At 57.5% G+C, this 55,593-nt stretch carries 59 protein-coding genes and 1 pseudogene (2 of these 60 only partly in view); 28 read left to right on the forward strand and 32 right to left on the reverse strand.

The genetic code is table 11. The features are described 5' to 3' along the window. A protein-coding gene (locus tag ABH912_RS09100; RefSeq protein ID WP_429510449.1) for a DUF2867 domain-containing protein crosses the window boundary here: on the reverse strand, nt 1-146 show its 5' portion. Its footprint begins 385 nt before the window's first position; only the first 146 of its 531 coding nucleotides appear in the window; the start codon lies at nt 144-146; the stop codon falls past the left edge of the window. A gap of 23 nt (nt 147-169) precedes the next feature. After that, nucleotides 170-826 (reverse strand): DJ-1/PfpI family protein, encoded by a 657-nt coding sequence (locus ABH912_RS09105; RefSeq protein WP_429510450.1) that lies wholly within the window; start codon nt 824-826, stop codon nt 170-172. A 126-nt stretch (nt 827-952) separates the two neighbouring features. On the opposite strand from ABH912_RS09105, the gene ABH912_RS09110 reads away from it, so the two are divergent. Next, nucleotides 953-1,507: a TetR/AcrR family transcriptional regulator gene (locus ABH912_RS09110; protein ID WP_429510451.1), complete on the forward strand. Its 555-nt coding sequence runs from the start codon at nt 953-955 to the stop codon at nt 1,505-1,507. 182 nt (nt 1,508-1,689) lie between these two features. Continuing rightward, complete coding sequence (locus ABH912_RS09115; protein WP_033060116.1) at nt 1,690-1,965, forward strand: hypothetical protein; 276 nt, start codon at nt 1,690-1,692, stop codon at nt 1,963-1,965. 21 nt (nt 1,966-1,986) lie between these two features. Here ABH912_RS09115 and ABH912_RS09120 read toward each other — a convergent pair whose 3' ends face one another. Continuing rightward, a complete protein-coding gene (locus ABH912_RS09120; protein ID WP_429510452.1) occupies nt 1,987-4,884 on the reverse strand; it encodes a sensor domain-containing phosphodiesterase in 2,898 nt (965 codons plus the stop codon). A 218-nt stretch (nt 4,885-5,102) separates the two neighbouring features. Here ABH912_RS09120 and ABH912_RS09125 point away from each other — a divergent pair, with 218 nt between their 5' ends. Then, nucleotides 5,103-5,603 (forward strand): GNAT family N-acetyltransferase, encoded by a 501-nt coding sequence (locus ABH912_RS09125; RefSeq protein WP_429510453.1) that lies wholly within the window; start codon nt 5,103-5,105, stop codon nt 5,601-5,603. A gap of 133 nt (nt 5,604-5,736) precedes the next feature. Here the strand turns inward: ABH912_RS09125 and ABH912_RS09130 are convergent, their stop codons facing one another. Next, nucleotides 5,737-6,072, reverse strand: a complete 336-nt coding sequence (locus tag ABH912_RS09130) for a hypothetical protein (RefSeq protein WP_033060111.1) — start codon at nt 6,070-6,072, stop codon at nt 5,737-5,739. A gap of 208 nt (nt 6,073-6,280) precedes the next feature. Here ABH912_RS09130 and ABH912_RS09135 point away from each other — a divergent pair, with 208 nt between their 5' ends. Next, nucleotides 6,281-6,523, forward strand: a complete 243-nt coding sequence (locus tag ABH912_RS09135) for a hypothetical protein (RefSeq protein WP_429510454.1) — start codon at nt 6,281-6,283, stop codon at nt 6,521-6,523. Between the two features lie 28 nt (nt 6,524-6,551). Here the strand turns inward: ABH912_RS09135 and ABH912_RS09140 are convergent, their stop codons facing one another. Further along, complete coding sequence (locus ABH912_RS09140) at nt 6,552-7,250, reverse strand: ion channel (RefSeq protein ID WP_429510455.1); 699 nt, start codon at nt 7,248-7,250, stop codon at nt 6,552-6,554. Nucleotides 7,251-7,552: 302 nt separating this feature from the next. Here ABH912_RS09140 and chrA point away from each other — a divergent pair, with 302 nt between their 5' ends. After that, nucleotides 7,553-8,911, forward strand: a complete 1,359-nt coding sequence (gene chrA / locus ABH912_RS09145; protein WP_429510456.1) for a chromate efflux transporter — start codon at nt 7,553-7,555, stop codon at nt 8,909-8,911. A 344-nt stretch (nt 8,912-9,255) separates the two neighbouring features. Here the strand turns inward: chrA and ABH912_RS09150 are convergent, their stop codons facing one another. Both ABH912_RS09150 and ABH912_RS09155 read right to left on the reverse strand, forming a co-directional pair. After that, on the reverse strand, nt 9,256-9,795 hold the full coding sequence (locus tag ABH912_RS09150) for a hypothetical protein (RefSeq protein ID WP_429510457.1): 540 nt from the start codon (nt 9,793-9,795) through the stop codon (nt 9,256-9,258). A gap of 93 nt (nt 9,796-9,888) precedes the next feature. Beyond that, entirely contained in the window at nt 9,889-10,572 is a 684-nt protein-coding gene (locus tag ABH912_RS09155; protein WP_033060107.1) for a winged helix-turn-helix transcriptional regulator, read from the reverse strand. Between the two features lie 103 nt (nt 10,573-10,675). On the opposite strand from ABH912_RS09155, the gene ABH912_RS09160 reads away from it, so the two are divergent. From ABH912_RS09160 to ABH912_RS09180, 5 genes and pseudogenes are all read left to right on the forward strand, one after another. Then, complete coding sequence (locus tag ABH912_RS09160; protein WP_429510458.1) at nt 10,676-11,617, forward strand: carbon-nitrogen hydrolase family protein; 942 nt, start codon at nt 10,676-10,678, stop codon at nt 11,615-11,617. Between the two features lie 30 nt (nt 11,618-11,647). Beyond that, nucleotides 11,648-12,082 carry a GFA family protein gene (locus ABH912_RS09165; protein ID WP_429510459.1) on the forward strand — a complete coding sequence of 145 codons (435 nt, stop codon included), beginning with the start codon at nt 11,648-11,650 and terminating at the stop codon, nt 12,080-12,082. Then, nucleotides 12,079-12,258: pseudogene (locus ABH912_RS09170) on the forward strand (integrase); the annotation flags it as partial. The gene ABH912_RS09165 and the pseudogene ABH912_RS09170, both read left to right, overlap by 4 nt. 277 nt (nt 12,259-12,535) lie before the next feature. Further along, nucleotides 12,536-13,345, forward strand: coding sequence for a glycosyltransferase (locus ABH912_RS09175; protein ID WP_429510460.1), 810 nt, complete (start codon nt 12,536-12,538; stop codon nt 13,343-13,345). Nucleotides 13,346-13,407: 62 nt separating this feature from the next. After that, a complete protein-coding gene (locus tag ABH912_RS09180; RefSeq protein WP_429510461.1) occupies nt 13,408-14,211 on the forward strand; it encodes a 2OG-Fe(II) oxygenase in 804 nt (267 codons plus the stop codon). Between the two features lie 126 nt (nt 14,212-14,337). On the opposite strand, the gene ABH912_RS09185 is transcribed toward ABH912_RS09180, so the two are convergent. The 7 genes from ABH912_RS09185 to ABH912_RS09215 all read right to left on the reverse strand — a co-directional run bounded on the left by ABH912_RS09185 (nt 14,338) and on the right by ABH912_RS09215 (nt 21,410). Beyond that, nucleotides 14,338-16,275: an LTA synthase family protein gene (locus tag ABH912_RS09185; protein ID WP_033060098.1), complete on the reverse strand. Its 1,938-nt coding sequence runs from the start codon at nt 16,273-16,275 to the stop codon at nt 14,338-14,340. Nucleotides 16,276-16,647: 372 nt separating this feature from the next. Then, nucleotides 16,648-17,604: an SdiA-regulated domain-containing protein gene (locus ABH912_RS09190; protein ID WP_033060096.1), complete on the reverse strand. Its 957-nt coding sequence runs from the start codon at nt 17,602-17,604 to the stop codon at nt 16,648-16,650. A gap of 16 nt (nt 17,605-17,620) precedes the next feature. Continuing rightward, complete coding sequence (locus tag ABH912_RS09195) at nt 17,621-19,078, reverse strand: ArnT family glycosyltransferase (RefSeq protein ID WP_429513077.1); 1,458 nt, start codon at nt 19,076-19,078, stop codon at nt 17,621-17,623. A 67-nt stretch (nt 19,079-19,145) separates the two neighbouring features. After that, nucleotides 19,146-19,439 (reverse strand): lipid-A-disaccharide synthase N-terminal domain-containing protein, encoded by a 294-nt coding sequence (locus ABH912_RS09200; RefSeq protein ID WP_033060093.1) that lies wholly within the window; start codon nt 19,437-19,439, stop codon nt 19,146-19,148. A gap of 1 nt (nt 19,440) precedes the next feature. Then, on the reverse strand, nt 19,441-20,184 hold the full coding sequence (locus ABH912_RS09205) for a glycosyltransferase family 2 protein (protein WP_033060091.1): 744 nt from the start codon (nt 20,182-20,184) through the stop codon (nt 19,441-19,443). 33 nt (nt 20,185-20,217) lie between these two features. Then, nucleotides 20,218-21,189, reverse strand: a complete 972-nt coding sequence (locus tag ABH912_RS09210; RefSeq protein WP_033060090.1) for an NAD-dependent epimerase — start codon at nt 21,187-21,189, stop codon at nt 20,218-20,220. After that, the gene (locus ABH912_RS09215) at nt 21,186-21,410 is read right to left on the reverse strand and encodes a hypothetical protein (protein WP_082459192.1); all 225 of its coding nucleotides are present in this window, start codon (nt 21,408-21,410) and stop codon (nt 21,186-21,188) included. The genes ABH912_RS09210 and ABH912_RS09215 overlap by 4 nt, the downstream gene beginning before the upstream one ends. 835 nt (nt 21,411-22,245) lie before the next feature. Between ABH912_RS09215 and ABH912_RS09220 the strand changes: the two genes are divergently transcribed. Next, nucleotides 22,246-23,622 (forward strand): UDP-glucose dehydrogenase family protein, encoded by a 1,377-nt coding sequence (locus ABH912_RS09220; protein ID WP_429510462.1) that lies wholly within the window; start codon nt 22,246-22,248, stop codon nt 23,620-23,622. Nucleotides 23,623-23,774: 152 nt separating this feature from the next. On the opposite strand, the gene ABH912_RS09225 is transcribed toward ABH912_RS09220, so the two are convergent. The 3 genes from ABH912_RS09225 to ABH912_RS09235 form a co-directional block, all read right to left on the reverse strand. After that, nucleotides 23,775-24,980, reverse strand: a complete 1,206-nt coding sequence (locus ABH912_RS09225; RefSeq protein WP_429510463.1) for an ISL3 family transposase — start codon at nt 24,978-24,980, stop codon at nt 23,775-23,777. Between the two features lie 96 nt (nt 24,981-25,076). Continuing rightward, complete coding sequence (locus ABH912_RS09230; RefSeq protein WP_033060087.1) at nt 25,077-25,757, reverse strand: class I SAM-dependent methyltransferase; 681 nt, start codon at nt 25,755-25,757, stop codon at nt 25,077-25,079. A gap of 33 nt (nt 25,758-25,790) precedes the next feature. After that, the gene (locus ABH912_RS09235; RefSeq protein ID WP_429510464.1) at nt 25,791-26,102 is read right to left on the reverse strand and encodes a hypothetical protein; all 312 of its coding nucleotides are present in this window, start codon (nt 26,100-26,102) and stop codon (nt 25,791-25,793) included. A gap of 296 nt (nt 26,103-26,398) precedes the next feature. Between ABH912_RS09235 and ABH912_RS09240 the strand changes: the two genes are divergently transcribed. The 5 genes from ABH912_RS09240 (at nt 26,399) to ABH912_RS09260 (ending at nt 30,594) form a co-directional block, all read left to right on the forward strand. Further along, nucleotides 26,399-27,085, forward strand: coding sequence for a response regulator transcription factor (locus ABH912_RS09240; protein WP_033060083.1), 687 nt, complete (start codon nt 26,399-26,401; stop codon nt 27,083-27,085). Nucleotides 27,086-27,271: 186 nt separating this feature from the next. Further along, on the forward strand, nt 27,272-28,036 hold the full coding sequence (locus tag ABH912_RS09245; RefSeq protein WP_429510465.1) for a COG4705 family protein: 765 nt from the start codon (nt 27,272-27,274) through the stop codon (nt 28,034-28,036). Between the two features lie 28 nt (nt 28,037-28,064). Then, nucleotides 28,065-28,502, forward strand: a complete 438-nt coding sequence (locus ABH912_RS09250; protein ID WP_429510466.1) for a hypothetical protein — start codon at nt 28,065-28,067, stop codon at nt 28,500-28,502. Nucleotides 28,503-28,597: 95 nt separating this feature from the next. After that, the gene (locus ABH912_RS09255) at nt 28,598-29,263 is read left to right on the forward strand and encodes a response regulator transcription factor (protein WP_429510467.1); all 666 of its coding nucleotides are present in this window, start codon (nt 28,598-28,600) and stop codon (nt 29,261-29,263) included. Further along, complete coding sequence (locus ABH912_RS09260; RefSeq protein WP_429510468.1) at nt 29,239-30,594, forward strand: ATP-binding protein; 1,356 nt, start codon at nt 29,239-29,241, stop codon at nt 30,592-30,594. Before ABH912_RS09255 ends, ABH912_RS09260 begins: the two co-directional genes overlap by 25 nt. 55 nt (nt 30,595-30,649) lie before the next feature. Here ABH912_RS09260 and ABH912_RS09265 read toward each other — a convergent pair whose 3' ends face one another. Next, nucleotides 30,650-30,958, reverse strand: a complete 309-nt coding sequence (locus ABH912_RS09265) for a panthothenate synthetase (protein WP_033060074.1) — start codon at nt 30,956-30,958, stop codon at nt 30,650-30,652. A 221-nt stretch (nt 30,959-31,179) separates the two neighbouring features. On the opposite strand from ABH912_RS09265, the gene ABH912_RS09270 reads away from it, so the two are divergent. Genes ABH912_RS09270 through phnE form a run of 4 tightly spaced genes read left to right on the forward strand, consistent with a single transcriptional unit; the run spans nt 31,180 to nt 34,410 of the window. Next, the gene (locus tag ABH912_RS09270) at nt 31,180-32,031 is read left to right on the forward strand and encodes a putative selenate ABC transporter substrate-binding protein (protein WP_429510469.1); all 852 of its coding nucleotides are present in this window, start codon (nt 31,180-31,182) and stop codon (nt 32,029-32,031) included. Continuing rightward, nucleotides 32,028-32,825, forward strand: a complete 798-nt coding sequence (locus ABH912_RS09275; RefSeq protein WP_033060070.1) for a phosphonate ABC transporter ATP-binding protein — start codon at nt 32,028-32,030, stop codon at nt 32,823-32,825. The genes ABH912_RS09270 and ABH912_RS09275 overlap by 4 nt, the downstream gene beginning before the upstream one ends. Further along, nucleotides 32,819-33,646, forward strand: coding sequence for a PhnE/PtxC family ABC transporter permease (locus ABH912_RS09280; protein WP_429510470.1), 828 nt, complete (start codon nt 32,819-32,821; stop codon nt 33,644-33,646). The genes ABH912_RS09275 and ABH912_RS09280 overlap by 7 nt, the downstream gene beginning before the upstream one ends. After that, nucleotides 33,643-34,410 (forward strand): phosphonate ABC transporter, permease protein PhnE, encoded by a 768-nt coding sequence (gene phnE, locus ABH912_RS09285; RefSeq protein ID WP_429510471.1) that lies wholly within the window; start codon nt 33,643-33,645, stop codon nt 34,408-34,410. Before ABH912_RS09280 ends, phnE begins: the two co-directional genes overlap by 4 nt. A gap of 38 nt (nt 34,411-34,448) precedes the next feature. Here the strand turns inward: phnE and ABH912_RS09290 are convergent, their stop codons facing one another. From ABH912_RS09290 to ABH912_RS09305, 4 genes are read right to left on the reverse strand one after another with little or no spacing between them, the layout of a single operon-like run. Next, nucleotides 34,449-35,573, reverse strand: a complete 1,125-nt coding sequence (locus tag ABH912_RS09290; protein ID WP_429510472.1) for an agmatine deiminase family protein — start codon at nt 35,571-35,573, stop codon at nt 34,449-34,451. Nucleotides 35,574-35,602: 29 nt separating this feature from the next. After that, nucleotides 35,603-36,706 (reverse strand): extracellular solute-binding protein, encoded by a 1,104-nt coding sequence (locus ABH912_RS09295; protein ID WP_429510473.1) that lies wholly within the window; start codon nt 36,704-36,706, stop codon nt 35,603-35,605. Nucleotide 36,707: 1 nt separating this feature from the next. Continuing rightward, the gene (gene aguB, locus ABH912_RS09300) at nt 36,708-37,616 is read right to left on the reverse strand and encodes an N-carbamoylputrescine amidase (RefSeq protein WP_429510474.1); all 909 of its coding nucleotides are present in this window, start codon (nt 37,614-37,616) and stop codon (nt 36,708-36,710) included. Between the two features lie 4 nt (nt 37,617-37,620). After that, nucleotides 37,621-38,673, reverse strand: a complete 1,053-nt coding sequence (locus tag ABH912_RS09305) for an agmatine deiminase family protein (protein ID WP_429510475.1) — start codon at nt 38,671-38,673, stop codon at nt 37,621-37,623. Between the two features lie 147 nt (nt 38,674-38,820). Here ABH912_RS09305 and ABH912_RS09310 point away from each other — a divergent pair, with 147 nt between their 5' ends. After that, nucleotides 38,821-39,675, forward strand: coding sequence for a LysR substrate-binding domain-containing protein (locus ABH912_RS09310; protein WP_429510476.1), 855 nt, complete (start codon nt 38,821-38,823; stop codon nt 39,673-39,675). Between the two features lie 8 nt (nt 39,676-39,683). Here the strand turns inward: ABH912_RS09310 and ABH912_RS09315 are convergent, their stop codons facing one another. The 4 genes from ABH912_RS09315 to ABH912_RS09330 form a co-directional block, all read right to left on the reverse strand. Further along, on the reverse strand, nt 39,684-41,279 hold the full coding sequence (locus ABH912_RS09315) for an MFS transporter (RefSeq protein WP_429510477.1): 1,596 nt from the start codon (nt 41,277-41,279) through the stop codon (nt 39,684-39,686). Then, entirely contained in the window at nt 41,276-42,373 is a 1,098-nt protein-coding gene (locus ABH912_RS09320; RefSeq protein ID WP_429510478.1) for an HlyD family secretion protein, read from the reverse strand. Before ABH912_RS09320 ends, ABH912_RS09315 begins: the two co-directional genes overlap by 4 nt. 74 nt (nt 42,374-42,447) lie before the next feature. Then, nucleotides 42,448-42,861 carry a cupin domain-containing protein gene (locus ABH912_RS09325; protein ID WP_033060052.1) on the reverse strand — a complete coding sequence of 138 codons (414 nt, stop codon included), beginning with the start codon at nt 42,859-42,861 and terminating at the stop codon, nt 42,448-42,450. A 42-nt stretch (nt 42,862-42,903) separates the two neighbouring features. Next, on the reverse strand, nt 42,904-43,656 hold the full coding sequence (locus ABH912_RS09330) for an SDR family oxidoreductase (RefSeq protein ID WP_033060050.1): 753 nt from the start codon (nt 43,654-43,656) through the stop codon (nt 42,904-42,906). Between the two features lie 243 nt (nt 43,657-43,899). Here ABH912_RS09330 and ABH912_RS09335 point away from each other — a divergent pair, with 243 nt between their 5' ends. The 3 genes from ABH912_RS09335 (at nt 43,900) to leuD (ending at nt 47,649) form a co-directional block, all read left to right on the forward strand. Beyond that, nucleotides 43,900-45,498, forward strand: a complete 1,599-nt coding sequence (locus ABH912_RS09335; protein ID WP_429513079.1) for a winged helix-turn-helix domain-containing tetratricopeptide repeat protein — start codon at nt 43,900-43,902, stop codon at nt 45,496-45,498. Between the two features lie 120 nt (nt 45,499-45,618). Beyond that, complete coding sequence (gene leuC / locus ABH912_RS09340) at nt 45,619-47,040, forward strand: 3-isopropylmalate dehydratase large subunit (protein WP_429510479.1); 1,422 nt, start codon at nt 45,619-45,621, stop codon at nt 47,038-47,040. 3 nt (nt 47,041-47,043) lie between these two features. After that, a complete protein-coding gene (gene leuD / locus ABH912_RS09345) occupies nt 47,044-47,649 on the forward strand; it encodes a 3-isopropylmalate dehydratase small subunit (protein WP_033060047.1) in 606 nt (201 codons plus the stop codon). A 52-nt stretch (nt 47,650-47,701) separates the two neighbouring features. Here leuD and ABH912_RS09350 read toward each other — a convergent pair whose 3' ends face one another. Further along, complete coding sequence (locus tag ABH912_RS09350; protein WP_033060046.1) at nt 47,702-48,619, reverse strand: LysR substrate-binding domain-containing protein; 918 nt, start codon at nt 48,617-48,619, stop codon at nt 47,702-47,704. A 129-nt stretch (nt 48,620-48,748) separates the two neighbouring features. On the opposite strand from ABH912_RS09350, the gene ABH912_RS09355 reads away from it, so the two are divergent. Beyond that, nucleotides 48,749-50,095 carry a 2-hydroxycarboxylate transporter family protein gene (locus ABH912_RS09355; RefSeq protein ID WP_033060044.1) on the forward strand — a complete coding sequence of 449 codons (1,347 nt, stop codon included), beginning with the start codon at nt 48,749-48,751 and terminating at the stop codon, nt 50,093-50,095. Between the two features lie 224 nt (nt 50,096-50,319). Here the strand turns inward: ABH912_RS09355 and ABH912_RS09360 are convergent, their stop codons facing one another. From ABH912_RS09360 to ABH912_RS09370, 3 genes are all read right to left on the reverse strand, one after another. Then, nucleotides 50,320-50,940 carry an NADPH-dependent F420 reductase gene (locus ABH912_RS09360; RefSeq protein ID WP_429510480.1) on the reverse strand — a complete coding sequence of 207 codons (621 nt, stop codon included), beginning with the start codon at nt 50,938-50,940 and terminating at the stop codon, nt 50,320-50,322. A gap of 143 nt (nt 50,941-51,083) precedes the next feature. Beyond that, nucleotides 51,084-52,025 carry an SDR family oxidoreductase gene (locus ABH912_RS09365; protein ID WP_429510481.1) on the reverse strand — a complete coding sequence of 314 codons (942 nt, stop codon included), beginning with the start codon at nt 52,023-52,025 and terminating at the stop codon, nt 51,084-51,086. Nucleotides 52,026-52,077: 52 nt separating this feature from the next. After that, nucleotides 52,078-52,746: an NADPH-dependent F420 reductase gene (locus tag ABH912_RS09370; RefSeq protein WP_429510482.1), complete on the reverse strand. Its 669-nt coding sequence runs from the start codon at nt 52,744-52,746 to the stop codon at nt 52,078-52,080. 127 nt (nt 52,747-52,873) lie between these two features. Here ABH912_RS09370 and ABH912_RS09375 point away from each other — a divergent pair, with 127 nt between their 5' ends. Further along, on the forward strand, nt 52,874-53,326 hold the full coding sequence (locus tag ABH912_RS09375; protein WP_429510483.1) for a winged helix-turn-helix transcriptional regulator: 453 nt from the start codon (nt 52,874-52,876) through the stop codon (nt 53,324-53,326). Between the two features lie 149 nt (nt 53,327-53,475). On the opposite strand, the gene ABH912_RS09380 is transcribed toward ABH912_RS09375, so the two are convergent. Both ABH912_RS09380 and ABH912_RS09385 read right to left on the reverse strand, forming a co-directional pair. Further along, nucleotides 53,476-54,075, reverse strand: coding sequence for an NADPH-dependent F420 reductase (locus tag ABH912_RS09380; RefSeq protein WP_429510484.1), 600 nt, complete (start codon nt 54,073-54,075; stop codon nt 53,476-53,478). 70 nt (nt 54,076-54,145) lie between these two features. Continuing rightward, entirely contained in the window at nt 54,146-54,880 is a 735-nt protein-coding gene (locus ABH912_RS09385; RefSeq protein WP_429510485.1) for an SDR family NAD(P)-dependent oxidoreductase, read from the reverse strand. A gap of 113 nt (nt 54,881-54,993) precedes the next feature. On the opposite strand from ABH912_RS09385, the gene ABH912_RS09390 reads away from it, so the two are divergent. Together ABH912_RS09390 and ABH912_RS09395 are read left to right on the forward strand one after the other, a co-directional pair. After that, nucleotides 54,994-55,356, forward strand: a complete 363-nt coding sequence (locus ABH912_RS09390) for a winged helix-turn-helix transcriptional regulator (RefSeq protein ID WP_033060032.1) — start codon at nt 54,994-54,996, stop codon at nt 55,354-55,356. Between the two features lie 190 nt (nt 55,357-55,546). Beyond that, nucleotides 55,547-55,593 carry the start of a YkgB family protein gene (locus ABH912_RS09395; RefSeq protein WP_429510486.1) on the forward strand. It continues 463 nt past the right edge of the window, so the window shows 47 of its 510 coding nt (coding positions 1-47); its start codon is at nt 55,547-55,549; the stop codon falls past the right edge of the window.

Consider the following 55,593-nt stretch of genomic DNA (forward strand, 5'->3'; position numbering starts at 1 on the left):
CGAGCTAGCAAATCCGGATTGCTGGATGTGCCCGCAGGGAGCCGAATCGCAAAAGCGTCCGCCAGGTTCATCGACTTGTAAAGGTGGGTGATACCGGACCTCGAGGGGACTGGCACGGACATAATGAGCTCAAATTCTCGGGGCATCGGGGATCTCTCCTGAGTTCTAACTACCAATTAGACGACACGCCATGTCGCGTTTCTTGTTGCGATGATGTTGTCGAGGCGCCAACTTCTCCTTGTCGGATACTGAGCCCGATCAAGGCATCATAGAGCTCTTGCTGCCCAGCGGGCAGAACAGGGAGCAACGTCGCACGGCGCTTGTCGACATCGAACCAGGATTCAACCAACCATCCCACCAGATAGAGCGCCGAAAGGCATCCGCCAGCGGTTGCAACGTTCCCCTGGCAGACAAGAGGCTGGTCCACGGGCTCAAGTCCCAGAGCTTGCAAGCTCGATCGTGCATCCGGGTGTGTAGTTGCCTGGCCGCTGAGCAGCCCAAGCCGTTCGAGAATGAAAGCTCCGGCGCATAGGGAGCCGATTCGCTGGCGTCTGGAGTCAAGTTCAAACGACGGCAGGAAATCTGGGGCGGCAATTGCAGCGGGTATCCCTTCCTTGCCGCTGACGAACAATACCGCGTCGGCACTATTGGCCTCGGAAAGCGGACCGTGCACCGAAACAGGCAGGCCGTGCGCCGATCGCACGATAGAGCTGGAACCCAATATTCGGACGTGCCAGTCCTCAGTGTTGCGGCCTAAGATGTCCCACATCAGGAACAGGTCGATATCAGTGAATTGGTCGAAAGCAACCAGAACGATTTTCTTCAAGGCGAGCTCCATGAAAAGTGCTGGCGTGCAAAACGCAACGGCCATCTTTGCTGGTGTTCGCAGCGTATCAATCGGTTGCACACCATACACAGCCTGTATGGCGCTAAATAGGGAGCGAAATAACGGGTGAGAAAACTAACTCGTAACCATTGGATCGCGGCTGGTTTTGAGGCCCTCGACCAAATTGGGCATATAGGCGTTTCGGCCGAGAGTCTATCGCGCCGATTGAATGTGACCCGCGGATCGTTCTATCACCATTTCCGCAATCGCGAAGACTTTGTCCGCACCTTGCTGGCCGCTTGGGAAGAAGACTACACGGAGCGCATGCTCGCTTATGCGGCGCAGGGTCGTAGCGCGGGTGAAACCTTGAAACGCTACTTGAGTATTGCTGCTGAGAAACAACCTGGGCGGGAAGTTTCCATCCGGGCCTGGTCGCTGCACGATCCGTTGGTAGGCGAGTTTCAGCAGCGTGTTGACACAAGACGACTGGAGTTCGCGATACGCACGTGCCGCCGCTTGGTCCCTATGCCAGGCCAGGCAGAAGTGATTGGTCAGGTGGCCCATCTGTGCCTGATTGGTGGTCAACAGGCAGGGCTGCGGCGTGATGCCGCTCGCTTCAACAGTTTCCTGCATCGAGCCTTTTCACTTTTCGAAGGCGCTCTTCCACCGTGGCGGGCCTAAGTCATGAGCTAAATTGGGTAACTGGATAAATAGAGTTCGCGTGCCAGCGATTGAAAATGAGAGCTAAGCTTCCTTCTACTGTCGGGCTTATTGAGCAGATTGGGCTTTGCGTCCATGGCGTATAACCGCCTTGAGCGGTCTACTTAGAGTTAGCCCTTCACAACAGCCTCGGAGGGGAGCCAATGAAACGTTTCGTCATGCTCATCGCGATCTCTTTGCTGACCACTGCCTGTCAGAGCACAAATGATAACGGCGTCACCCGACTTGATAATTGTGTCTGCTATAAATCGGCCGAGGGACAACAAGTGCAAGCATCACAAATGGCGTGGAAAGACCCCGACACGTTGCAGAAACAATTCTCACACTGCATTTGCCGAGCCTTGATTGACCTGAAGAAGGTCGATGATCCCAGCAAATATTTCGTGCCCGGAACCGAAATAAGAACGGAACTGAAATAAGACACGTATTGGGTTGCGCCCCTAACGCCCCATCAGCGGACTCGCCAACAACGCCTCCAACCCCATCGGCTTGGCAAAATAATAACCTTGGGCCTGCCCTGCGCCCATTTCGCGCAGCAAGACCAGCGTCGCTTCATCCTCGACACCTTCGGCCACCACACTCAGGTCCAGCGATTCAGCCATACGCACAATCGCCCGGACGATCGCGCGACTGCGAGCGCTGGTGGTCAATTCGAGGATGAACGACTTGTCGATCTTCAAGCCGCTGAAACGGTATTGATGCACATAGCTCAGGGATGAAAACCCGGCACCGAAGTCATCGAGCACCACCGACATGCCGTTGTCGGCCAATTGCTGCATGGTCAGTCGGGCAATCGCCGGCTCCGCCACCAGCGCACCTTCGGTCAACTCCAGGCAGATCCGCGACGGCGAAACCCCATGCCGCGCCAACAGTGCAAGCACGTCACTGGCGAAGTCGGGACGCGTCATGCTGTAGCTGGAGCAATTGACGTGCACCGCAGGCCAGTTGGCATGCTCGGGCTGTGCGAGGATCAGTGCAATGCTGTTGAGCATGTACAGGTCCAGTCGACCGATCAGACGCAGCCCCTCGACATCCGGCAAAAACTCGCCCGGCGCGATCACCCGGCCGCCCGGCTGATGCCAACGGATCAGCGCTTCAAGGGCCAACAGTTCGCCGCTTTCGACGCTGACAATCGGTTGGAAATACGGCAGCAATTCGTCGGTACGCTTGAGCGCATTGCGCAAGGCCCCTTCCCGCTCAACCTGGTCCGAGACTTCACGACGCACTTCCTGATTGAACACCGCGTAGCTGTCGCGCCCACCACTCTTGACCCGGTACATCGCCGCGTCGGCGTCGCGCAGCAAGTCGGCTGGCTCCTGATGGAACTGACTGTCGGCGCTGACGATGCCGATGCTGCAGGACGAAAAAACCTCATAGCCATTGATGACAAACGGCAGGTCAAACGCCACCAGAATCCGTTCGGCGATGTCGATCACCACGTCCAGTGGCGCCTCGGGAGCGAGCACGGAAAACTCATCGCCCCCCAGGCGCGCCAGCATGTCAGTGTCGCGCAGACAACCGCGCAAACGGTGGGCGGCCTGCATCAACAGCAGGTCGCCAAAATGGTGGCCGAGGCTGTCGTTGACCAGTTTGAAACGGTCGAGGTCGATGAACATCACCGCCAGGTGTCCACCTTCGCTGCCGAACTGCGACCAGGCCAGATTGAGGCGCTGTTGCAGGTAGGTACGATTCGGTAGCCCGGTCAGCGCATCGTGGGAGTTTTCGTGTTGCAACTTGGCATTGGCGTGATCGAGCTCGCGGGTGCGGCTCTGCACCCGGGCTTCCAGCTTGAGGTTGGCGACATGGATCGCTTCGGCGGCCGTGCGTCGCGACAACGCGGTGTCGATGTGCCGCGACACGAATGTCAGCAGTTCCTGGTCACGCAGGGTATAGCGCACCTGCGAGGTATAGCTCTGCACCGCAAGCACGCCACGCACCACATCGCCATCGAACAAGGGGATGCCCAGCCAGGAATAGGATCGGTAATACACATTGGCAACTTCGATTTCACCGTGCGCAGTCAATCGCTCAGCTTCGTCGGCGTCAATCAGGCAAGGTCGGCGCTGAAGGATCACGTACTCGGTCAAGCCCCGGCTCCCACGCCGCGCCACCGGGCAGGTCGTTTGCCGCTCATCCACGTAATACGGAAAGGTCACTTCACGGGTCGCGTCGTCGAACAGCGCAATGTAGAAGTTCCGCGCGAACAGCAGATCACCGACGATGCCATGCAAGGTTTGAAACAACTCAGCCATGTCGCCAGGCTGGCTGGACAGTTCAGCGATCTGGAACAGCGCGCTCTGCAGATGTTCGGCGCGCTCTCGCTCTGCCACTTCCTGCCTCAACGCGTCGTTGAGTGCCGACAGTTCCAGGGTGCGACGCATCACTGTCGCCTCCAGATCCTCTCGGTGCAGAATCCGGTCCAGCGCCATGGCCACGTGGCGGGCGACCACCAGAAACAGCGCGCGGTCCTCGGCGCTGTAGGTGCGAGAAACATCGTAGACCTGCATCGCGAGCATGCCAAACACGTCATCCGAGGCATTTTTCAACGGTGCGCCCATCCAGAACTCGGGACGATCACCCACGCAGTAAAAACGCTCCTCGGCCTGAGCCGCGAGAATGCCGGCGGCGTCGATCAGCAACGGCTGGCCAGTGGTCAATACCTGGCCGGTCAACGACAGGTGCGCAAGGTCAAGGTATTCGTAGTGCGAGGACTCCACGGCATCAACATCAATGATGTCGACGTAATACGGGTAGTCAATCTTGCCGCTGTGCGGATCATACAGCGCGAGATAGAAGTTCTCGGCGTCGATCAGGCTAGCCAGCAGCTGGTGAACCCCCACCAGAAACACTGACCGGTCGCGGGTCGAACTGGCCAGGTAGGTAATTTCATACAGCACGCGTTGAGTAATCTGCGCACGGGCAAGGGTATTCGTCTGCACCTGAATGCCCAGGCGCTGCGCAAACCCGGCGAGCGCCGGTTCCGCGGCAGCGTCGACTGGCGCGAGTAGCCAACCCAGCACGCTTTCACCTTTACCGGTCGGCCAGCGGTGCAAATGCCGGGTCAGGCAAAAGGTGTCGAACTCTTCATTCGCAACACTTGACGGCCACTGCGCCAGTGGGTCGCCCTGCCCCACCAAATGCATTTGTTCACCGGCACGGTAAACCACCCACGCCGTGGTGTGCGCCCAGTTGCGCGCTGAGTCCAGCAATTGATCGATCGTGTTCTCGTTGCCAGCATCAGCCATGCAGACAGTGTCCGAATTCTGTTCAAGCCGAGATGCGACAACGTCGCAATCGCTCGATTGCCGCGGGAAGTCGGTCAATGGACGAAAACTCATCAGCGCTCCCTGAGCCAGAAACTGGCAATACTGACTTACTGGTTGCGCGCAATGCGCCAGTGAGCTTCACGTTTATAGTGTTTTTATTCAATCGGTTTTTTCGGATTGTGAGTGGCTTCCTCATCAGGTCATCCTGTAAGAGCGCCAACTCAGCTAACGACTGACAAGTGTGCCTGCGCACAGTTCCAAGCAGTTCCACCAGGAAAAGGAGCATCCTTATGGAGCCCGTCACAATTCGTACCCTGCAAAGCACTGATGCCGAGGCGTTGCTGACTTTTGAAGTGGACAATCGCGAGTGGTTCGAGCGCCACATTGACGCGCGTGGTGCTGCTTTTTACTCGGTGCAGGGTGTCACCGAGCACATTGCTGCCTATTTAGCTGATCATGCCGCCGGCATCTGGCACCCCTTTGTCATCGAAGACGCTGACGGGCAAATAGTGGGCAGAGCGAACCTGAAAGACATCGACACGTCCGCGCGGTCGGCAGAAGTCGGCTATCGGATTGCTCAAAGTGCTTGCGGGCAAGGACTGGCAACGCTGGCGGTGAAGCATCTGATTCAGCAGGCGCAGTTGCGTTGGAACCTTAAACAGCTGGCTGCCAACGTGTACGCTGAAAATATCGCCTCGGCAAAAGTCCTCAAGCGCTGTGGCTTCCTGATCGAACAGGTATCCCGGCAAGCAGGGACTGACCAGGAGTATCGGTTTGGCCTTTCAATTTAGATGTTTGAAAGAGGGGTCGATACGCGTCACGCAGACAAAAAAAAGCCCCGCTACCGAATACGGTGCGGGGCAAAAAAATTGGTTGGTTGCGGCCAACCAAAGGAGCTCTGTAGAAAACGTTTACGGGCCGGGGTCAGATGCATTCCTGTGCGGCGCGCTCAAAACTTGAAGGCAACAAGTTCGAGGCCAGCAAGTGCCGCTCGTAGATGAACACCTTGCCGCCGTTCCCGGCCTTGTAGGCTTCCAGCACGTTGTCCGTCGAGACTTTGCTCGGTACCACGATCCGGTAGCTGCGCTGGGTCTGCGTGACGGTCGGGTTCATGCCTTGCAATTTCGGTACGACGCACTCAGCGTATTGGGCCGGGGTCTTACGGGTCTGCAAGGTCAGGGTCGGGTCGTTCGGCGCGGAGGCACAACCGGCGAGCAACAAAGCACCAAACGCCAGGGCAGGCACGAATAAAAGACGCATCGGTCTCATCCTGAAAATAAAAGGTTCGTTCATCACATCACCCGAATGTTCGTGAGTGGTGTGTCGTTGGAGGGGGATTTTCCGGCTATTGCCATCAAAGTAGAACTTGCGTTTCATGATGGTCACTATTACCTCTAGCAATAGTTGTGCGCCGCGCAGACGGATACACACTCAATCACCACTGGAAAAGATGGATGAGGATCGCTCCTTGAGAACTTTTGACTTTATCCGCGACGCCGTTCTACCCGATTTTCGTGACCGGGTGGCCGAGTACCTGGTCCAGTACGAAACCGTATTGTTGGGCGAACACGCACCCGACCCAGAGCTTGCGCGGGACACCGCCAATCAGTTGCGCGGTTATTTGCGTGGGTTGAATACCACGCGTGTGTTGGGCATGGCGGATTGGGAAGAGCTGGATCGGCGGGTAGTGAATACGTGGCTTTCGTCCTGACCGACGCTTCCCCTGTACAGAGAAGCAGTCATTTAGCCTGATTCGATGGATAAAGACCGGCAAGCCGCGCGATCACAACACCCACGTAAAAGACGCCTGAGAATTCTTCGACCATCACAAGTGAGCGGGCGTGGTTGGTCAACGGGAGAACATCGCCGTAACCCGTGGTCGTGAGCGTCGTGAGGCTGAAATAGATCAGCTTGAAGAAAGTGCCGGGTTGTCCGAAGTCGAGGTGGGCAGGACCGAATGAGCCAGCGCTGGACATCTCGACCAGGGCATAGACGAAGGACCAAGCGAAAGCCAGCATTATGTAACCCGCAAGCGCTGCATGTAGCTTGTCGGCTGTAATGGGCCCGCGCTTGAGAATATAGCGAAGCACTCCGCTAAACGAGACTGCAAGAGACGCCGCATAAGATATCCCGGCAAGGTCAAGAATCGCGATGCTCTCAGTCCACAACGCCGTCCATTGAAGGCCAACCCCAAGTAACGCCAGACCCAGTTTCAGGATGAACCCCCGCCGAGTCTGCCGGGTGGCGAAAGCGCCCACGAGCAGCACGGTTGAAAACAGAATGCCGAGCAACGTGCGAGCAAATATTCCTTCCTCAAGAAAGGGAAACAGCAGGATCAATCCTAGTAAGAGCAGCAATAGATAGGTGCAGGGCCCTCGCCCTATTACCATCTGAGCTAAATCCTCGTCAGATTCGGTTTTATCTTGCGGATTTGCCATACCGGTTTCCCAGAGATTGAAATAACGCTCGATACCTGACATTGCACGGTTGAAATCTGATCTGGCTTTAGATAAGAGTCGGCAGTGAAATTCTAGTCGTGAATGCATGTAAGAGGCTGACCAGTAATCAACGGCCTTAAGCAGGTACGGGAAAACATTCCCTTGTGCGCCGAGATCGGTTGCGACACGGTATGTGCTGTCGGACTATTCCAGACTTCTGGCCATTGCGTTGCACTTGCTGGCTGCTGCCAGCGCCATCTTCGACGGCCTGATCGCCGAGTGTGTGAAAGAGGAACAACCTAATGAGTAAGGTGTTGGCATCAACGGCTGAAGAGGATCTATCGAGGCCGGAGGCGATCAGCTTGCGTGAGGCATTCTGGTTCTGGTTGAAGCTCGGCTTCATCAGTTTCGGCGGGCCGGCAGGACAGATTTCGATCATGCACCAGGAATTGGTAGAACGTCGGCGCTGGATCTCCGAACGACGCTTTCTCCATGCGCTCAACTATTGCATGTTGCTGCCTGGGCCTGAGGCTCAGCAATTGGCGACCTACATCGGCTGGCTGATGCATCGAACCTGGGGCGGAGTGATCGCCGGAGTGTTGTTTGTGCTGCCCTCTCTGTTCATCCTCATCGCTTTGTCGTGGATGTACATCGCGTTCGGTGAAGTGCCTGTGGTGGCCGGCCTCTTCTATGGGATCAAGCCTGCCGTGACGGCCATCGTGGTGCAGGCGGCACACAGGATTGGCACTCGGGCGCTGAAGAATAATTGGCTGTGGGCGATAGCAGCCGCTTCATTTACCGCGATCTTCGCGTTCAATGTTCCTTTCCCGTTGATCGTATTGGGGGCAGCGTTAATCGGCTATGTCGGAGGGCGATTGGCGCCTGAGAAGTTCAGAGCCGGGGGCCATAGCGCGGCCAAAAAGTCCTTCGGCCCAGCCTTGATCGATGACGACACCCCGCCCCCCGAACATGCCCGGTTCAGCTGGATGAAACTGGCGCTGCTGGCCCTCATCGGCGCAGCGCTGTGGGCGTTGCCGATGGGAGTCCTGACCGCGCTTTTTGGCTGGGACGGCACCTTGACCCAGATGGGCTGGTTCTTTACCAAGGCCGCGTTGCTGACTTTTGGCGGAGCCTATGCCGTCCTTCCGTATGTCTATCAAGGTGCGGTCGGTCACTATGGCTGGCTGACCCCGACCCAGATGATCGACGGTTTGGCACTGGGTGAAACCACACCAGGGCCGCTGATCATGGTGGTGGCCTTCGTCGGCTTTGTTGGAGCATACGTCTCACAAGTGTTCGGCGCCGATCAGGTGTTTCTGGCCGGGGCTGTCGCAGCCACCCTGGTGACATGGTTCACCTTCCTGCCCTCGTTCCTGTTCATCCTCGCCGGTGGCCCGCTGGTGGAATCGACCCACAACGAACTCAAGTTCACTGCACCTCTTACCGCAATCACAGCGGCGGTGGTCGGCGTGATCCTCAATCTGGCCTGTTTCTTCGGCTATCACGTGTTGTGGCCGCAAGGCTTCAGCGGCAACCTCGACTGGCCCTCTGCACTGATCGCCATTTTGGCGGCAATTGCTTTGTTCCGCTTCAAACGGGGCGTCATTCAGGTGCTGATGGCTTGCGCGCTTGTCGGCCTGGCGGTGCATCTGCTGCGCTAGAGAGGATGTGATCGGTCGACGCTTACGGACTCAAGCAGCGAAACAAACGAAAACGGGCGCCTTGTCGGGCGCCCGTTTTAGACCTTCGCAGTCAGCAGCTAAGCTTTATCAGGAGGCCTTCGCGAAACCCTGAAAAGTAGGGAGGCAAACAATGAGCAAACAACCTCAACCCCGGAGCCGCTCCAACCCCCAACCCAGATCTCGCCCGGTAGTGCCTGCCCTACCCAGTAAAACAGGCACCCAGTCCGGGGACTTGCGCGGTAACCACCCACCGAAGAAGTCCCATTGAGCCCAAGCGTGCGGCAGGCTTTGCAATGGAGTCTGTTGTACTTCTTTATCAGCCTTTATGGCCGATCAGTGCGACTTTTCGATACCGATGTCCCGGCCTTGCTCAACCCTTTCGTGTTGTGATCGCCTGGCGTCGTGTCCGAGATTGCTCTGGCTTTGGCTACGCCGTGAGTATCTTTGGAATGGGCGATGCCAGAAGTCGCTTGGCCATGACCGCGATCACTGTTTCGATCATTGCCGTAGTGGTTTCCGCTTTCCCCATGGTCGCGAACAGCCTTGCCGGCATGATCGCTGCTCAGTCCATTGCCGCGGCCATTACTGTTAGCGCCGCCGGAGTGATCTGAACCGCTGTGACCGCCGCCTATACCGCCGCCGTGGCCACCGCCATTACCACCTCCGTTACCTCCCCCATTACCGCCTCCGTTACCGCCACCACCACCACCACCACCACCACCACCACCACCACCACCACCACCACCACCTTCTTTCGCATAGGCGGAGTTCATGATGGACAGGTCAGCAGGGAGTAATGGGGCGGCTGCAAGCATCAGGGCGCAGGTCATTACGGCAACGAGACTCTTATTCTTTAAAAGCATGATTGCTTCCATAAGGTTGGTTGATATAGCGAGTCTTATGACGCATTAAGACCCAGACAGTTCAAGTCCTGCGACCGACGGAGGCTGCCAGCGCTAGCGTGCAGCGCTCCGGGTACCCGCGAACGCGCTTGTGCCAAGCCAGCGCCACAAGCTTTCCGCATCCTTCACCGCGCCATCTACACGCAGCTCTCGCGATTGAAGAACCTCCCGCGGTGTGCGGTCGCCCGTCCACACCTCGGTCAACGCGCGCACGCTGGAGTCCACGACGAGTGTCAGTTCGCGTCCGGGATCGTCGCGGCAGAGGTCTGCCACGCCCTGTTCAACCACGAGCCACCACGCTTGCTCGCCGGGTCGCGCGTCGCGGAACTTGAACTGGATGACCACCGGTCGGGACGGGAACGTCTCGATGCGCACGAACCGGCGCACATCCCACATGAGCAGGCCCGCGTCGAGTTCGTCATCGCGAAGGCGACTGCCGATCCAGCGCGCGCCCCAATGCCCTAGCGCCATGATGATGGGGCGCAATTCCTCGCCCGCCTCGGTCAGGCTGTACTCCCAGACTTTGCCGGTGGCCGTGCGGTGCACGACGCCGATTTCTTGCAAATGGCGCAGCCGCTGTGCTAGCAGGTTGGTGGACATCCGGGGCACGCCGCGGTGCAGTTCATTGAAACGCTTGCTGCCGCACAGCAACTCGCGCACGACCAAAGGTGTCCAGCGTTCGCACAGGGCTTCAGCACCGCGCGCGACCGTACAGAACTGACCGTAGCTTTCGTCCATTGCCTTGGCTCCGCCATTACAACGCTTCAGATTCTGAACTAGCCCCGCCACTTCGCCACGCGCACGCTGAAACCTCGAAAGCCAAAGACCAAAGGAGCACGCCATGACCAAGGTCGCCATCATTCAGCGCCCGCCCGTTCTGCTCGATCGCAGCGCGACAATCGCCCGGGCCGTGCAATCGGTCGCGGAGGCTGCGGCAGCGGCAGCCTCGCTGATCGTTTTGCCCGAATCGTACATTCCAGGTTACCCGTCGTGGATCTGGCGGCTGGCGGCGGGAAAGGACGGGGCGGTAATGGGCCAGTTGCACACGCGGCTGCTGGCCAACGCCGTCGATATCGCGAACGGAGACCTGAGCGAATTGTGCGAGGCCGCCAGAACTCACGCCGTGACGATCGTGTGCGGCATTGATGAATGCGACCGAAAACAGGGTGGCGGCACGCTCTACAACAGCGTAGTCGTTATCGGCACTAACGGTGAAGTGCTCAACCGCCACCGCAAACTGATGCCAACCAATCCCGAGCGCATGGTGCATGGCTTCGGTGATGCATCCGGGTTGCGCACAGTCGATACACCGGTCGGCCGCGTGGGTACGCTCATCTGCTGGGAAAACTACATGCCGCTGGCACGCTATTCTCTGTATGCCCAAGGGGTGGAAATCTACATCGCCCCCACGTACGACACCGGCGAGGGCTGGATCAGCACGATGCGCCACATTGCTCTCGAGGGCCGCTGCTGGGTGCTTGGCAGCGGCACCGTGCTGCGCGGCAGTGATATCCCCGACGACTTCCCGGCTCGTGCGCAACTGTTTCCCGATCCGGATGAATGGATCAACGACGGCGACTCGGTGGTGGTCAGTCCTCAAGGCCGGATCGTGGCCGGTCCGTTACACCGAGAGGCAGGCATTTTGTATGCGGACATCGACGTCGCACTCGTGGCACCAGCGCGGCGGGCGCTCGACGTCACCGGGCATTACGCGCGCCCTGACATTTTCGAACTGCAAGTGCGGCGCACGCCGGCGACAGCGGTGCGTTACATCGACGAATGAAGTCCGGCGGTATCATCAAGGAGTCATGCCATGAGCATTGAACAGTCTTACAAGGGCAGTTGTTTTTGCGGCGCAGTCGAGTTCACCGTCAGTGGCGAGCCGGTCGGAATGGGCTACTGCCATTGCGAGTCGTGTCGGCATTGGTCAGCGGGGCCGGTCAATGCCTTCACGCTGTGGAAACCCGAGGCAGTGCAAGTCACTCGCGGCGCAGACAACATCGGTACCTACAACAAGACACCGCGCAGTTACCGCAAGTGGTGCAAGACGTGTGGCGGGCACATCTTCACTGAACACCCAGGGATGGGGCTCATCGATGTGTATGCCGCGGTCATCCCGGATCTTGCGTATTCGCCAGGCGTTCACGTCCACTATCAGGAGACCGTGCTGCGCATCAAGGATGGATTGCCCAAGCTGAAGGACGTCCCCAACGAATTGGGGGGATCGGGTATCAGCGTGGACGAATAGCGCTGGTTGCCACCTGTTCGGCAGCAGCTCGACGTATCTACAGCAAGCTCGGGCAGAAAGCCCCACTCCGAGTCAGAGATGTCCGGGCCATACGGGCAAGACTCCAGCTCGCAGAAAAGACACGGGATCTGACGCTCTTTAATTTGGCCATCGACAGTAATCTCCGTGCCTGCGACTAACCAGCAGGATGCTTGCTCGGGAGATCGCTGGCGGGGGGACGTGTAACGAATTAAGTCACGGATGTTTACCTACAGCGCAGATCCTTATACGATGAAGTCCGCATCTACTGCTCTCCTTCAGGCCCAAGTAAGTTATGGTTATTATGTATGACAAAGCAGCTTAACAAATTGCGCTCTATAGCCACGCTAAACTTTGCGCAAACAGATAAGCGAAAGCTGTATACAGATTCATTTATTCCAACAACAACATGCAATATCATTGGGCGCCTGAACGATGAATAACACAAGTTCCCTGGCTGACAACTCTAAAACCTTCAGCATCGTTATAGTCAATTACAAAACACCCGAAATCACCAAGATTTGCTTGGACTTATTGCACCAGCATCTGGGCAGTCACGGCGTCCCGATATGGGTAGTTGACAACTATTCCGCTGATGAAAGCACCGAGTATTTACGAAGTCTTGACTGGATCAATTTGATCGAGCGTTCTGTTTCTGAACCAGAACCGGGCCATATCGCGCATGGCAAAGCACTAGACCTGGTTCTGGAGCGAATTGACACTGATTATTTATTCCTGATGCACACCGACACATTTGTTTTCGATAAAAATGTTTTTCCGATGATGCTGAATAAATGTTTGAAAAACCAGAAAGTCGTAGCCGTCGGTTGTGTTGAGCAATTAAACCGCGGTACCACGAGAACGCTTTGGCGCTTTAGCTCACGCCTGTTCAAACACCATTTCAGGCACCTGAAAATCTCCATGGGATTACGTTCCAGAGAACCGAAACCGTACAAAGAAGTGTACTTGAAGAGTTTCTGTACGTTGTGGAACTGCAAACTTATCAAGCAGCACAACATGCATTTTTCGATGGACGATCGCGTGCCTGGCTACACCCTCCAAGACCGCATGACCGAGCTTGGCTATGTCGTTGAAATGTTATCACCGCGTAAAATCTTCAGTTATCTGGACCATATGCAGTCCGGTACTGTCGCAGCGGCTGGCGGCTATGAAAAGACGCATAGACGAACCAAAATGTACAACGACATCCTTAAGCGCCTGAAAAAAGAAGACAGCAAAAGTTAAGCGTCGAAGAGACACTGCTTGAAGTCACCCACACGTCTTTATATCAAGTTATTGGAGCGGCAATGGCCCCCATCACTCAAGCACTACCCATGACCCTCTCCCCGGCGCTTGATTTCGACCAGAACGCCGCTAGCGCCTTGGGTTCCTCGTTGGCCAGTCGCTATACTCAGGCCACGCCATTCCCACACATCGTCATCGATAATTTCCTGGATGAAGCGCTGATTGCGAGTATCTGCTCGCACTTCCCAATCGAGCCAACCAACAACGAAATGCTCTACGAGCGCGGCTATAAAGGTCAACGAAAACGTCAAATCAGCCCCAACGAATGCGGCCCCCATTTAAAGACTATTTTCAACGCCTTTAACTCGGCCCCCATGTTGCAGTTTCTTGAAAAGCTCACAGGCATCGAAGGTTTGATACCCGACCCCTACTTTGCGGGTGGCGGCCTGCATGAAACGAAAAGTGGTGGTTTCCTGGGCGTACACTCGGACTTCAGGCTCAACAAAAAGCTTAATGTCGAGCGCAGACTGAATATCATCATTTATCTGAATGAAGACTGGCGAGAGGAATACGGCGGCAACCTTGAACTTTGGGATGTCGGCATGAAGAACTGCCTTAAAAAAGTTCTGCCCATTTACAATCGATGCGTCATTTTCAACACCGACAAAGACAGCAATCATGGGCACCCTGAGCCTTTGACAACACCTGAGCACATCACGCGCCGGTCCATAGCGCTTTATTACTACACCGCTGGGACCCTGGTGATCGACCCCGCACAAAGAAACAAAACCCACTACAAGCCAAGGCCCAAAGATCGCTTCAGCCTGAAGTACTACATGAATAAACTCATCAAGAAGAAAAACTAGACTGCCAGAAGCAGCAATCGGCTGATACTGGCCGGTCTGAAGAGTCGAACCGTACAATTAAAGCCACGGCGGCGAGTCAGCCCCCGCACCAATAGACTGGTATACGGGGGCGATTAGTGGCGGGAGTTATTGCTTGGTGATGCTTTCACTGCCGGGCCAATTCAACAAGCGATGGGTGAAACCATAACTCGCGGCCTGGTAGTAGGTAATCGCACGTGCGACCAAGGGATCGTCGAGCTGAACCGTCACCTCATTGCTGGCACCCAGCGCGTCATCGTGGCGTCGCAACATCGCTCGGGGGCTGAGAATCGCCAGATCTTTACCATCGAACAGGCCAAGGTGTTGGTAATTGCCTACCAACACGCGAGGCGGCAAGGTGGAAGGCTGAAGCAAATCACGACCGAAAAATGTCGATTCGTAATTGAGGTTTAACAGACCCAGCAGGGTTGGAGCCAGGTCGATCTGACTCGCAAGCTGGCCGTCTTCACGCGCAGGAATGAGCTTGGGCGCATAGATGAACAAAGGGATTTGGTAGTTACGAATCGGGAGATCTTCCTTACCCGCGCTGCCAGCGGTGTGGTCAGCGACAAAGACGAAGATAGTGTCGTCGAACCAGGCTTTCTTTCGGGCTGCTTCAAGAAACCTGCCGATTGCATAGTCGGTGTATTTCACCGCGCCATCACGACCGTCACCGGATGCAATATCGATCCTGCCTTCAGGGTAAGTGTATGGACGATGATTGGAGGTCGTCATCAGTTGCAGCAGGAACGGTTTTTGGTTGGCAAAATTCTCGTCTGCCAGCTTCAACGTTTGCTGGTAGAGGTCTTCATCAGCCATACCCCAGGCATTTTTGAAATGGATCTCCGCTTCATCGACACTGCTTTGATCCACGACCCGATAACCATTACCGCCGAAGAACGCATTCATGTTGTCAAAGTAGCCACGGCCGCCATATACAAACACGCTGTCGTAACCGACGTGATTCAGCTGTTGGCCCAGGCTTGCGAAACCACTTTCACGGCCAACCCGTTTGACAATAGAGCGTCCCGGCGTCGGCGGGATAGACAACGTAATGGCTTCCAGGCCGCGGTCCGTCCTGGTGCCAGTGGCATAAAAGTTGTTGAAGTACAGGCTCTCTTTACGCAGTTGGTCGAGATTGGGTGTCAGGTTGTCGGGGTTCCCGTTGCTGCCCATGTACTTGGCGCTGAAGCTTTCGATAGTCACCAGAATAATATTATGTCGCGGGGTCTTATCGTTCCGGGTCACGGTACGGCGGACATCGAGAGAATCCTTACCGATGAATTGCACGTCACCTTCCGCCAGCTCCTGGCGGATGTGCTGGCCAACCACGTTGGCCGGCAAGGTGCCATAGAACTGATCGTAGTCCAGCTCGTTGTTGCGAAATGCGGCAAAGAACTGATACGGACCATTACTGGCCAGCTCATGTTGATAGGTATTGCCGCCTTTGCCCCGTGGAGTGTCCTGGTCAACGACCAACAGAACAACAGCAGTCATTGCGAAAATCACACCGACACTCAGCAAACGCTGGCGCCAGGTAGGCAACGGCGCACCCATTATCCGCTGTAGAGGTTTGTGCAGGGCAATACAAATAACAACCGCGATAACCGCCAGCCCGCCAAGCAATTTGCCGATGGGGTAGGACTCCAGAATGTTGTTCAACACCTCGTCGGAGTACACCAGATAATCCACGGCAATAAAATTGAAGCGCACGCCGAACTCGTCCCAGAACAGCCATTCAGCCACCGCGGTAAATAACATGGCGAAAACGCTGAGCGTCAGCAGCCCCTGTAAAAACCAGCGGTGACCACGTGAACGCCACAGCGACGGTGGGCACAGCAGCACATACAGGCTCATCGGCAGTGCGGCGTACAGTAAAAAACTCAGGTCGTATAAGACGCCGATCCCAAAGATCGACGCAAATGCAGTGCCCGACTCTGAAAGATGAGTGGCGAGTAACACCAGGCGGGTGAGGAAAAAGATCACGAGCCACAGGCCTGTGATCATCCGTAGGAAACGCAGCGGGGATGAAGCGGGCAAACGCATTGAAAACTCCTTGTTGTGCTTCCCTCCAGATTGCAAATTGCTGTGCCGATTGGCCGACAAGTCATCAGCATTGAGACATTCTTGTCTTTGAATACGCTGAGTTACGACTCATTTGGAGGGGAGTTAAATCTACACGACAAATTAGCAAAATGTCGTCAAAGCGATGAGGAGTTCAGGCAGTCAAAGCTGAGGAGAAACATATAGATACAATGATTCCAGGGCTGGTTCGCCTCACCATTGAGACAAATCATGTCCTGTATGGCGCTCGTTTAAGCGCCCTTTCAGCGGCAGCTTCTCGCTGAGGAAAAGCACAGGCGGACCACCCAAAGATGCTCTTCGGCGCACCCGAAGAGCATCGTTGGGAAAGCAACTTCAGGGTTTACGACTAAACGAATAGAACAAATTCGGCTCCGCCACGACATACAAATGCCCTTGCGCATCCATGGTTACGCCTTCTGGATACACCTTGGGCGAGAAATAATCCTTCACGCCTTCGAGCAGACTTTTGTAGCTGACAAAGCGCCCTTCTTTATCCAGCTCAATCAATAATTTGGACTGCTCGCTGAGTAAAACGAGATGGCCAGTGCCGGGATCGTAATAAGCGTCGGCCAGGTCACGCCCAAAAACGCTATGGTTCACCCATTCAGTTCGATCGATCAGGTTGATGGACAGGTTTCCATTCAGGCTCTTCGACACGCCATCAATCTCATACAACTGTCGCGGGTCGCGCTCCTTGATCGCAAATAACCGGTCCCCTACAGGGTCATAGGTCACCCCTTCAAAGCCCTTGTTGTTTGTGCTCAGATTGACGCCTACGGTGATGAACGGCTCTGTTCCCTTTCGAAGGGTCGCAGACTTCTCGGGTAGCTGAATAAAGGTCAGACGTTGATCTCCCTCTTCAGAGACAACGACTCGACCATTGCCCATGTAGGCCAATCCTTCGGTATCGTCAAAACCTTCAAGCGGATAACGCTCAAGTACATTACCCGCGCGGTCGAGAGCGACAATTTGCATGACCCCGCCATTGGTAATGGCCAGCAACCGGTCATGGTCGTAGTCGTAGGTGATGCCTGAGAGGTCTTCTACAATGCCCTCTATTGGCTTAGCCACCACATCAGGCGTAAACCCCGGCAACCACAAACCTGGCTTTACTACAGCGGGGCCGCCCCAGGTTTGCAAAACAAAGTGGTACAGCTGTTGGTGCCAGTAGAAGCGATAGGAAGCAGTCCCAAGCACCCCTGATAACAGCAACAGCACAATCACAATGCGCAGCCGATGTCGTCGCTGAGCTCTGCGCAAGACCAGAGCCACATTCGATTCAATATTCATAAAACAACTCCGGCCGTCACAGGGAATGCTTCCACACGAATTGATAAACCTTGTCTGGCGCGGAGGCCTGGCAACTATGGTTGTCCGCATCCGCCCCCACCAGGAACCACTCGGCTCTTGAGGTATCGCCAACGCTGCGAGCTTTTTCCGGGTCGTAACAGCGGGCCAAATCGCGTGCGGGCACCAAGGCATAGGCCTGCGGGTGGCTACGAAGCCACATGGCAGATTGCTCCAGAGAGCCGTGGTCCGAGAAACCAAAATGCACAATAGGTTGCTGCGCGAATAACCAGTGCCCCTCACGCCAGCTGACCAGCACCAACTCGGAATTTCCGGTCAGTCGCGCCACTTCACGCATGATGGTTTCGTGAGGGTTAATGCCTTCTTTATGGGGCTCGATGAAGCCGCGGACAAACCACGCGCACAACCACACGGCGGTCAGTACAACAAATACCGTTCTGCCCTTCGGACGCTTGCTGAACCAACGGCGCAGCATCCAGGGAATGAGCGGCGCCACTAACAGAATCAGTGCGGGTAACGCAGGAAAGATATACAGCTTGCGTTTGCCACTGCTCAGGCTAAAAAACAACAACACCAGGACGACCCAACCGAGTAGCACCAACACTCGACCGTCGTGCTTGGCCAGTTGCTTGCGCCAAGCGGGCACCAGCCATGGGAGCATGAAGAAAATCGGCACCCAATACTTCGGGATAACCTTGACGAAGAAATACCAAAAGGGTTCGCGGTGTTCCCAAGCGTTGGCGTAACGGCCAGCTGTTTGCTTCAGCAAGATTTCCTGGGCGTAAGCCAGGCTATCGGAACTGCCCTGTAGCACGATCACCAACAGAGGCGCCAGCCATACCGAGATTGCAGCTAACGCTACCAGCAGCCCCAACCACCAGGCTTTCGCTTTGCCAGGCATGGGCACCACGCCTTTCCAGCCTTTACGTACCGCATACGCGTAGGGGATCAGCATCAACACCGGCAGAAAGCCCACACCTTTGCTGATGATGCCAAACCCCATTGCTGCACAGGCAACGTAATACCAACGCCAAGCCGGGCCGAGCAGCAAGTGCCGGCATAAACCATAGATCCCCAGAATTATCCAAAGGGCCAGAAAACCATCAATCTGCCCAGTCCGTAAAATGCTGTAAGTCTGGTAGGTCGCAAGAAACAATAGCGCTGCAATCACACCTACACGCCGCCCCCACAAGCGACGACCCAGGTCATACAAACAGGCCGTAGTCACGGCACTCGCTAATAGCGCGGGCAAGTAAAGGGCTACTTTTGGGAGGTGGGTAAGTTGCACGAACAGCGCCACAGCCCACATGAAAAGCGGAGGTTTATCTGCGTAAATTTCGCCAGCACGATGTGGAATAAACCACGAACCGTTCTGCATCATTTCCAGGGCTACGCCGAGAAAGCGCTCTTCATCGACGTTCAACGGCTGGCGCCAGCCAAGACCGGCGCCCACCATGACCAACGTCAACACCACAAAAGCCAAAAGCTCTAACCGCGAAGAAGATAGTCGTATCCGCACCGTCTCAGTCCTTTTTTTCCAGTTCGTGGCTTTCCCGCTCACGATACTTGGCGATCAACTGCAAGTTGCGCAGGTACACAATGAAACCGAAGGACTGGCCGACAATAAAAACCGGGTCCTCACGGTAGATTGCGTACGCCAACAGCAGTGCACTGCCGACGATGCTCAGGTACCAGAACCCGACAGGAATAACGCTGCGTTTTTTGTATTCGCTGTACAGCCACTGCAGAGCAAAACGCCCGGTAAATGCCAACTGGCCAGCGAAGCCAATGGCCAACCACAAAGATTCTCTGCCCATGTCAAACCTCGGTTTCTTGTGCGTTGACTTCCAGGCGGGTGCGTTTTATCAGCCACCACACCCCGAACAAATCAACAATGCCCACGAGGGCTCGGTCGAGGTTTCCGTAATTGGAAACCCCTGTGCCACGTTCACGGTGGTTCACCGGTTGAACCAACATTCGGCCGTTGTGACGGCGGATCAGGGCAGGAATATAGCGGTGCATGTGATCGAAATATGGCAGGCGCAGAAAAGCTTCACGTTCAATCAATTTGATACCGCAACCGGTGTCGGGAGTTTGATCTTTCAACAGGCTACTGCGCAGATTGTTGGCAAATCGCGAAGCCCAGCGTTTGCTCGCCGTATCCCGGCGATTTACGCGGTGACCCGCCACCAGTTTTACGCCTCCGGGTTTACCCTCCGAACCACGAACCAGGTCCAGCATTTTCGGTAGATCGGCCGGATCGTTCTGGCCATCGCCATCAAGGGTTGCCAACCAATGCCCACGCGCCACTTCAGCCGCGTGGTAAATCGAGGTGCTCTGCCCGAGCGAACGAGCATGACTGAGCACCCTCAGTTGACTGTAACCACTACTTTGTAACGTTCGTAATTCGGTGGCGGTGGCGTCGGTGCTCCCATCGTCAACCACGATGACTTCAAAGGTCTCGTTGACTAACGCGGCACGCACTTCCTCCAAAAGTGGAATGAGATTACCTGCTTCGTTTTTTGCCGGAATCAAGACCGACACATAAGGAGTTTCTTGCATGACGTTTCCGTAAGAAAGCTGAGAAGTGAGTGGCTAAACGCCGTAATAATTGCGGTACCAATCGACAAACGACTGCACGCCGGTAGACACCGTGATCTGTGGGCGAAAACCCACACGATCCTCCAGCTCGCGAGTGTCCGCCCAGGTGTTGACGACGTCGCCTGACTGCAGTGGCATGAAATTTTTTATTGCGCGGATTCCCAGCGCCTCTTCAATGCACTCGACAAATTCCAGAAGCTTTACCGGCGCGCCAAAGCCGATGTTGTAAACCTTGTTTCGCGCGCCGGTCTCATCGGTAGGTGGCAGCGGTATCAATCGCACAAGACCCTCGACGATGTCGTCGATATAGGTGAAATCGCGAGACATCGCGCCGTCGTTGTACACGTCAATGGTGCGACCGTTAAGAATGGCGTCAGTGAATTTGAACAGCGCCATATCGGGCCGACCCCAAGGCCCATACACGGTAAAAAAACGCAGACCGGTAGTGGGAATGCCGTAGAGATGCGAGTAGGCGTGGGCCATCAGTTCATTGGCGCGCTTGGTAGCGGCATAGAACGACACCGGCCGATCGACAGGGTCGGTCGTGGCATACGGTAAGTGCTCGTTCAATCCGTACACCGAGCTACTTGAGGCGTAAATCAGATGCGCCGGCATATGAGCACGACAGGCTTCCAACACGTTAAGGAATCCCACCAGATTGCTTTGCGCGTAGGTGTCCGGGTGGTCGATGGAATAACGCACACCGGCCTGGGCAGCCAGGTGGATGACTTGCTCGAACTCCTTTTCAGCAAACAAATCCAGCAGCGCTTGTTTGTCTGCCACATCCAGCAACTGGAACTGAAAATTGCGGCATTCAGCCAGCTGCGAAAGCCGAGCCTGTTTCAACTCAACGCTGTAGTAGCTGTTGAGGTTGTCGATGCCAACAACCTGGTGGCCGTCGCTGCACAGGCGCTTCGCAGTGTGGAACCCGATAAAACCTGCGACGCCGGTTATCAGTATTCTCATAGGCCTCGTCCTTTCGCATCTGCCCCAACGGCGTAGTAAGACAGTTCCTGCGTCCCGTTGATGTCTTCGGCGAGGATGAGTCCAGAAAACGCAATGGCGTTTTTTCCGTCGGCAACATGGCTGGCGTTAACATCTTTACCACACATCCGACGACACAATTCTGCTAAACGGGTGGGCTGTGCCGCACCGACATAGCCACTACCAACAACAGTCACTTCCATAAATCACTCTGCTTGATCGCAAGGTTTTTCTGTACCTACAGAGGCTTATAATAAAAAAGAAATGAAAATTTTGTGAGCGGCGAAAGATGGTAGTGAAAAGGGGCTACAAACAAGCCCTTTTAAAGGACACCAAGCGTGTTCAGTTGATCTGCGAGCCGTCCACCAAGGTCAGGTCGAGCCGCTGGCCAATGGCGGTTCGATAGTCGGCGGACCACTGCCGGGAATCCATCGGCCATGCCCACATTCGCAGCAAACCTTGAGCGCTCAAAAATCAAACCGATCCTTCGACCGGCACACTCTGGCAACTAATCGTGTCGGCAGCTGGCAAATTATTTAATCAAAGTAATCTCGAACAATTAGAGAGCAATAAAAACCAAAATGACTTGGACGTAATACAAAACCACCAACAGCTGTAAGACTTTGCCCATTAAGACGTGAGTGCGATCAAAGTTTTAATAGTGTGTGTCTTGTTTGCAGATGAACGATTCGCCAACCGGTATTTCATGCTCCTTTCACAAAACCGCGATTAACCTCAATGAATGCAGGCAGCCCCATTGCGACCACTCGCTTACCCACCCTGGCACAAAAAATTTACTGGAGCGTTTGATCAAGTATTTCAGGTAACTGATTGATGCAGCTTTCGTTTTAGCGTCTACGCTGTCATTGCATCGATGTTTTTTAGCATCCAAGGCTATTCATTCTTCAGCCCCGAGGCCCCCATGAGTCAAGCGTTTCTTCCGTTCTCCCGCCCCAGTATGGGTGATGAAGAAATTGCCGCCGTAGAGCAAGTTCACATTCAACCCGGTGCTCATCGCCAAGTTAGTGGTCGTGCCCCATGAAAATCAGCGTATTCGGTAGCGGCTATGTCGGTCTTGTCCAGGCAACCGTCCTGGCAGAGGTCGGTCATGATGTTGTTTGCATGGACATCGACTACGAAAAGGTGACAGCCCTTAATCAGGGTCAAGTCAGCATCTTTGAGCCTGGCCTGGCTGAGTTGGTCAAGGACAACCTGGATAACGGAAGGCTACGTTTCACCTGCGAAGAAAAGTTAGCCGTGGAGCATTGCCAGGTTTTGTTTATCGCTGTGGGCACGCCTTCACGTCCGGACGGCTCAGCGGATTTGAGTAGTGTCTTCTCGGTGGGCGAAGCCATCGCTCGACATCGTAGCGAACCCATCATTATCGTTGAGAAATCCACAGTGCCGGTGGGCACGGGTGACGCCCTGCGCGATCGGATTATTGAAGCCCTGCGACGTTACGACCAAACACTGGATTTCGATATTGTCTCTAACCCAGAGTTTCTCAAGGAAGGTTCGGCCGTCGCCGATTGCCGGCGCCCGGACCGGATCATCATTGGCTGCGAGCGTGATGATGTGCGCGACGTGATGCGAGAGCTTTATGCGCCGTTCAATCGTAACCATGACCGCATCATGTTCATGGACCTGCGCAGCGCCGAGCTGACCAAGTACGCCGCCAACTGTATGCTGGCGACCAAGATCAGCTTCATCAACCAGATCGCCGAACTGGCCGAACACCTCGGTGCCGACATCGAATCGGTGCGCCTGGGCATCGGCGCCGACTCACGCATCGGCTACGATTTTATTTATGCTGGCTGCGGTTATGGCGGCTCATGCTTCCCCAAGGACATGCGCGCGCTGATCCACAGTGCACAGCAAGCTCAATGCTCCAATGATTTATTGCAGGCAGTGGAAGCCATCAACCAGCGGCAGAAACACAAGCTGTTCGAACGCATCAACGCGTTCTACAAGGGCAATCTGCGCGGCAGAATCTTTGCCGTGTGGGGCCTGGCATTCAAACCCAACACCGATGACATGCGCGATGCCCCCAGCCGGGTGCTCATGGAAGCTCTGTGGGAAGCAGGCGCACAGGTCCGGGCATTCGATCCAGAGGCGATGCAGCAGACCCAATCGTTGTATCGGGACCACCCCAACCTGAGCCTGATGGGCACACCGGAAGCGACGCTCAGTGGAGCCGATGCGCTGATCATTTGCACCGAGTGGCAACAATTCAAGGCGCCGGACTTCGACCTGATCCACAAACGACTCAAAGCCCCCGTGATCTTTGATGGCCGCAACCTGTACGACGCAGAGCGTCTCACACACCGGGGGTTTCAGTACTTCCCGATGGGGCGAGGTGATTCGTGCAAGTTGCCTATTCCACACCAAAAGTGGAATGCCAACGTCGCGCTGTGATTACTGAAACCCGGGGCCAGTGTTGCGTGGCGCAACGTTCACGGCACCGGGTTTATCAGGCAAAGTTGAGGGGATTCACGGAAGGTTTGTTTAGCCGGCTCGAATCCCCGAGCCAGCGCTGGACACGTTGATCAGGGTTTAAATTTGGTTCTTCACGGATTACCGGGAAAGACGCTCTTGATCTTCATGAAAAAGAATTCGCTATCCCTGTAGCCGTACGCCATCCGTTTGATGACTTTGATTCGATTGTTTATTCCTTCCAGTTGGCCCGTATGCATCGGCCAGCGAACGCGACTTACGATGCCCCTCCAGTAACCCTTTAGCCGTTTGGCGAACTGGATCAGAGCCGGTATTTCACTTTCATTGGCATGGCGCAGCCATTGCTTCCAAGCGGATCTCCAGTCCCAGGCGGTACTCGGCGTCCAGAGCGTTTTGAGTTCAGCCTTCATCAAATAGACCGTCATCAACGATTGGTTAGCCGCCAGCAAATCCTGCAAGTGAACCTGCTGTTCCGGCGTTTTCAGGTTCTGCGGATTGCGCAGCAACAGCCAGCGCGCTTGTTTGATGACCTTTCGAGCAGGCTTGTCATGGCGTAGCCGATTAGCTTCGTCGACGCGGACCCGATCAATCACCTCTCGGCCATATTTAGCCACCACATGGAAGAGGTCGTAGACCACTCGCGCGTTCGGGCAGTGTTGACGAACCTCCAGGTCAAAAGCGGTGTTCATGTCCATCGCCACCGCTTCGATTCGAGCGCAACCCTCCGGCCCCAGTTCTTCAAAAAATGGCCTGACCGCCGCCCGGCTACGGCCTTCGCCAATCCACAGAACCCGTCGTGTATCGGCATCCAGCACCACGCTGGCGTAACGATGACCTTTGAACAGCGCGAACTCGTCCATCACCAGGCGGCGCGGCTGCGCCTTCGGCAGAATGCTTAACGCCGCTTGCAAGGCTCGACGCTCCAGCAACCGAACGGTGTCCCAATGCAGCCCAAACATCTGAGCCACGTGTAGGGTGGGAAGGCGCTCGCAGGCTTGAATGACTGCACCGGCCAGGCGGCGCGTCATGCGGGCATAGCGATCCAGCCAACTGACGGCCTCCATGCGCTTGCCGCAATCGCGGCAGCCAACCCGCCTGAGCAAAACGCTGAGGCGCACCGCGCGACCGAGAATGGGCAAATCACGAACGGTTCGCTCGCAATACTCGTGCGTGGTTGAACAAGGTTTTTGGCAGCCACCACAGGAAGGGAATCGGGTGGTGTGGGGAATCAGGTCGATCTGTAGCGCGTCACCATCAGGCTTGATCGTGACGACAGAAAAGCCCTCCCAAAAAGGAAGGAAAGTATTAATATCGCGCATAAGAACGCCGGTTTGTTAGATGTGTTTGCTCGCACGAACATCATCAATCAAATCGGCGTTCTTGTTTCTGTGTTTCCCGGGATTCCGTGAAGAACCTTAAATTTTGCGTAGCACGTAAACACGCCACATTGCATAAAACGGGATAAAGTCAGACTTGCTATCGATGACGAATCCGGCTTGCTTGAACTCAGCTTCTGCGACGGATCGAGGAATAACAAACCTGTTCTGGTATCCACTCTGCTCGCCCCTTGCCTTACGCCGCTGTTCGTGGCGCTTGCGCTTCCATGACTTAAAGTTGCCATCGACCCACATCGACAAGATGACGGTGTCTCGAGTCACCCGATGAAACTCTCTCAGCATCGCCAATCGATGCGCAGATTCACCGATATGATGAATCAACCGCATGCTGAAAATACTGTCGACCGAATTACCAGGTAGATCGATGGCAAACGCTGAAGTCTCGAGCGTCTTCACGCGTTTGACTATATCGGCAGGTTGATTCTCAAGAGCGGTGTTAATCATATCCGGCGAATTGTCTGCGCCGATGATGATTCGATTAGGATTTTCTGCAAGCAAAGGCCAGAACCGCCCCGCACCGCATGGAAGGTCGAGAACCAGCCCCGGGTCTCCCGCCTTGTGTAACGCATCTCGCGCCATCTGTACGTCCCGATAATGGGACAGTTTCCGCGATAGACCATCCTGATGCTTCAGGTAGTATTGTTTTGCGTGATCTTTATCGTATTTTTCGGAAAATTTAAGTTTGACAGGGGCGCTCATTGGCGTTCTCCAGTGGCCAGAATTGTAGGCTAATCATCCACCTGTCGCTGAAAGGTCAACGTGATGTGAATTTTCTGTAGATCGATTTTTAACGTAAGGCTGGACCCATTGCATGCCAGCAATGGGCAATCCTATCCCTGTAATACACAGACTCCAGATCAGGCCTTCAACACCAAAAGCAATCAACGCCCCGCCAATAAATGTCGCGGGCAACATTGGGAACAACAGAACACAAATCATCAATGCGCGGGCACCCAAGAGGCTTTTCAGACGGCCCCTTGCATTGAAAATGCAGACCATCCAAAACAACACCCAAAAGGCAATGGTCATCAAATAAAGGGCCAAGTGGAGCAAGTCCCCTACCAATCCGCATCCATGCATTCCCCTATCTCCTTTTTGAATCGAGCTTTCTCTGCTGACCGCTCAAGCGTAGCCGACTCTGCTGAATAACGGCGTTCCATCTAACGCAAGCGCGAAAAGACTACACGAATCATTCGTGCGCAATCGCTGAACGCGGCAGAATACAAAAATGAGGCTTTCGCTCGGGCATCGAATATGCAGTTAGCCGAGAGAGAAGATTGATCCGCCCTGCACGACCGTCGGAGTTTGTTTAACTTGATTAGAAGCATAAAGGCTATGCAGTGAATATTTTGATTATCGAGGACAATCGTGACATCCACGACAACCTGATGGAGTTTTTCACGCTAAAGGGCCACTACGTCGAGGGAGCACTGGATGGATTGAGCGGGCTTCATCTCGCTGCCTCGAAAGACTTTGATGCGATTGTTCTGGACGTCATGCTCCCAGGCATCGATGGCAACCAGATCTGCCGCAGCTTGCGCGAGAATTCCAAATCTGACATTGCCATTGTGATGTTGAGTGCACGGGACCAACTGGAAGATCGCCTGGCTGGTTTTAAGGTCGGTGCTGACGACTACGTCACCAAGCCCTTTGCCATGTCCGAGATTCTTGCCAGGATCGAAGCCGTCGTATCGCGCCGCGCTGGCAAAATGAATCGGACTTTGGTTGTAGCCGATCTGAAGTTTGATTTAGACACCCTGGAAATCTCTCGCGCCGGGATCCCCATCAAGGTGAATCCTACCTGCATGAAACTCTTGGAAACCCTCATGCGCAGGAGCCCGCATGTTGTCAAACGGACTGAACTGGAAGATCTCATTTGGGGGCGTCATCCTACTAGCAGTGACAGCCTTCGCAGTAATATCCACATGTTGAGACGGGCGTTGGACAAAGCCTTTGATGAACCACTGCTGCATACCGTACATGGGATTGGGTACAAGCTCTGTGCCCGGAATAATACGCATCTATAGCCCCCGCAAATCGCCCATGCGAGCCTTCTGCCGCGTTGACGAAACTCCTTTCGTTAGTAACGCCTCCAACTCATCCTGCTTATCCCTCGACCCAGCCAATTGACCTCCCCTCAGGCTCAGCTAAGTTTCGCTGCGTACCTTCCTCCTCGCGCACATTCCGCGCTGCTCAGGAGAGGCTACCCGCCTATGAAACCCGCACTAGCCGGCTGGCTCAACAAAGTACCCGAAGTGACGCTGTCATTCTGGGTGATCAAGATCTTGTCCACGACCGTGGGTGAAACGGGTGCTGACTTTCTTGCTGTCGATGCCGGCTTCGGCGCGGGCCCGACCAGTATCGGCATGGCGGTTTTACTGGCAATCGCGATGTTCTACCAATTGCGCACCAAAGCCTACACGCCCTGGATTTACTGGTTGACCGTCGTGTTGGTGAGCATCGTCGGGACACAAATTACCGACATTTTGACCGACGTACTGGACGTCAGTCTGTACACCAGCACGGCAGTATTTTCCGCCTTGTTGGCGATTAACTTCCTGGTCTGGTACCGGACCGAACACAACGTATCGATCCGGGAAATTATCACGCCGCGGCGAGAGTTGTTTTACTGGGCCACCGTGCTCTGCACCTTTGCCCTCGGTACAGCCGCCGGTGACCTGGCTACCGAAGCCTTGGGGCTGGGTTTCACCCTCGGTGCCGTGATCTTCGGAGCGCTGATCGCTGCCACCCTGATGGCTTGGCGCATGGGAGGCAATATGGTGCTGACGTTCTGGATCGCCTACATCCTGACGCGCCCGTTCGGCGCTTCCCTCGGCGACTTGCTGACCCAAGCCAAAACTTACGGTGGTCTCGGAATGGGTGCCACCTGGACCAGTGCCATCTTCCTGTGCGTCATTGTCATTCTGGTTGCGGTCGCGCAAATCACCGTCGGCAATCGCAAAACAGTTACTCAGTAAACGCCCAAAAGTCATTGAAGGAATCGTCATGCGCCAGATTCAAAACATCATTCGCCACGTTGCCATCGTCTCGTCGATTTTTTTGCTCAGCGTCGCCGCCGGGTGCTCGAAACCTGCCGACAAACCCAATACAGGTACGACCTCAAGCTCGGCAAGCACTCAATCCCATTCGGGTTCAAAACTGGGAGATCTGTCCGAGTTCCGCAACATAGCCGCCGACGTAGCCGTGCTCGTCGACAAAAATGATCTGCCCGGTGCGAAAGCCCGCATCAAGGATCTGGAAACTGCCTGGGACTCGGCCGAAGCCGGGATCAAACCTCGCGCCGCCAGCGACTGGCACGTCGTGGACAAGGCGATCGACCGCGCGCTCGATGCCTTGCGCGCCAGTAACCCGCAACAGAACGACTGCAAGGCTATGATGGATGAGCTGTTGAAGGCCTTCGATTCGATGAAGGGCACATCCTGATCCCGAAGGTGAACCCGCAGCGGACAAACATTTGTACAGATGCTTCAATACTGGCGCGACAGTCATGACGGTCGCGCCTTTTTCTGGAGCGGCAAATGCGGATATTGCTGGTTGAAGACGACCCGATGATTGGCGATGCGACCCAGGGCGCCCTGAACGATGCGAGTTATGCCACTGACTGGGTGAAAAACGGTTTCACCGCTCTTGCAACGCTGGACACCCAACACTATGACCTGGTGCTCCTGGATCTTGGGTTGCCCGGGATGGATGGACTGGATGTCCTCGACAGCATTCGCGGGCGCGACAACCCGGTGCCACTGCTGATCATCACCGCACGGGACGACCTGGGTGATCGCCTGCGCGGCCTTGACGGCGGCGCTGACGATTACCTGCTCAAACCGTTCGATATGGCGGAGCTGCTGGCCCGTATCCGAGCCGTGCTTCGTCGTAAAGGGGGCACTGCCCTGTCCGTGCTGGACAATGGCGTGGTGTCGCTGGACTTGATCTCCAAACAAGCCACCACCCTGGAAAATCGCGACATCCAATTGTCCAGTCGTGAGTTCGCCCTGCTGCAGGCATTGATGATTCGGCCAGGCGCAATTCTCTCGCGCAGTGAACTCGAAGACCGCATCTATGGTTGGGGCAATGAAGTGGAAAGCAACGCGGTGGAGTTTTTGATTCACTCCCTGCGACGCAAGCTGGGCGGCCATATCATCAAGAACGTCAGGGGTATGGGATGGATGGTTTCAAAAAGCGTTTGAGGGACTCGGTACAACTACGCCTGTCCGTGACGCTATCGCTGGCCATCCTGATCGTTGCGGTGCTGGCCGGGATTTTTGCGTTTGTCTCAGCGCTCGACGAGGCCCACGAAATGCAGGACGATACCTTGCGTCAGGTGGCCGTCCTGTTTGATCGACAGCAGATGTCCCTACGCTATCCCGCCTCCCGGGAAGTCGATGGCGACAATGAAGAATCCAGGGTCATCGTGCAATACCTGGCCGATGGCAGTAAAGCAATCGGCAACGATGACGCCCTGATACCACTGCCCTTCCCCACCACGCTTGCCGATGGCCTCTCAACCTTGAATGTCACCGGCGAAGACTTTCGTGTGCTGGTCAGAACCACAGCCCGCGGTGAACGCATCGTCGTCGCTCAAGAAACCGGCGTCCGCGACAAAGAAGCCCGCGAGAGCGCCTGGCGAAGTTTGCTGTCGTTTCTCATTCTGTTTCCGGTGCTATTGCTGGTGGTGAGCGACCTGGTACGCAAACTGTTCCGTCCGATTGCCGCCCTTTCGGCTGACATCGATCGACGCGATGAACAGGCACTGCACCCTATCGACGAGCACCATTTGCCGACCGAGATTCGGCCTTTCGTCGTGGCGATCAATCGCTTGCTCGCGCGTGTTGCGCAGTCCATGGAAAACCAGCGTCGTTTCGTCGCTGACGCTGCCCACGAACTGCGTTCACCCATGACGGCCCTTTCCCTGCAAGCCGAGCGACTGGCCGCCACTGAGATGCCGGCGCTGGCCCGTGAACGTCTGTTGCCGTTGTCGCAAGGGATAGAGCGCGGTAGAAATCTGATCGATCAACTGCTGACCCTGGCTGCCGCACAATCGAGCTCCAATCGACCACAGACAGCCGTTTCAGTCCATGACATCTATCGACGTGTATTGGAGGATTTATTACCGCTGGCAGAACGCAAACACATCGATATTGGTGTTGAGAGTATCGAGGACGTGCATGTCTTCATCAACGAGATGGACCTGTTAATCCTGATCAGGAATCTGGTGGATAACGCGATCCGTTATACCCCGCATGGCGGACGGATTGACCTTGCGGTTGAGCGGGTGCAAGAGACTGCAATCCTGCTGATCAAAGACTCAGGCCCAGGAATCCCTTCAGAGGAACACACGCGGGTGTTCGATCCGTTTTATCGCAGCCTTGGGACCAATGAAGCAGGCTCTGGGTTGGGGTTATCAATCGTCAAGGCGATAGCCGATCGTACGGGAGCAGAGGTTCGTTTGGGCTTCTGCGACCCGGAGAGAAAAAGGGGTTTGTGTGTCTTGGTTTGTCTGAAAACAGGCCAGTGTTGAAACCCTGTAATGGCGGGACTCATCGGGGTCGCCAGCAGCGACCCCAAATGGTCTCTCAGCACGCCCACGTTTGCCCGAGCGTCTCCAGACCAGACTTCTGCAGATCCTGAGCGCTCATCACAATACGGAATTTGCAGGTGGCGTTGAAGTTGAGAAAAAAGGGTTCCGCAAAAGCGGGGATGTCGGAGGGGTCTTGTACGTCGACCACAAAAATCCCACCACGCTTGCCATCTTGCTCGGTAAAGTACGCCGCCTCCGGTTTGATGCTGGTCAGGATGCGTTCAATGACCTCGCCCACCTTCCCGGTTTTGACAAGGGAGTTGAAGGGTTCGTTAGGGCACTCGACCATCAGTAACATCCTCATCACTCAATCCTCTGTTCAACGTGCAACACTTGTAGTGTCTTAAAGAATAGCTAAGCGTGAGCGAACCCTCGTGCCGGGTTACGGGCGGTCATGAAACATGATGATGCCAGGCCAAAAGCGGTCAATTTCGCTCCATTTCGTCTACCCTCACAATGCGCCATGCGGCAACCAGCTTGCGCTCGGCGTATCGACATTTTGCCTTAATGCACCGGAGAATTTTCATGCTCAACCGTACCCTGGCATTGGCTGTCGGCGTGACGCTGTCTTTTTGCAGCCTGTTGGCGCAGGCCGCCGACACCCTGAAAGTCAGCGCCATTCCTGATGAAGCCCCGACCGAACTGCTGCGCAAGTTCAAGCCGCTGGGTGCCTACCTGGAACAGCAATTGGGCATGAAGGTGGAGTTCGTTCCCGTGAGCGACTATCCGGCCGTGGTCGAGGCGCTGGCCACCGACCGAATCGATATGGCCTGGCTGGGCGGCTTCACCTTCGTGCAGGCACGCCTGAAAACCGGCAATGCCATTCCGCTGGTACAGCGCGAACAGGACGCCCAGTTCACCAGCAAATTCATCACCGCCGACCCGGCCGTCAACTCCCTCGCCGACCTCAAGGGCAAGACCTTCGCCTTCGGTTCGGTGTCCTCCACGTCAGGCAGTCTCATGCCGCGCTATTTCATGCTGAAGGATGGCATCAAGCCGGAAACCTACTTCAGTCGCGTGGGCTATTCCGGCGCCCATGACGCCACTGTCGCCTGGGTCCAGGCCGGCAAGGTGGACGCCGGGGTGCTGAACGCCAGCGTGTGGGAAAAACTGGTCGCCGCCGGCAAGGTCGACACCACCAAGGTCAGAGTGTTTGCGACCACCCCGGCCTACTACGACTACAACTGGACCGTGCGCGGGACTCTAGACCCGGCGCTGGCGGCCAAGATCAAGGCAGCCTTTCTGGCGCTCGATCCGTCGAATCCCAAGGACAAGGAGATTCTGGATCTGCAGGCCGCCAGCCGATTCATCGAAACCAAACCCGAGAATTACAAGGGCATCGAGGAAGCCGCACGCGCCGCCGAACTGCTCAAATGACGTTGCATCTGACCCAGGTCAGCCTGACCCACACCAACGGCGTCCAGGCGCTGCGCGGCGTGGACCTGCACATCGGCGCCAGCGAACAGGTCGCCATCATCGGTCCGTCTGGCGCGGGCAAGTCGAGCCTGCTCAACCTGCTGGCCACCGCCCTGCGACCGGACATTGGTGAGCTGCAGGTGCTCGGCGAGCATGCCTGGCAGCTGTCTGCCCGCCAGCGTCAGCGTCTGCGCGCGCGCATCGGCCTGATCCATCAAGCGCCCCCGCTGCCACCGCGTCAGCGCGTGGTCACCGCGGTTCTGGCTGGAAAGCTGGGTCAGTGGGGGCTGGGCAAAAGCCTGCTGAACTTGCTGCATCCGGTGGATATTCCGGGCGCACGCGCGGCATTGGCCAGGCTCGACCTCAGCGACAAGTTGTTCGCGCTATGTCAGCAACTGTCCGGTGGACAGCTACAGCGCGTGGGCATTGCCCGCGTGTTGTATCAAGCGCCCGAGGTGTTGCTGGCCGATGAGCCGGTGTCAGCCATGGACCCGGTGTTGGCCCAGCACACGCTGTCAGTGCTCTGCCGCCATGCCCGGCAGAACAACGTCACCCTGGTCGCCAGCCTGCATGCGGTGGAACTGGCCCTGGCGCACTTTTCGCGAATCATCGGTTTGCGTGACGGACAGATCCTGTTCGACCTTGCGGCCAGCGAAGTCGACCGCGAGTTGCTCGACAAGCTCTACGCCAACGAGCAGCTGCAATCGCCACCGATTACTCCGGCGCCCTTGAGTGTGCAGATTCCCCGATGCTGACCCGTGATACCCGAGATCCGGCCACCTGGCCCCGCTTGCTGCTCACCTTGCTGGCCCTTGCCCTGCTGTGGCCGGGCATTCGCTTCAGCGAGCTGGACCTCGGTGTGCTGGTGGCGAGTGACAGTCAGAGCGAAATGGGCCGATTTGTCTCAGCCTTCTGGCCACCGGCCCATGGCGAGGAATTCATTGAGCTGTTAGTGCAAGCCACCTTGCAGACCCTGGCTATCGCCACGGCGGGCATGGCTCTGGCGTTGCTGTTAGCCGTCCCGGCCAGCCTGCTGGCCAGTCGGGCTCTGTCGCTGTCTGCCGCCTCCCGTGCCGGCCACCCGGGCTATTGGGGTCAACTGCTACGTTGGCCGGTGCGCGGTTTACTGATCTTCCTGCGCAGCGTGCCGGAAATCGTCTGGGCGCTTTTATTCGTGCGTGCTGTCGGCCTCGGCCCGACGGCCGGGGTGCTGGCCATCGCCATTACCTACAGCGGCATGCTGGGCAAGGTCTACGCGGAAATTTTCGAGTCGGTCGATCAGCGCCCGGCCCACGCGCTGCTGCAAGCTGGCAGCAGTCGGCTCTCAGCCTTTTTCTACGGGATCCTGCCCAATGTCGCTGCGGAATTGCTGTCGTACACGGTGTACCGCTGGGAGTGCGCAATCCGCGCCTCGGTGGTGATGGGTTTCGTCGGTGCCGGTGGTCTGGGCCAGCAAATGGATTTGTCGTTGCGCATGTTCGCCGGCGGTGAAGTGGCCAGTCTGTTACTGACGTTTCTCGTCCTGGTGCTGCTCGCCGATCAACTCAGCCGCCTGCTGCGCTGGAGGCTGGCATGAATCGCCTGATCAACCTGATGCTGCTCCTGTGTATCGGCGCCGCGGTGGTCGCCTCGTTCATCTACTTGGGCATCGACCTCGGCGAACTGGGTGGCAGCGGCAACCTGAAGCAAATGGGCGCCTATGCACAACGTTTTCTCAGCCCGGACTTGAGCGCGAACCATCTGCAAGCCATCGGCCACGGTGCCCTGGAAACCATCGCCATGTCCGCCCTTGGCACCCTGCTCGCGGCAGTATTCGGCCTGCTGTTGGCATTGCCCGCGGCCGGGCGCTTCGGCTGGCCTTTGCAGAGCGCGTCGCGCTTGGTGCTCAACGCTTTGCGCGCGGTTCCGGAACTGGTGTGGGCTGCGCTGATGGTCCTGGCCGCCGGACTCGGCCCCAATGCCGGCACCCTGGCCTTGGCCTTGCACACCACCGGCGTGCTCGGCCGGCTGTTCGCCGAAGCGCTGGAAAACACCCCACCCGAACCAGCCGAAGCCATCCGCCTGCAGGGCAGCAATGCCGTATGGGCGTTCTGTTACGGATCACTGCCCAATCTGTTGCCACAACTACTGGCCTACATCCTGTACCGCTGGGAAAACAATATCCGCATGGCCAGTGTGCTCGGCTTCGTCGGCGCCGGAGGTTTGGGGCAAATGCTCTATGTGAGCCTCAGCCTGTTCCAGGAAGCTCAAGCCAGTACGGTCATTCTGGCGATGCTGTTGCTGGTATTGGCCGTCGACACATTGAGCAGCTGGAGCCGTCAACGCTGGGTCAAGGCCTGACGGCTTCGCAAAACCGGATGGCAAAGCGTTGATCCAGACTAAGCCAACGGTTGGTGGCTGGTCACACAGTGGATTCCGCCGCCACCGGCAGAAATCGCGTCGATGTTGAGCTGCACCACCTCACGGTCCGGGTAGAGTTCGGACAGCAAATCAAAGGCTTTGGAGTCTGCCGCCCGATCACCAAACTCGGGCGCAATGACCGCCCCGTTGATCACGAAGTAGTTGATGTAGCCAGCGGCAAAGTCCGGGTTGTTGCGGCTGAACTTGCTCTTTCGAGGGTTGAGCGGTGGCGACACGGTATGCACCTGCAGCTTGCGGCCATCGGCATCCGTGGCCTTGTTGAGAATGTCCAGATGGGCACCCGTGACGCTGTAATCGTATGACTGAGGGTCATTGTCGAGGTTGGCGATCACAACGCCTGGCTTGACGAAACGGGCATAGAAATCGACGTGGGCATCCGTGATGTCCTTACCTTTGATCCCCGGCAGCCAGATGATCTTGCGCAAGCCCAGGCGCGCTTTCAGCTCTTGCTCGATCTCGGCCTTGCTCCAATCGGGGTTGCGGTTGGCATTGATCCAGCTGCTTTCGGTCATGATCCCCGTGCCGTGACCATCCACTTCGATACCACCGCCCTCACCTACCAACTCACTGCGGATATGACGGGCTTCCACGGTGCTCGCAACCAGAGCGGCCAGTTGCGCATCCTCGCTGTGCTGTTGTTTGTTGCCCCAGCCGTTGAAGTTGAAATCCACGGCGCCGAGCCCGCCGTCCCCATCGATGACAAAGTTGGCGCCGATATCGCGCATCCAGATGTCGTCGAGTTCGGTGGTGACGTAGGTGATGTTAGCTGTGCCGCAGTGCTCTTCGGCCATCTCCCGTTCTCGCTCGCGACAGAACACGGTCACCGGTTCATATCGCGCGAGGGTACGAGAGATCAGGCCAATGGCTGCTTGTACGTCGGGGGTGAAATCCTCCCAGATCGCTTCCTGTGCGCCAAAGGCGATGAAGGCCCGCTGATGCTTGTCGCCCTCATCCGGCATACGCCAACTGCCGGAGGTCGCCGCTTGTGCGCGCAGGGGTGTCAGGCCAAGCCCGATAGACGCTGCCACGCCCAAACCGGCGACTACCGATACTTGCTTGATGAACTCACGACGCGTCGACATGTGTTGATCCCTGGAATGAGTGTCTGAAATCATTTCGCGGTGGCCGTCTTGAACTTGGTCCAGGTGCGCATGCGTGCCCGCATATCGGGCTGTGGAATGTCCTTGCCCGGGATCAACCGTGCGTAAGTGGCTTCGTCGAGGTAAATATCCGGGTTGTTGCGCATGGTCGCATCGACACTCGCACGCGCCTTGGCATTGGAGGTGGGGTAGCCGGTGAAGTTGCTGATGGCGGCCATGTTCTGCGGGCGCATGACGAAGTTGATGAAGGCATAGGCGTATTCCGGATGTTTGGCGTCGACCGGAATCGCCATGGTGTCCATCCACACCGTGGTGCCTTCACGGGGGATACGGTATTGGAACATGGCGTTCTTGCCGGCGGAATCCGCCGTCCGTTGCGCCTGTGTCATGTCCCCGCTGTAACCGAGCGACAGGCACAGGTTGCCGTTCACCAGGTCGGTGACCGGCTGCGACTGGAACTTGCGGATGTACGGCCGAAGTTTCAGCAGCAGCTCACTCGCCGCGGCCAGGTCCTCGGGCTTGGCGCTGCGTGGCTCCCGGCCCAGATAATTGAGCACGACGGCCAGCACTTCGTCCGGCGAGTCGATCATCGAAATGCCGCAGTCGGCAAATTTGGCCGCCAGTTCCGGTTTGAACAACATGTCGAGGCTGTTAACGGGAGCATCTGGCAAACGCTGTTTGATCTGCTCGGCATTGTAGGTCAGGCCGATGGTGCCCCAGGTGTAGGGAACGGTGGCCTGGCGCGAAAACTCGTAATGCGTTCGCAGCTTCTGCAAGCCAGGTTCGATGTCATTCAGGGCCGTGAGTTTTGACCGGTCCAGCGGTTGCAGGCTGCCGGCGCGCATCAAGCGTTCGGCGACGGTGTCACCCGGGAAGATCAGGTCATAACCGCTGCCGCCGGCGAGCATTTTGGCTTCCAGCGTCTCGCTGCCATCCATGACGTCGTAGATCACTTTGATCCCGGTTTCGGCGGTGAATCTGGCCAGCGTGTCCTCGGCAAAATAGTCGGCCCAATTGTACAGCCGGAGGGTTTTCTCTTCCGCGTGCAGCGCCGGCAAGGCACAGCCCAGCGCCAGGCCCAAGGCGCCGCTCAACAGTTTATTGATCGAGTGCATATCAAACCTCTTGAGTCTTCCAGCGTGCATGGGTGTGACGACCGTCCTGAGTCAACAGCGCGCCGTACATGTCCGGACGGCGATCGCGGTAAATGCCCCAGCTCAAGCGCTCTTCGGCCATGGCCGCCAGATCCAGGCTGTGCACGAGCACGCCGGTGCTGTCGCGGTCGGCCTCGGCGAGCAACTTGCCCTTGTGATTGCAGATAAAGGACGAGCCGTAGAAGCTCATTTGCAGGGCAGGATCGGTGGTAGCCACCTCGCGGCCGATGCGGTTGGCGGCCACCACCGGCAGCAGGTTGGCGGCGGCGTGGCCGCGCATGGTCATCTGCCAGTGGTCACGGGAGTCCAGCGTCGCGCAGCCAGGCTCGGAACCGATGGCGGTGGGAAACAGCAAGACTTCAGCGCCCATCAACGCCAGGCAACGCGCGGTTTCGGGGAACCACTGATCCCAGCAGATCCCGACACCCAGGCGCCCGAACGCCGTGTCCCAGACACGAAAACCGGTATCGCCGGGGCTGAAGTATTCCTTCTCCTGATAGCCAATGGCGTTGGGAATGTGGGTCTTGCGATACACCCCCAGCAAGCGCCCATCGGCATCGGCCACGCTCAAGGAATTGAAGTAGGCATTGCCGGCCTTCTCGAACCAGCTCAGCGGCAGCACCACACCCAACTCTTTGGCCAATGCGGCAAAGCGCTTGAGCACGTGGCTGTATCGATATTCCTCGGCCAGCTCCAGGTGCTTGTGGCTTTGCTCGATGCAGAAATACGGCGTGGCAAACAGCTCCTGCAACAGGATGACCTGGGCGCCCTTGGCCGCGGCCTCGCGCACCCGTTGCTCGGCCTGATCGAGGTTGTGTTGCAGGTCCCAGGTGCAGGGCATTTGGGTGGTGGCGATGGTCAGAAGTGTCATGGCATCAACCCTCCACTGGCCAGGCGGGTTGTTGCTGGGTGATGCAATGCACACCGCCACCACCATGGGCCAGGTGATTGATCCGCACTGGCACCACTTCGCGTCCCGGAAATGCCTGCCGCAGTACGGCGGCCGCGACGTTGTCGGCATCAATGCCGTAGGCCGGCATGATGACGGCGTCGTTGGCGATGTAGAAGTTGGTGTAGGAGGCGCAGAACACTTCAGCTTCGGTGTCCACGGCATCGCTGGCTTCATACAATTCGATCAGTTCGAACTGTCGGCCTCGGGCATCGGTGGCCAGCTCCAGGGCACGACGGTTTTCGCGGGCCACTTCGGCATACACCGAGTGCTGGTCGTGGGTGGCGTCCACCAGCAACACGCCAGGGCGGGCGAACGCGCACACGCCATCGACGTGGCCATCGGTCATGTCACCGGTCACATAGTCCGGATCGCCCGGCAGCCAGATCGTCTTCTTCACGCCCAGCAGACGGGTGAATATTTCCTCCATCTCCGCCTTGTTCATGCCCGGGTTGCGATTGGGGTTGAGCAACACCGACTCGGTGGTGATCAGCGTGCCCTCGCCGTCCACATGGATGGCCCCGCCTTCATTACTCAGCGGTGTGCCAAAGCACTCCACGCCCAAGTGATTGAGTGCGCGACGAGCCAGGTTTTCGTCCAGATCATGGGCCGACTTGCCGCCCCACGCATTGAAGCGCCAGCTCACCCCGGCCAGGCCATGTTGCGGATGGCAGACGAAGCTCGGACCGGAGTCCCGGCACCAGCTGTCGTTGACCGCCAGCTCGATCAATTCGATGTTCGGCCCACATAACGCTTTGGCACTGGCGACAGCTGAAGGGTCGACGACCAGTTTCACCGGTTCGAAACGGGCGATGGCGTTGGCCACGCGAGCGAAGTCCTCTTGCACCAGAGGCAATGTCACGCCCCAACCGGACTCCCAGAGTGCCGTATTGTGCGGCCAGACCATCCAGGTGGCGGCGTGCCTGACCCACTCGGCCGGCATCATCCAACCGCTGTTTCGAATTTCATTCTGCTGCATGGCATGCTGCATGATAAAAAGCCCTTTTAGTTAAGCCATTGTGTTCAACAAAACTGCTTTGGTGGTCCTGGCATGCATGCTACGGCCGTAAAATCAGGCAAACAAACGATGGATTTTGCATAGAAATGATTAGAGGAACTTATCAGCATGCTCAAGCACTGGCCGCCACTCAGCACCCTTCGCGGCTTTGAAGCCGCCGCCCGGCTGGGCAGTTTCCACAAGGCGGCCGCCGAGTTGCACCTCACCCAATCGGCGATCAGTCAGCAGATCCGCAGCCTTGAGGCGTACCTCGAACAACCCTTGTTTTTTCGCAGTGGACGCAGCGTCAGCCTGACCGATGCCGGTCACGACCTGCTCAGCACCACCCAGGCATTGCTGCAACAACTGGCCGTCGGCATTCGCCGCTTGGGGCAATACCAGAAACCCAACCAACTGGTCCTCAACACCACCCCGGCGTTCGCTCGCCATTGGCTGATGCCACGCTTGGGGGATTTTCGCCGCGAGCACCCGGACGTTGATCTGTGGATTTTCAGTACCGATGAAGTCCCGGACATGACCACCCAGACCATCGACCTCGCCGTGCGCGACGACATCAGTTCGCAAGCCGAGTGCAGCTTCAAGGTGTTGCACGCCGACCGTCTCTATCCGGCGTGTCACCCGAGCCTGTTGGCGCTGCCACAGGAACAGCGCACCACCCTTCATGGCGAGCGGGAAATGGATTGGAGTCACTGGGCGGTGGAAGCTGGCATCGATGTCGGCCAGAAAGATCAGGGGCTGAATTTCTCCGACCCCGGCCTGCTGCTGGACGCCGCGTGCGCGGGGCTCGGTATCGCCCTGGTCAGCCAGTTATTGAGTCGGCAGGCGCGCGACCAAGGATTGTTGCAACCCTTGGTGGAACAAACCATTCGCGGCCCGAACTGGGCCATGCTGACCCATCGTGACAGTGAGAATAATGCGCTGGCGCGAAGCTTCAGTGAGTGGCTGCTGGGTAACCTGGACTGAGTGAAGCCTCACGCTACGGTTCGCGCAGCACGTGCTTTCGCGTATTTCGAGAGTCCGATCTTGATGCCAACCAGCATGGGTGCGGCGACTACAAAAAGCAGGGCGACAGCGATGAACGCGGTGTCGAAGGCAATCACCGTGGCCTGACCTGACACGACCCGGCCCAGGAGGCTCACCGCTGCCCGGCCAGCGGCCGCTGCATCCATCCCTTTCACCGACAGCATGGCTGTCGTGGTCGTCAGCCGTTCAATGACCGCGGCACCTCCCGGGGTGACATTGGCGCCGAGGACCACTGCATTGGCGAAGACGTTATGGTCGATCAGAGTCTGGAGCCCTGCGACGCCCATCAGGCCACCCAACTGGCGCCCCGTATTGAAGAGGCCTATTCCGCAGGCGAGGTTGCGGCGGTTGAGGTCGCTGAACGCGATCAGCGTGATCGACAGAAAGAGAAAGCCAAGGCCCAGACCGCGCAACAGGATGGCTGCCATCATGTCGTCTGTGCCGCTTTCGCTGGTCGAACCGGACAGCATCCACATCGCAACCATGATCATCAGGATGCCAAAGGGCACGGTGGCAACCGGCGGAACGCGGCGGACCTGCATCAGCCAGGCGGATATGAGGAGTCCGCCGATAAACAACCCGCCACTGGGCAACAGGAGCAGGCCGGCATCGGTAGGCGTGAACGCGAGGACCGACAGGGCGAACGCCGGGATCAAAAACGCGCTGCCGAACAACGCGGCACCGGCGACAAAACTGACGATAAAGGCGAAGCAAAAATCGCTCGATTTGAACAGGGTGAAGTCGAGCAGACCTTGGCCTTTGGCCAACACTTGTTGGCCGAGAAATGCCAGCAGCGCGGCTGCGCCGATCACGGTCAGCCAGAAGATGCGTGGCTCTTCGAACCAGTCCCATCGGCTGCCCTGGCTGAGAACGTAAGTGAAGCAGAACAGCGTCGCAGACATCAGCGCGAAGCCGACCCAGTCAAACGGATGGTGTCGGGCCTTGGCGGGCATCGGGTCGTCTGCGATCAGCAGAAGTCCGGTCGCCGCCAGGGCGACCGGAACAACGCAGAAGAAAATCCATGCCCAGGACTGGCTATCTATCAACCACCCTTGAAGGGCCGGGGCGAGCGTCGCGGACGCGACAACGGCGCCCATGGCAAACAGGGCTTGAAGGATGGGTTGGCGAGATCGCGCAAAGGTGCGAAATATGATCGCCTGCCCCCCGACCAGCAGGGTGCCGCCAGCGAAGCCCTGAACAATTCGAAGCGCGATCAGCAGGTCCAGCCGAGCCGTGAGGGCGGCAATCCCGCATGCCACGCCCATGACCAAAGTTGAGCCGATGATCACATGACGCGGATTAAAACGCGTCAGCAGCCAAGGCGCGGTCATGAACCCGATCAGCTTGAGCGCGGTGTAGCCGATATCCAGCCAGGCGAACTCATCAGGCGTGGCATAGGTGTCGCCGATGATGTCGCCGCGTCCGAGCGACAGAACGGTGCTGGCAATCGCCTCCGTCAGCGTGGCAAGCACGATGCCCACCATGAGCAAGACACCGGTCGTAACGCTGGTGTTGCTCCGCGTCGCGCTGGCATCCGCGTTCATGATCCCTCCCCGTGCGCAACCTCGACCCTGGCGGACAGGCCCGGCACGATGCGGCCCGGCAACGGGTTGTGGACCAGCCGGATCTTCACCGGAACGCGTTGCACGACACGCACAAAGTTGCCGGTCGCGTTGTCGGTGGGGAGCAGGCTGAACGCCGACCCGCTACCCGGTGCAAAGCTGTCGACCACGCCTTCAAGTACCCCGCTGGGGTAGCCGTCGACCGTGATGCGCACGCGCTGACCGGGGCGGATTTGTTCGAGCTGGGTTTCCTTGAAATTCGCCACCACCCATACGTCGTTGACCGGCACGATATCGAGCAAGGCAACGCCCGTCGTAACAAAGCGGCCGATGCGAACCTGGCGGTTACCGACCACGCCATCCACCGGCGCGCGTACCACGGTGCTGTCGAGATCGATCTGGGCAAGATCGCGTGCGGCCTGCGCCTGTGTCACCGCAGCCACGGCAGCTTCGCGCTGCGCCACGAGGACGGCGATGCCTTGCTGTTGCGCCTCGACCGTTGCGGAAGCGCCGGATACCGTCGCCTCGGCTCTCAATCGTGCCGCGTCGCTTTCATCGACGAGGGCTTGGCTGACCGCGTTGCTGAGAATGAGTTTGCGGCTGCGATCATGGGTTTTGTTCGCCAGATTCATCTCGGCCACGCCCGAGCGTCTCTGGGCTTCGGCCTGTCGAATCAGGGCACGCTGAAGCTGGGTTTCTGCATCGACATGGCTCAGACGAGCCTGGGCAGCGCTGACATTGGCCACGGCTTGCGCCAGCCGTGCGCGATAGTCCCGATCATCGATACGGAACAGGACGTCACCGGCCCGCACGGTTTGGTTGTCCTCGACCTCGACCGCAGTGACATAGCCGGCAACCTTTGCGGCGAGCGAGGTGACGTCGCCGCGCACGTAAGCGTTATCGGTGGAGGTTGCACCGCTCGTAAGCGCCAGGGCCCACCCGCCCGCCAAGACCACCACGGCACCGATGCACAGCAGGATGCCGATCTTCTTTCTCTTGCTTTGCCGTGTCACCACGACAGGGATCTCGGCGCTTGCCCCGGTGGCAATGGCGGCCTTGTCCTGAAGCGCGTTCATGTTGTCATTTCCTGTTCAATGCCTGGGACTGCAGCAGCCACGGGCGGCAGTGGTCTGCCGCCGGGCTGATCAGCTCACTTTTTGATAGGTGTAACGAGCGTCTTTTCATCGCTGTCGAGGACGAACACGGCCAACAGGCGTGCGGATTGGGTGTCGCTGGCATTGGCGCTGACTTCGTGTACGGAGCCCGGCTCCTCTACGAAGTTTTCGCCGACGTGGTAGATCTTTTCCGGCTGGCCTTTGACTTTGATGCGAAACGAGCCCTCCAGGACCGTTGCATAGATGAAGGCCGTTTTCGGATGGGTGTGGGATGGCGACGCGGCGCCCGGCCCATACTCGACGACTACGCCCTTCATGCTCTTGCCAGGGATATTGGGAATGGGACGGTCAAACACGACCGTCACCTTTCCGGCGGGCGGCTCAGCGGCCGACACTGCGCTGATCGAGAGCGCTGCGAAGAGCGCGGCTAATACAAATCGAGTGACCATGACATTGCTCCTTGGTGGATGGGGACGTGATGGCGCGAATCGTTACCGGACCGTCGACTGAGCGAGCCAGTCCTCGAAGCGGATCGCGCCCAGGCGCGCGTTCTTGCCGGCGGTCAGCGATTGATCGTCGAGCACAGCGCCGAAGTAGCGCGCATTCACGTCCGGCACGACCTTACGGTTGTCCTGGGTTACCCGCAGAAAGCGCCTGGCCAGATCGTCGAGGGGCATGGCTTCAGGACCTGCGACTTCAACCGTGCCATTGACCGGCGCTGCCAGCACGACATCGGTCAGCGCCGCCACCACGTCGTCGGACGCTATCGGCTGGATCAGCGCTGGCGAAACGTGAAACTCCTCGCCGACGGCGAACGACTGGACAATGCCGCTGACAAACTCGAAAAACTGCGTGGCACGCAACAGGGTGTAAGGAATTCCGGACGCCTTGATAAGGTTTTCCTGCGCGACCTTGGCGCGGAAGTAGCCTGCTTCGGGCAGCCGTTCGCTACCGACGATCGACAGGGCAACGTGATGACGAACACCGGCGGCAGCTTCCGCAGCCAGCAGGTTACGGCTCGACGTTTCGAAGAAATCGAGGACGGCCTGGTCTTCCCACGAAGGCGCGTTCGCCACGTCGACGACGATATCGGTGCCATCCATCGCTTCGGCCAGGCCCTCGCGGGTGACGCTGTTGATGCCCGTGCTGGGGGCGGCGGCGAGCACGTCATGGCCGCGCTCGCGGAGGTTCTTCACAAGTTTCGATCCGATGAGGCCGGTGCCTCCGATGACGACGATCTTCATGGGTTCTCTTCCTACGCTTTTCGACGGCAACCATTGCTGTCGAGGTAGAAAGAGAGTGCCCGCGTGCGTGAGGGAAGTCCTTGTGCCGACCTTGAGTTTGTCTTCGGGCAAGCTTGGTTTTTTGTCCAAAGAAGTCGCTTGCTGGACGGTGCAGTGGGCTACGTGCTGCCGTATTATCGGCACCATGTACCAATCGCCAGCTCGGACACGGAGTCGAGGGCGCTCGACCAGGGGATACACACCTTGCCATTCGTGTTTGAAGACTACGTGCTCGATCAGGAGCGCCGGGAACTGACCTTGCGCGGGCAAGTCGTGGCCGTCGGGCCACAGGCCTTCGATCTATTGCTGCAGCTCGTCAACAACCGCGATCGCGTCGTCAGCAAAGACGACCTGCTCAAGGCGGTGTGGAACGGCCGGATCGTCTCGGAATCGACGATCACCAGCCACATCAATGCGGTGCGCAAGGCCATCGGCGATACCGGCGAGGAACAGCGCCTGGTGCGCACGGTCGCCCGCAAGGGCTACCGCTTCGTAGGCGAGATCAAGGTCGGCGAGATCGACGGAGCACGACAACCTGACGGGCCTGGCACCGGCGAAATCGCGCCCGTGGACCCGAAGCAAACACCTCCCTCCTCGCTCGCCCTCCCGGACAAGCCGTCCATTACCGTCCTGCCCTTCCACAACCTGAGCGGCGACCCGGAGCAGGAGTATTTCGCCGACGGCATGGTCGAGGACATCATTGCCGCCCTGTCGCGTATCCGCTGGCTGTTCGTCATCGCCCGCAATTCGAGCTTCACCTACAAGGGCCGTGCGGTGGACGCCGAGGGCGTCGGCCAGGAGCTCGGCGTGCGCTACGTGCTCGAAGGCAGCGTGCGCAAGTCCGGGAACAAGGTACGCATCACCGGGCAGCTCATCGACGCAACAACCGGGGCGCATATCTGGGCGGAGCGCTTTGAAGGCCTGCTCGACAACATCTTTGACCTGCAGGATCAAATCGCCGAAAGCGTCGTCGGCGCCATCGCGCCGCAGCTGGAACGGGCGGAAATCGAACGCGCCAAGCGCAAACCGACGGAAAGCCTGGACGCCTACGACTACTACCTGCGCGGCATGGCAAAACTGCACAGCGGCACTCGGGAAGCCATCGACGTGGCGGCGCCGCTGTTCTACAAAGCCATCGAACTCGATCCGGAATTTGCATCGGCCTATGGCATGGCAGCCTGGTGTCACTTCTGGCGCAAGTTGAATGGCTGGATGAGCGATCGGCCTCGAGAGATCGCCGAAGGCATACGGCTTGCGCGGCTGGCGGTGGCACTCGGCCGGGATGATGCAGTGGCACTGACGCGAGGCGGACATGCGCTTGCCCATCTCGCTGGCGATGTCGATGGCGGCATTGCCCTGCTCGACAGGGCACGCCTGCTCAATCCCAACCTCGCCCCTGCCTGGTTCCTGGGCGGTATCCTGCGCGCACTGCGCGGTGAAACAGACGAAGCGATCGAACATTTGAGCCATGCCGTTCGCTTGAGTCCACTGGACCCGGAAATGTTCCGGATGCAGGTGGGAATGGCGCTCGCGTATTTCTTCGCCGGGCGCTTCGACGCTGCTTCGGCCTGGGCGGAGAAGGCGCTGGGAAACCTGCCCACTCTCCTGCCCTCGGTTGCCCTGATGGCGGCCAGTCATGCGCTCACCGGGCAAATGGACAAAGCCAAGCAGGCGATACAACGCCTGCACGAGCTGGAACCCTCGTTGCGCATCTCCAACCTGAAGGACTGGCTGCCCATCCAACGACCCGAGGATCTCGCGCGCCTCGCGGATGGACTGCGGCTGGCCGGGTTGCCCGAGTGATTATTCACAATTCGTGCGCAACGCCTTTACTTTTGTGCTCTTGATGCAGAATCTGCGATGAATATGCTGTTCATAGGTTGAACCCGTGATCTCGCATAAGACAGAGAAAGAGCCCACTCCATGAACAGCCCTAGAACGCTCTACCAGAAGCACATCGACAGTCACACTGTTTGTCCTCTCGATGACCAAGGCCATGTGCTTTTGTACATTGACCGCCAGGTCGCTAATGAATACACCAGTCCGCAAGCATTCAGTGGTATGCGTGAAGCCGGCCGCACAGTCTGGCGCCCGAGCGCAACGCTAGCGGTGGTCGACCACGTTAACCCGACTTCGCCTATTCGCATTGCTACCATGCCGGACGCCGGCGGCGCACAGCAGGTGTCGTACTTCGAAGAAAACTGCCGTGACTTCGGTATTGAACTGTTTGACGTGCTCGACAAGCGCCAGGGTATCGAACACGTCGTGGCTCCCGAGCAAGGCTTTATCATGCCGGGAATGGTCGTCGCCGCGGGTGACAGTCACACCACGACCTATGGTGCATTAGGCGCGTTTGGTTTCGGTATCGGCACCTCTGAAATCGAGCATCTGCTGGCATCGCAAACACTGGTCTACAAGCGGCTGAAGACCATGCGAGTCACCGTGAATGGGACACTTGGGACAGGTGTGACGTCCAAAGACATCATCATGGCGCTGATCGAAAAGATTGGGGCTTCGGGTGCCACGGGTTACGCGATCGAGTTTGTAGGGTCGGCGATCAACGACCTCAGCGTCGAAGCCAGAATGACCATCTGCAACATGGCCGTAGAAGCAGGAGCCAGGGGCGCACTCATGGCGCCGGACGATAAGGTTTTTGCCTATCTGCAACTCAAGCCCCGGGCACCTCAAGGTGAAATGTGGAAGCAGGCAGTCGCTAAATGGAGAGGACTGCATAGCGACGAAGGCGCTGTGTTTGATCGTGAAGTCACGCTCGACGTCGACGCGTTGGAGCCCATGGTCACATGGGGGACCAGCCCTGATCAGGCCGCACCGGTTGGCGGTTATGTGCCAAATCCAGCCACACAGCCAGACCTTATTCTGCGCCAAGGTATGCAACGAGCGCTGGACTACATGGGCCTGCAACCAGGAATGCCACTCAGCGACGTAGTGATCAGTCATGCATTCATTGGGTCATGCACCAATGCACGAATCGAAGACTTGCGTGATGTAGCCCGAGTTGTGCGCGGCAAGCATGTTGCTACTCATGTCCGGGCAATGATTGTTCCCGGTTCAACCCTGGTACGTAACCAAGCCGAAGAAGAAGGACTTGCGCAGATTTTCCTGGATGCCGGTTTTGAGTGGCGCCAATCAGGTTGTTCGATGTGCCTGGCCATGAATGACGACGTACTCGCACCCGGTGATCGGTGCGCATCCAGCACCAATCGTAATTTCGAAGGACGTCAGGGCGCCGGTGCACGTACTCACTTGATGAGTCCTGCCATGGTTGCCGCTGCTGCGATAACCGGGCATTTGACCGACGTTCGTTCTTTCGCTTTGGAGGCTTGAAGCATGCAACCTTTCGATACAGTGAGTGGCAGCGCCGCCCCGTTTCTGGCTTCCAACATCGACACCGACGTGATCATGCCCAAGCAATTCCTTAAGGGAATTGATCGCAAGGGGTTAGACAGAGGACTGTTTTTTGATTTGAGGTTCCTTGAATCCGGGGAGCCAAACCCAGCATTCATCCTCAACCAACCGGCGTGGAGCGATGCGGCGTTTTTGGTAGTCGGACCCAACTTTGGTTGCGGTTCAAGTCGCGAGCACGCCGTTTGGGGTTTGAAGCAGGTGGGTATCCGCGCGCTGATCGGCACTAGTTTTGCCGGCATTTTCTACGACAACTGCCAGCGCAATGGCGTACTTGCCATTCAAGTGTCTGAGGCTCAGCTGAAACAAATTGCGGGCGTTATCAGCAACGCAGAAACAGCGAAGATCCGCGTGAATCTGCCAGAGCAAAAAATCGAGCTGGCTGACGGCGCGGTCATTCCCTTCGAGATCGATCAGTTGCGCAAGCAATCGTTGCTGCTGGGGCTTGATGCCATTGGCACCACGCTTCAACGTGCCGAGCAAATTCGAAGTTTTGAAGCTCAGCACCTGTCGGAAAATCCCTGGTTGTAATAGCAAGGCATGCATTGGCGGTAGATGGCCCGGTTGATCCACCGCCCGTGCATTACTCGACTGATAGATCGCGAAAATACTCTTCGAGAAACTCGACACAAACCCTCAGTTTCGCCGACTGGCTGAGCCTGGTGGGGTACACAGCCCATACGTTCGCACTCTGAGTGTATTCGTGAAGCACTTGCACCAGTCGCCCTTGTTCCAGCATCGGTTTGACGTCCCACATCGACCGCAACAAGATCCCACCGCCACTCAAGGCCCATTCCAGAACGATCTCACCACTGTTAGAGGACAAAGGGCCGCTGACACGCACCGACTCTTCCTGTCCATCCTTTGTCAGGTTCCAGACGCCAAATGCGTTATTACGCTCTTTCAGTACCAGACAATCATGGTCTTTCAAGTCATCCAGCGAGTGAGGCATGCCTCGGCGCTCCAGGTACTCCGGCGTCGCACACAACACGCGTCGATTACTCACAAGTTTTCGGCCCAGGTGCTGACCTGGCAGGTCATCCCCCACTCTTATTTCCAGGTCGAACCCCTCACCGACGAGATCGACGACACGGTCAAATACGTCCAGGCGGATATCGAGTTTTGGGTAGGTCTGCGACAACTTGCAGATGGCCGGCGCTACGTGGTTGCGTCCAAAACCGAAGCTGCTGCAAATATGCAGCGAACCCGTAGGTTGGTGCCGCGCCTCGGATATTTCACCCACAAAATCGTCGAAGTCGCCCAGCAACTTCTCTGCCCACATCCGGACTCGCTCACCGTCGTCGGTCAGTGCGATACGTCTTGTCGTGCGGTGCAGCAGCTTTGTAGAAAGAGTCGACTCAAGTACCGAAATACGTTTGCTGATGTAGGCAGGTGAGTACCCCAGCTCTTCTGCGGCGCTCGCGAAGCCATTTTTTCGAATGACGGTCAGAAAGACCTTCAGGTCTTCCGGCAAGGGAAATTGATCACGTTTCGTGTTCATACGCCTCATAGTTCCGCTATTTATCTCGCTATTTGCGAAGGATAGCATCGAATTACCGAGTGGTAACCAGCGCCTGGTTAACCGTGAGTTCCTGAATCCTCGATAAAAACAACATGAGGAAATAGCGACATGAACAAGTCTTATGAGCCATCCCTGAAAATCGACGAAGCCCCTGATGCCGGGTTTCGTCAACGCCTGCGTAGCCTGTGTGCCTACGAAATTGGCGTGATCCCACTACCGATATTTCTCGGCATCGCCGTGATAGTTTATCTGTCGGCTCACTTGGGTTTTTTACCGAAAAACATGATCGGAGGGCTGGCCGTCATCATGACGATGGGCGTGTTCTTCGGCCAACTGGGTTCGCGCCTGCCAATTTTGAAGGACATCGGCGGAGGCGCCATTCTGTGCTTGATGTTGCCATCGATTCTGGTGTTCTACGGCTTCTTCGGGCCCGCCACGATTGACGCTACGAAAATGCTGATGAAGGAAGCCAACTTTCTGTACTTCGTGATTGCCAGTCTGGTCGTGGGCAGCATTCTGGGGATGAGTCGCTTCATCCTGGTCCAAGGCATGATAAGGATGTTCATACCTCTGCTTGTCGGAACCCTGGCTGCCGTGGGCAGTGGACTGATCGTAGGCAAACTCGTCGGCTACAGCTTCCATCACACCTTCTTCTTCATCATTGTGCCGATCATTGGCGGGGGTATCGGTGAAGGGATTCTGCCGCTGTCGCTGGCCTACTCGGCGATCCTCGGTGGCACACCGGACATCTATGTTGCGCAATTGGCGCCTGCCGCTGTCGTCGGCAACATCGCGGCGATTATCTGCGCGGGCTACCTGGCTCGTCTGGCGCTGAAACGCCCGCATCTGAATGGCGAGGGTTCACTGATTCGTGCCAAGGACGAAAATGACAAATTCCAGGTCAAAGAAGAGAGCAGCTCGGTTATTGATTTCAGAGTGATGGGGGCAGGCGTTTTGGTCATCTGCGCCTTCTTCGTCCTTGGCGGACTGCTTGAGAAAGTCGTGGGTATTCCCGGCCCTGTCATGATGATTCTGGCAGCCGTACTCTTTAAGTACGTCCGCGTTCTGCCCGAAAAACTGGAAAAAGGCGCCAACACTTTCTACAAGCTGGTTTCCGCCGCCTTCATCTGGCCAGTAATGATCGGCTTGGGCATGCTGTATGTCCCGCTTGATAGCGTCGTAAAAGTCTTTTCTATCGGCTATGTACTGGTCTGCGTATCCGTCGTGGTCTCAATGACCGTCGCAGGTTTTTTCATCGGCAACCTGATGAAAATGTACCCCATCGAATCAGCCATCGTGACCTGCTGCCACAGCGGCCTTGGTGGCACCGGGGATGTTGCGATCCTGTCAGCGTCTAATCGTATGTCGCTGATGCCGTTTGCACAGATCTCCACGCGCATTGGCGGTGCGTCGACGGTGATCCTGGCGACTATTCTTTTGCGGATGTTTGTTTAATAGCGAGTCCATAGGACTCATTCCTTAACTCTTCAATTAACACGATGGTGTTCACTTTCAGGTGAACACCTTCTAAGGCAGCCGATTGCTGCAAACGCATCCCTCACAATTTGCACATTCTCTTGTACGGTCATCGAAATCTCTCCGTTTCTCTCACATCTGATCGCGTCCGCTCTAATCAGATACGCCATGGACCTGCCAGTGAGGGGCGTGGTGTCGGTGGTTCAGCCGATATCGACGTTCAAGGCGATGTCCCAAGTGCCGGCGCCGTTTTTGGCCAGGCCGATCATCATCAGGCCAAGCGCCTCGAGCGTTTGGGCCATGTGCAGGCCGCCGACATCCAACGGACGCAGCCCGAGACTCTCGATGAACGTCGAGACGCGCGCCTTGGCCTCCGTATCGTCGGCGGCGATGAACGCGTCGAGGCGCCCACCCTTGGCAAGCACGTGGCCAAAGAGGGTGTTGAATGCCTTTACTACATGCGCGCTGGCGGGGGCGATCTTGGCAATCTCCTGCGCACCAGAACTGCCGGCGGGAGAGACGAGGCCCGTGAGATCCGGGGAGGCCGTGTTGGTGATATCGATGATCACCTTGCCGTCGAGCGCGTCCCCGTACTCGGCCACCACCGACGCCGCACCGGTGTAAGGCACGGCGAGGATGACGATGTCGCCGGCCGGCACCGCCCCGTATATCCCTGTGGTCGCACCGGCTGCGAGCTTGTCGACCAGCGTCTGCGCCTTGGTGGGGTCGCGGCTGATTACCTCGACGGTGTGTCCAGCTTTGGCGGCACGACCGGCGATTGCCGTGGCCATGCCTCCTGAACCGATGATGCTGATAGTGTTCATGTGCAGTTTCCTCGTGAATTGGATTATTGCTCGTTGCCTCAACGGGCATCCGGGGTCGACAGAGTCTTTGCCCGAACGGATCACGCATCGCGACTTTGCAGTCCGCCGGGCCAGTTGCGACCCGGCGCCCTCCTCAACGCAACTCAGCCGGCAGGGAAGTAATGACCGTTGTCCAGGTCCTCGAGCAGCCCGGCCTGAGCGGGCTCCCAACCGAGGGTCTGGCGGGTGATGAGGCTGGACGCCGGGAGGTCCAGCGTGACCAGATTCGCGAGGAAGCCAAAGTATCCCGGCAACATCAGTACGTCCGCGGGAATGCTCACGACCGGCAGGCCCAGACGGCTGCCAATGGCCTCGGCGATGGCGCGGAACGAAATAGCCTCGTCGGCAACCGCGTGCCAATTTTTGCCGGCAGGGCCCTTCTCCAGTGCCAGACGGAACACAGCGGCGAGGTCGCGGGCGTGCACGGCCGACCAGTTGTTCTTGCCGTCACCGGGATAGCCTACGACGCCCTTCTCCTTCGCAAGTCCGATCAGTATCGGGAGGAAGCCGGCGTTGTCGGTCGTGCTGTGCATGATGGTAGGAATCCGCACGACCGAGGACCGCACGCCTTGATTGGCGAGACCGAGTACGGTCGTTTCGACGATGTTACGAACTCGCAAGGTACCCTTGAACTTCTCGCCGCCAGAGAGGGTGGGATCCTCCTCGGTTGCTGGACGGCCAAGATGTTCCCAACCCGGCGAGCCGATGCTCCCAGACGTGACCAGCGGCTTTCCGGTCCCCTTCAGCGCCTCGCCGTATGCGAGCATGATCGCCTGCTCCGCGGCAGCCACCGCGTCGAGGCCTCCGGTGGGAAGCAGGTCTTGCCTGTGCGCGACGTGAATGACACCGTCGGAATCCGCTGCCGCCGCTTTTAACCCGTCGAGATCATCGAGGTCGCCGCGACGCACCTTGGCGCCAAGCGCAGACACCGCCTCTGCGGACTTGTCCGACCGGGCAAGCGCAGTGACCTCGTGACCGGCTGCAATAAGGTCGGAAATGATATACGGACCGGAATGGCCGGTCCCTCCAGTAACGAAAACGCGCATGTTGATGTTCCTTGTAAGTGATGTGATGCGAGAAGTGGTGATACGGGAACGCTCAGCCGAGATGGCTAACGCCGATTGAAAAGTTGGTGTGTTTGACGCAGTGGGTCATGAGGCCCAGCGACAGCAGGCAAACGTGCTCCAGCGTTCGCGCCATGAGCAGCGGCCCGGTGTCCATCGGACGCAGTCCGAGACTCTCGATGAACGCCGAGACGCGTATCTTCGCCTGCGCGTTGTCCCCGGCGATGAACACGTCCAGCGGGTGGCCCTCGACAGGACCGGCAGCCAGGACGTGGGAGAAGTGGGTGTTGAACGCCTTGATGATTTCGGCGTCGGCAGGGGCGGCGTTGGCGATCTCCTGCGCGCCGAAACTGTTCTCAGGGGTCACAAAGCTCTTGAGGTCCGGGGCCACGGGGTTGGTGATGTCTACAAGAAGCTTGCCTGCCAGTTCTTCGCCGTACTGCTTCACCACGTCGAGAACGGCGGAATAGGGAACCGCCAGAATGACAATATCCCCGGCCGGGGCTGCGCCGAACGTTCCTGTGGTCGCGCCGGCTCCGATCTGTTCGGCCAGCGCCAGCGCCTTGGCGGCATCTCGACTCATCACCTCGACGGTGTATCCAGCCTTGGCGGCAAGGCCGCCGATCGCTGCGGCCATGCCACCTGAGCCGATGATGCTGATAGTGCTCATGCGCAGTTTCCTTGCAGATTTGAGGTTGATCATTCATGGAGTGCTGCCGCAAATCCGGCGACCGCGCTCAACGTAGGAGCTATGCTGGTCGCATCACTTGTATAAAGCAAGTGAATTACAGAAATTTACTTGCGGCATGCAAGCGATGTAAGATCCAGCCATGAAGACAACATCTAAAGAAGACGTTCGGTCCCATTGCGCAGTGAACTATGGCGTGGAGATCTTCGGCGACCGGTGGTCGCTCTTGATCATTCGCGACATCGTTTTTGTTGGAAAGAAGACGTATGGCGGGTTCCTGAAATCGGAAGAGAGAATCGCGACCAATGTTCTTGCTGCCCGCCTTGCCTTTCTTGAGGCGCAAGGGATTCTCTCGAAGGCGCCCAGCCCCGACGACAGGCGCAAGGACTTCTACACGCTGACCGAGAAGGGCCTGGACCTCATTCCCATCGTGCTTAACATTGTCCTTTGGAGTGCAAAGCACGATTCGGAATCGTACGTGCGGCGCCGCGAGGAGTTTGTTGCTCGATTAAGTCAAAACCCCATGCAGGTGAGCGAAGAGGTGAAGGCGCTGGTCCGCAATGGCGGATGTATTTTTCCTCAGAGCGATGAATGAGAAAGATGGCAAGCGCGCCCTGTCACGGCGCACAAACTATAGGCACACTGCCGGCGAGGTCGTGATGCCAGCGTCGCCCTCGCTTCAATCCGACTGTGGCTGCCCTTTTCCACGAGGGAGATCGCATCAAAATTGACGATCACGATTCATCAGTCGAACTTCACCAAGTCCTTGAAGATCAGTTGTCCCCAGCTATTTCCGCGCGCTTGTACAAGCAGTCCACCTTCCGAAAGCCCGCCCAGCTTGATCGGCGAGAAACCGAGAATTTCTGCAAGCGCACCAACCTCCGCTGCGGCGTCGTCATCGTCGCTCGCCAGGAACACGACTCTCCTGCCACCCTGCACGGCCGGGTCTTGGCCAAGGACGGCAGCGCCCAAATGGTTGAAGCCTCTCACCAGTCTTGCACCAGCGAAGGCCTGCGCGACGACCTTGGAAGACGGCTGTCCCCCCAGTTCCTCAGGGGGTACACCGTAGGCGTTGGTCACATCGATGATGGTCTTTCCCTTCCAGTTCGGCAGCGCCTTCGCAACATCCAGGTGCGACTCGAAACGGACTGCCAAAAAGATGATGTCCGCCTTGACCGCGTCCGCCAGTTTTTTGGGAATGATCTGGGGTCCGATGGCGGCCGCGGCCGATGCAAAGCTTTCCGGGTTGCGCGTGGTTGCAACGGATACTTCGATGCCGTTGCGGGCAAAAGCCTTGGCCAGTGCCTGGCCGATATTGCCGAAGCCGATAATTGCGTAGCTCATAAATTCTCCTGAGGTTTACCGAGTTCTACGGCGCTCCGACTAATCGAATGGAGCGCCTGGGTGTAGGGCGTCAGAGTTGCGCAAGACCGCCGTCAGCGGCGACTTCGCTGGCAGTCATGAAGCTGCTGTCCGGCGACGCGAGAAAGGCGGCTACGGCCGCTATCTCCGCCGGATCGGCCATGCGCTGAAGCGGAGTCATTGCGGCGTAGACCTTCTGGCCCTCCTCGCCCAGCGCTTCCTTCGCGAGTTCGGTCGCCGTCGCCCCGGGCGACAGCACGTTTACCCGAATGCCGGTGCCTTTCAGGTCCTCGGCCCAGGTCCGCGCGAGGTTGCGCACTGCCGCCTTGCTCGCGCTGTAGGCGCTCATTCCCGGGGCGCCCGTGGTGCCGGCGCTCGATCCGGTCAGGATGATCGAACCGCCCTCGCCCATCAGCGGCAGCGCTTTCTGGACCGTGAAAATCGTACCCTTCACGTTGGTGTCGAAGGTTTCGTCAATGTGCTCGGCGGTGATCTTGCCGAGCGCAAGCTGGCTTCCCGCCCCGGCATTGGCGAAGACGATGTCGAGGGTTCCGCGCTCGGCTTTCACCGCCGCGTAGAGTCGGTCGAGGTCGGCCAGATCGGAGACCGAGCCCTTCACCGCGCGGGCATTGGGCCCGAGTTCGGCTACAGCAGCGTCGAGCGCTTCCTGCCGGCGGCCAAAGATGAAGACGAAGGCGCCCTCCTCGATGAAGCGTTTTGCGGCGGCGCGGCCGATGCCGGTAGCACCACCGGTGATCACCGCGGTCTTTCCATTCAGTCTGGTCATGTCGTGCATCCTTCCTAATCGTTGTATGGAAGCAGGGAGCTGCTTGCTTGAGACGAAGGATGCGGTTCTGATAACCTAAGGACAAGTATGCGCTTTTAGGTAAGTACCAAAAAATGACGACGACTTCTGAAACCTGCGACCCCGGTTGTGGGCTCAACGCCACGCTCCGCATCATCTCGGGCAAGTGGAAACCGCTGGTCCTGTTTTTCCTGCGCGACGGCCCAAAACGCTATGGCGAACTAAAGCGCTTGGTCCAGGGCGTCAGTGACAAGGTGCTGATCCAGCAATTGAAGGATTTGGAGGCCGATCACGTGCTAGCGCGGACCGACTACAAGGAGGTACCACCGCGCGTGGACTACGCGCTGACGCCGCTCGGTCGCAGCTTGGCTGACGCGATCATCCCGCTGTGCACTTGGGGAACCGAGAACATGGCGGAAATGGCAAGCATCTTCGCCAAGCGCGACGCGTTGCCCTAGCGGGATGCCGAAGAACCGATGCGTCGGACGACCCTGCGCGACCCGCAGTGAATCAAGACGATCTGCACTGAACGCAATACGTTCAGAAGCCACGAGCGTGGAATCAAAGGCAACACTGTCTTCACTCCCAACGTCAACCGCGTTGGGCTGCTGAACAGCGTTCGTCACCACTCTCCTGGAAGCCTTGATCATGAAAACCTTAAGCATTGAGAACTACAGCACCAACAACGCACATAA

The sequence above is a fragment of the Pseudomonas sp. BT76 TE3572 genome, from assembly GCF_050435365.1.
Lineage (GTDB): Bacteria > Pseudomonadota > Gammaproteobacteria > Pseudomonadales > Pseudomonadaceae > Aquipseudomonas > Aquipseudomonas fluorescens_W.

Bases quoted from the DNA above. Each gene is read 5' to 3' on its own strand.
- ABH912_RS09360 (WP_429510480.1), bottom strand. From the start codon at position 50,940: ATGAACACTATCAGCATCATCGGTTCAGGAGGCATGGCCACGGCAATC.
- ABH912_RS09275 (WP_033060070.1), top strand. From the start codon at position 32,028: ATGACGTTGCATCTGACCCAGGTCAGCCTGACCCACACCAACGGCGTC.
- ABH912_RS09365 (WP_429510481.1), bottom strand. From the start codon at position 52,025: ATGCGCGTTTTCGTTACTGGAGGGACCGGCCATTCCGGTCCGTATATC.
- ABH912_RS09125 (WP_429510453.1), top strand. From the start codon at position 5,103: ATGGAGCCCGTCACAATTCGTACCCTGCAAAGCACTGATGCCGAGGCG.
- ABH912_RS09205 (WP_033060091.1), bottom strand. From the start codon at position 20,184: ATGCAAGAAACTCCTTATGTGTCGGTCTTGATTCCGGCAAAAAACGAA.
- ABH912_RS09325 (WP_033060052.1), bottom strand. From the start codon at position 42,861: ATGGTCACTCGATTTGTATTAGCCGCGCTCTTCGCAGCGCTCTCGATC.
- ABH912_RS09195 (WP_429513077.1), bottom strand. From the start codon at position 19,078: ATGGTGGGCGCCGGTCTTGGCTGGCGCCAGCCGTTGAACGTCGATGAA.
- ABH912_RS09295 (WP_429510473.1), bottom strand. From the start codon at position 36,706: ATGCACTCGATCAATAAACTGTTGAGCGGCGCCTTGGGCCTGGCGCTG.
- ABH912_RS09250 (WP_429510466.1), top strand. From the start codon at position 28,065: ATGCGCCAGATTCAAAACATCATTCGCCACGTTGCCATCGTCTCGTCG.
- ABH912_RS09310 (WP_429510476.1), top strand. From the start codon at position 38,821: ATGCTCAAGCACTGGCCGCCACTCAGCACCCTTCGCGGCTTTGAAGCC.
- ABH912_RS09355 (WP_033060044.1), top strand. From the start codon at position 48,749: ATGAACAAGTCTTATGAGCCATCCCTGAAAATCGACGAAGCCCCTGAT.
- chrA (WP_429510456.1), top strand. From the start codon at position 7,553: ATGAGTAAGGTGTTGGCATCAACGGCTGAAGAGGATCTATCGAGGCCG.
- ABH912_RS09370 (WP_429510482.1), bottom strand. From the start codon at position 52,746: ATGATCAACCTCAAATCTGCAAGGAAACTGCGCATGAGCACTATCAGC.
- ABH912_RS09115 (WP_033060116.1), top strand. From the start codon at position 1,690: ATGAAACGTTTCGTCATGCTCATCGCGATCTCTTTGCTGACCACTGCC.
- ABH912_RS09255 (WP_429510467.1), top strand. From the start codon at position 28,598: ATGCGGATATTGCTGGTTGAAGACGACCCGATGATTGGCGATGCGACC.
- ABH912_RS09225 (WP_429510463.1), bottom strand. From the start codon at position 24,980: ATGCGCGATATTAATACTTTCCTTCCTTTTTGGGAGGGCTTTTCTGTC.
- ABH912_RS09380 (WP_429510484.1), bottom strand. From the start codon at position 54,075: ATGAGCTACGCAATTATCGGCTTCGGCAATATCGGCCAGGCACTGGCC.
- ABH912_RS09215 (WP_082459192.1), bottom strand. From the start codon at position 21,410: ATGGAAGTGACTGTTGTTGGTAGTGGCTATGTCGGTGCGGCACAGCCC.
- ABH912_RS09280 (WP_429510470.1), top strand. From the start codon at position 32,819: ATGCTGACCCGTGATACCCGAGATCCGGCCACCTGGCCCCGCTTGCTG.
- ABH912_RS09260 (WP_429510468.1), top strand. From the start codon at position 29,239: ATGGATGGTTTCAAAAAGCGTTTGAGGGACTCGGTACAACTACGCCTG.
- ABH912_RS09320 (WP_429510478.1), bottom strand. From the start codon at position 42,373: ATGAACGCGCTTCAGGACAAGGCCGCCATTGCCACCGGGGCAAGCGCC.
- ABH912_RS09245 (WP_429510465.1), top strand. From the start codon at position 27,272: ATGAAACCCGCACTAGCCGGCTGGCTCAACAAAGTACCCGAAGTGACG.
- ABH912_RS09150 (WP_429510457.1), bottom strand. From the start codon at position 9,795: ATGCTTTTAAAGAATAAGAGTCTCGTTGCCGTAATGACCTGCGCCCTG.
- ABH912_RS09120 (WP_429510452.1), bottom strand. From the start codon at position 4,884: ATGAGTTTTCGTCCATTGACCGACTTCCCGCGGCAATCGAGCGATTGC.
- ABH912_RS09175 (WP_429510460.1), top strand. From the start codon at position 12,536: ATGAATAACACAAGTTCCCTGGCTGACAACTCTAAAACCTTCAGCATC.
- leuD (WP_033060047.1), top strand. From the start codon at position 47,044: ATGCAACCTTTCGATACAGTGAGTGGCAGCGCCGCCCCGTTTCTGGCT.
- ABH912_RS09385 (WP_429510485.1), bottom strand. From the start codon at position 54,880: ATGACCAGACTGAATGGAAAGACCGCGGTGATCACCGGTGGTGCTACC.
- ABH912_RS09185 (WP_033060098.1), bottom strand. From the start codon at position 16,275: ATGCGTTTGCCCGCTTCATCCCCGCTGCGTTTCCTACGGATGATCACA.
- ABH912_RS09210 (WP_033060090.1), bottom strand. From the start codon at position 21,189: ATGAGAATACTGATAACCGGCGTCGCAGGTTTTATCGGGTTCCACACT.
- aguB (WP_429510474.1), bottom strand. From the start codon at position 37,616: ATGACACTTCTGACCATCGCCACCACCCAAATGCCCTGCACCTGGGAC.
- ABH912_RS09160 (WP_429510458.1), top strand. From the start codon at position 10,676: ATGACCAAGGTCGCCATCATTCAGCGCCCGCCCGTTCTGCTCGATCGC.
- ABH912_RS09305 (WP_429510475.1), bottom strand. From the start codon at position 38,673: ATGCAGCAGAATGAAATTCGAAACAGCGGTTGGATGATGCCGGCCGAG.
- ABH912_RS09130 (WP_033060111.1), bottom strand. From the start codon at position 6,072: ATGCGTCTTTTATTCGTGCCTGCCCTGGCGTTTGGTGCTTTGTTGCTC.
- ABH912_RS09315 (WP_429510477.1), bottom strand. From the start codon at position 41,279: ATGAACGCGGATGCCAGCGCGACGCGGAGCAACACCAGCGTTACGACC.
- ABH912_RS09220 (WP_429510462.1), top strand. From the start codon at position 22,246: ATGAAAATCAGCGTATTCGGTAGCGGCTATGTCGGTCTTGTCCAGGCA.
- phnE (WP_429510471.1), top strand. From the start codon at position 33,643: ATGAATCGCCTGATCAACCTGATGCTGCTCCTGTGTATCGGCGCCGCG.
- ABH912_RS09140 (WP_429510455.1), bottom strand. From the start codon at position 7,250: ATGGCAAATCCGCAAGATAAAACCGAATCTGACGAGGATTTAGCTCAG.
- ABH912_RS09200 (WP_033060093.1), bottom strand. From the start codon at position 19,439: ATGGGCAGAGAATCTTTGTGGTTGGCCATTGGCTTCGCTGGCCAGTTG.
- ABH912_RS09155 (WP_033060107.1), bottom strand. From the start codon at position 10,572: ATGGACGAAAGCTACGGTCAGTTCTGTACGGTCGCGCGCGGTGCTGAA.
- ABH912_RS09165 (WP_429510459.1), top strand. From the start codon at position 11,648: ATGAGCATTGAACAGTCTTACAAGGGCAGTTGTTTTTGCGGCGCAGTC.
- ABH912_RS09350 (WP_033060046.1), bottom strand. From the start codon at position 48,619: ATGAACACGAAACGTGATCAATTTCCCTTGCCGGAAGACCTGAAGGTC.
- ABH912_RS09190 (WP_033060096.1), bottom strand. From the start codon at position 17,604: ATGAATATTGAATCGAATGTGGCTCTGGTCTTGCGCAGAGCTCAGCGA.
- ABH912_RS09230 (WP_033060087.1), bottom strand. From the start codon at position 25,757: ATGAGCGCCCCTGTCAAACTTAAATTTTCCGAAAAATACGATAAAGAT.
- ABH912_RS09180 (WP_429510461.1), top strand. From the start codon at position 13,408: ATGGCCCCCATCACTCAAGCACTACCCATGACCCTCTCCCCGGCGCTT.
- ABH912_RS09270 (WP_429510469.1), top strand. From the start codon at position 31,180: ATGCTCAACCGTACCCTGGCATTGGCTGTCGGCGTGACGCTGTCTTTT.
- ABH912_RS09375 (WP_429510483.1), top strand. From the start codon at position 52,874: ATGAAGACAACATCTAAAGAAGACGTTCGGTCCCATTGCGCAGTGAAC.
- ABH912_RS09290 (WP_429510472.1), bottom strand. From the start codon at position 35,573: ATGTCGACGCGTCGTGAGTTCATCAAGCAAGTATCGGTAGTCGCCGGT.
- ABH912_RS09265 (WP_033060074.1), bottom strand. From the start codon at position 30,958: ATGAGGATGTTACTGATGGTCGAGTGCCCTAACGAACCCTTCAACTCC.
- ABH912_RS09330 (WP_033060050.1), bottom strand. From the start codon at position 43,656: ATGAAGATCGTCGTCATCGGAGGCACCGGCCTCATCGGATCGAAACTT.
- leuC (WP_429510479.1), top strand. From the start codon at position 45,619: ATGAACAGCCCTAGAACGCTCTACCAGAAGCACATCGACAGTCACACT.
- ABH912_RS09390 (WP_033060032.1), top strand. From the start codon at position 54,994: ATGACGACGACTTCTGAAACCTGCGACCCCGGTTGTGGGCTCAACGCC.